Source organism: Ensifer sp. R1-3 (assembly GCF_056739175.1).
The window spans coordinates 2319235-2375753 of record NZ_CP096515.1; the positions used below are offsets into that span (position 1 = coordinate 2319235).

General features: G+C 63.7%; 51 protein-coding genes, 1 tRNA gene and 1 pseudogene (1 of these 53 running past the window's edge). 30 read left to right on the forward strand and 23 right to left on the reverse strand.

The window, feature by feature from the left end; all coding sequences use genetic code 11:
• The 6 genes and pseudogenes from putA to M1D43_RS11205 all read left to right on the forward strand — a co-directional run.
• Positions 1-2970: the 3' portion of a trifunctional transcriptional regulator/proline dehydrogenase/L-glutamate gamma-semialdehyde dehydrogenase gene (gene putA, locus M1D43_RS11180; protein WP_153313187.1), read on the forward strand. Its footprint begins 732 nt before the window's first position; 2970 of the gene's 3702 nt are visible here — the last part of the coding sequence; the start codon falls outside the window, past its left edge; the stop codon is at positions 2968-2970.
• A gap of 252 nt (positions 2971-3222) precedes the next feature.
• Positions 3223-3807, forward strand: coding sequence for an IMPACT family protein (locus M1D43_RS11185; RefSeq protein ID WP_028009704.1), 585 nt, complete (start codon positions 3223-3225; stop codon positions 3805-3807).
• Between the two features lie 89 nt (positions 3808-3896).
• A complete protein-coding gene (locus M1D43_RS11190) occupies positions 3897-4883 on the forward strand; it encodes an aldo/keto reductase (RefSeq protein ID WP_153313189.1) in 987 nt (328 codons plus the stop codon).
• 22 nt (positions 4884-4905) lie between these two features.
• Positions 4906-5337 (forward strand): DUF1810 domain-containing protein, encoded by a 432-nt coding sequence (locus M1D43_RS11195; RefSeq protein ID WP_003531532.1) that lies wholly within the window; start codon positions 4906-4908, stop codon positions 5335-5337.
• A gap of 514 nt (positions 5338-5851) precedes the next feature.
• Positions 5852-5941 (forward strand): annotated as a pseudogene (locus tag M1D43_RS11200) (isoprenylcysteine carboxylmethyltransferase family protein); the annotation flags it as partial.
• A gap of 23 nt (positions 5942-5964) precedes the next feature.
• Positions 5965-6096, forward strand: a complete 132-nt coding sequence (locus M1D43_RS11205; protein WP_272950213.1) for a hypothetical protein — start codon at positions 5965-5967, stop codon at positions 6094-6096.
• 239 nt (positions 6097-6335) lie between these two features.
• Here the strand turns inward: M1D43_RS11205 and M1D43_RS11210 are convergent, their stop codons facing one another.
• From M1D43_RS11210 to M1D43_RS11225, 4 genes are all read right to left on the reverse strand, one after another.
• Positions 6336-9053, reverse strand: a complete 2718-nt coding sequence (locus M1D43_RS11210) for an NEW3 domain-containing protein (RefSeq protein WP_153313190.1) — start codon at positions 9051-9053, stop codon at positions 6336-6338.
• Positions 9054-9679: 626 nt separating this feature from the next.
• Positions 9680-10825 (reverse strand): alpha-hydroxy acid oxidase, encoded by a 1146-nt coding sequence (locus M1D43_RS11215; protein WP_192923394.1) that lies wholly within the window; start codon positions 10823-10825, stop codon positions 9680-9682.
• A gap of 87 nt (positions 10826-10912) precedes the next feature.
• Positions 10913-11530 (reverse strand): hypothetical protein, encoded by a 618-nt coding sequence (locus tag M1D43_RS11220; RefSeq protein WP_003531558.1) that lies wholly within the window; start codon positions 11528-11530, stop codon positions 10913-10915.
• A 208-nt stretch (positions 11531-11738) separates the two neighbouring features.
• Positions 11739-12227, reverse strand: coding sequence for a RidA family protein (locus M1D43_RS11225; protein WP_003531560.1), 489 nt, complete (start codon positions 12225-12227; stop codon positions 11739-11741).
• Positions 12228-12419: 192 nt separating this feature from the next.
• Here M1D43_RS11225 and M1D43_RS11230 point away from each other — a divergent pair, with 192 nt between their 5' ends.
• Positions 12420-13115, forward strand: coding sequence for a TetR/AcrR family transcriptional regulator (locus M1D43_RS11230; protein ID WP_015007123.1), 696 nt, complete (start codon positions 12420-12422; stop codon positions 13113-13115).
• A 186-nt stretch (positions 13116-13301) separates the two neighbouring features.
• Here the strand turns inward: M1D43_RS11230 and M1D43_RS11235 are convergent, their stop codons facing one another.
• Positions 13302-14015 carry a DNA helicase gene (locus M1D43_RS11235; RefSeq protein ID WP_318853545.1) on the reverse strand — a complete coding sequence of 238 codons (714 nt, stop codon included), beginning with the start codon at positions 14013-14015 and terminating at the stop codon, positions 13302-13304.
• Positions 14016-14449: 434 nt separating this feature from the next.
• Here M1D43_RS11235 and M1D43_RS11240 point away from each other — a divergent pair, with 434 nt between their 5' ends.
• Together M1D43_RS11240 and M1D43_RS11245 are read left to right on the forward strand one after the other, a co-directional pair.
• Positions 14450-14695 (forward strand): BrnT family toxin, encoded by a 246-nt coding sequence (locus tag M1D43_RS11240; RefSeq protein ID WP_003531565.1) that lies wholly within the window; start codon positions 14450-14452, stop codon positions 14693-14695.
• Entirely contained in the window at positions 14692-15015 is a 324-nt protein-coding gene (locus M1D43_RS11245) for a BrnA antitoxin family protein (RefSeq protein WP_003531566.1), read from the forward strand. The genes M1D43_RS11240 and M1D43_RS11245 overlap by 4 nt, the downstream gene beginning before the upstream one ends.
• A 101-nt stretch (positions 15016-15116) precedes the next feature.
• Here M1D43_RS11245 and M1D43_RS11250 read toward each other — a convergent pair.
• From M1D43_RS11250 to M1D43_RS11270, 5 genes are all read right to left on the reverse strand, one after another.
• A tRNA-Arg gene (locus tag M1D43_RS11250) sits at positions 15117-15193 on the reverse strand.
• 119 nt (positions 15194-15312) lie between these two features.
• Positions 15313-16833, reverse strand: a complete 1521-nt coding sequence (locus tag M1D43_RS11255; protein ID WP_027989491.1) for a sensor histidine kinase — start codon at positions 16831-16833, stop codon at positions 15313-15315.
• 74 nt (positions 16834-16907) lie between these two features.
• Positions 16908-18329 (reverse strand): dihydrolipoyl dehydrogenase family protein, encoded by a 1422-nt coding sequence (locus M1D43_RS11260; protein ID WP_318853544.1) that lies wholly within the window; start codon positions 18327-18329, stop codon positions 16908-16910.
• A gap of 22 nt (positions 18330-18351) precedes the next feature.
• Positions 18352-19152: a TVP38/TMEM64 family protein gene (locus tag M1D43_RS11265; protein ID WP_153315020.1), complete on the reverse strand. Its 801-nt coding sequence runs from the start codon at positions 19150-19152 to the stop codon at positions 18352-18354.
• A gap of 243 nt (positions 19153-19395) precedes the next feature.
• Positions 19396-21393, reverse strand: coding sequence for a methyl-accepting chemotaxis protein (locus tag M1D43_RS11270; RefSeq protein ID WP_153315018.1), 1998 nt, complete (start codon positions 21391-21393; stop codon positions 19396-19398).
• Positions 21394-21700: 307 nt separating this feature from the next.
• On the opposite strand from M1D43_RS11270, the gene rpmH reads away from it, so the two are divergent.
• The 5 genes from rpmH to M1D43_RS11295 all read left to right on the forward strand — a co-directional run bounded on the left by rpmH (position 21701) and on the right by M1D43_RS11295 (position 25711).
• Positions 21701-21835, forward strand: a complete 135-nt coding sequence (rpmH, locus tag M1D43_RS11275; RefSeq protein WP_003531576.1) for a 50S ribosomal protein L34 — start codon at positions 21701-21703, stop codon at positions 21833-21835.
• A 21-nt stretch (positions 21836-21856) separates the two neighbouring features.
• Complete coding sequence (gene rnpA, locus M1D43_RS11280) at positions 21857-22255, forward strand: ribonuclease P protein component (protein WP_013843866.1); 399 nt, start codon at positions 21857-21859, stop codon at positions 22253-22255.
• On the forward strand, positions 22255-24039 hold the full coding sequence (yidC, locus tag M1D43_RS11285; RefSeq protein ID WP_192923496.1) for a membrane protein insertase YidC: 1785 nt from the start codon (positions 22255-22257) through the stop codon (positions 24037-24039). Before rnpA ends, yidC begins: the two co-directional genes overlap by 1 nt.
• A gap of 350 nt (positions 24040-24389) precedes the next feature.
• Positions 24390-25043 (forward strand): ribosome biogenesis GTP-binding protein YihA/YsxC, encoded by a 654-nt coding sequence (yihA, locus tag M1D43_RS11290; protein WP_003531582.1) that lies wholly within the window; start codon positions 24390-24392, stop codon positions 25041-25043.
• Positions 25044-25171: 128 nt separating this feature from the next.
• Entirely contained in the window at positions 25172-25711 is a 540-nt protein-coding gene (locus M1D43_RS11295; RefSeq protein WP_010968578.1) for a DUF1269 domain-containing protein, read from the forward strand.
• Positions 25712-25784: 73 nt separating this feature from the next.
• Here the strand turns inward: M1D43_RS11295 and msrB are convergent, their stop codons facing one another.
• Both msrB and M1D43_RS11305 read right to left on the reverse strand, forming a co-directional pair.
• Entirely contained in the window at positions 25785-26279 is a 495-nt protein-coding gene (gene msrB, locus M1D43_RS11300; RefSeq protein WP_015007107.1) for a peptide-methionine (R)-S-oxide reductase MsrB, read from the reverse strand.
• 107 nt (positions 26280-26386) lie between these two features.
• On the reverse strand, positions 26387-27100 hold the full coding sequence (locus M1D43_RS11305) for an anti-sigma factor (protein ID WP_340086592.1): 714 nt from the start codon (positions 27098-27100) through the stop codon (positions 26387-26389).
• Between the two features lie 289 nt (positions 27101-27389).
• Here M1D43_RS11305 and argB point away from each other — a divergent pair, with 289 nt between their 5' ends.
• A complete protein-coding gene (gene argB, locus M1D43_RS11310; protein ID WP_010968575.1) occupies positions 27390-28277 on the forward strand; it encodes an acetylglutamate kinase in 888 nt (295 codons plus the stop codon).
• A gap of 169 nt (positions 28278-28446) precedes the next feature.
• Here argB and M1D43_RS11315 read toward each other — a convergent pair whose 3' ends face one another.
• Genes M1D43_RS11315 through M1D43_RS11325 form a run of 3 tightly spaced genes read right to left on the reverse strand, consistent with a single transcriptional unit; the run spans position 28447 to position 31355 of the window.
• A complete protein-coding gene (locus M1D43_RS11315; protein WP_127595196.1) occupies positions 28447-29217 on the reverse strand; it encodes an isocitrate lyase/PEP mutase family protein in 771 nt (256 codons plus the stop codon).
• Positions 29218-29254: 37 nt separating this feature from the next.
• Positions 29255-30382 carry a bifunctional transcriptional activator/DNA repair enzyme AdaA gene (locus M1D43_RS11320; protein ID WP_013843861.1) on the reverse strand — a complete coding sequence of 376 codons (1128 nt, stop codon included), beginning with the start codon at positions 30380-30382 and terminating at the stop codon, positions 29255-29257.
• 58 nt (positions 30383-30440) lie between these two features.
• Positions 30441-31355, reverse strand: a complete 915-nt coding sequence (locus M1D43_RS11325; protein WP_003527615.1) for an EamA family transporter — start codon at positions 31353-31355, stop codon at positions 30441-30443.
• 34 nt (positions 31356-31389) lie between these two features.
• Between M1D43_RS11325 and M1D43_RS11330 the strand changes: the two genes are divergently transcribed.
• Complete coding sequence (locus tag M1D43_RS11330; RefSeq protein WP_153315012.1) at positions 31390-32166, forward strand: pyrimidine 5'-nucleotidase; 777 nt, start codon at positions 31390-31392, stop codon at positions 32164-32166.
• A 186-nt stretch (positions 32167-32352) separates the two neighbouring features.
• On the opposite strand, the gene M1D43_RS11335 is transcribed toward M1D43_RS11330, so the two are convergent.
• The gene (locus M1D43_RS11335) at positions 32353-33252 is read right to left on the reverse strand and encodes an LOG family protein (protein WP_003527617.1); all 900 of its coding nucleotides are present in this window, start codon (positions 33250-33252) and stop codon (positions 32353-32355) included.
• A gap of 294 nt (positions 33253-33546) precedes the next feature.
• On the opposite strand from M1D43_RS11335, the gene dapD reads away from it, so the two are divergent.
• The 3 genes from dapD to M1D43_RS11350 all read left to right on the forward strand — a co-directional run bounded on the left by dapD (position 33547) and on the right by M1D43_RS11350 (position 36838).
• A complete protein-coding gene (gene dapD / locus M1D43_RS11340; RefSeq protein ID WP_003527620.1) occupies positions 33547-34404 on the forward strand; it encodes a 2,3,4,5-tetrahydropyridine-2,6-dicarboxylate N-succinyltransferase in 858 nt (285 codons plus the stop codon).
• 2 nt (positions 34405-34406) lie between these two features.
• Positions 34407-34793, forward strand: coding sequence for a DUF805 domain-containing protein (locus M1D43_RS11345; protein ID WP_003527621.1), 387 nt, complete (start codon positions 34407-34409; stop codon positions 34791-34793).
• Between the two features lie 152 nt (positions 34794-34945).
• Positions 34946-36838: a DEAD/DEAH box helicase gene (locus M1D43_RS11350; protein ID WP_013843858.1), complete on the forward strand. Its 1893-nt coding sequence runs from the start codon at positions 34946-34948 to the stop codon at positions 36836-36838.
• Between the two features lie 64 nt (positions 36839-36902).
• Here the strand turns inward: M1D43_RS11350 and M1D43_RS11355 are convergent, their stop codons facing one another.
• Positions 36903-37220, reverse strand: coding sequence for a DMT family transporter (locus M1D43_RS11355; protein ID WP_027989500.1), 318 nt, complete (start codon positions 37218-37220; stop codon positions 36903-36905).
• Positions 37221-37307: 87 nt separating this feature from the next.
• On the opposite strand from M1D43_RS11355, the gene M1D43_RS11360 reads away from it, so the two are divergent.
• Positions 37308-37712, forward strand: coding sequence for a winged helix-turn-helix transcriptional regulator (locus M1D43_RS11360; protein ID WP_027989501.1), 405 nt, complete (start codon positions 37308-37310; stop codon positions 37710-37712).
• A gap of 11 nt (positions 37713-37723) precedes the next feature.
• On the opposite strand, the gene M1D43_RS11365 is transcribed toward M1D43_RS11360, so the two are convergent.
• Positions 37724-38632, reverse strand: coding sequence for a LysR family transcriptional regulator (locus M1D43_RS11365; protein ID WP_003527624.1), 909 nt, complete (start codon positions 38630-38632; stop codon positions 37724-37726).
• Between the two features lie 139 nt (positions 38633-38771).
• Between M1D43_RS11365 and M1D43_RS11370 the strand changes: the two genes are divergently transcribed.
• The 5 genes from M1D43_RS11370 (at position 38772) to M1D43_RS11390 (ending at position 46124) form a co-directional block, all read left to right on the forward strand.
• Entirely contained in the window at positions 38772-39587 is an 816-nt protein-coding gene (locus M1D43_RS11370; protein ID WP_003527633.1) for an alpha/beta hydrolase, read from the forward strand.
• Between the two features lie 51 nt (positions 39588-39638).
• Positions 39639-40847, forward strand: coding sequence for an efflux RND transporter periplasmic adaptor subunit (locus tag M1D43_RS11375; RefSeq protein ID WP_003527635.1), 1209 nt, complete (start codon positions 39639-39641; stop codon positions 40845-40847).
• Between the two features lie 128 nt (positions 40848-40975).
• Positions 40976-44161 carry an efflux RND transporter permease subunit gene (locus M1D43_RS11380; protein WP_003527637.1) on the forward strand — a complete coding sequence of 1062 codons (3186 nt, stop codon included), beginning with the start codon at positions 40976-40978 and terminating at the stop codon, positions 44159-44161.
• 186 nt (positions 44162-44347) lie between these two features.
• Positions 44348-45541 (forward strand): succinyl-diaminopimelate desuccinylase, encoded by a 1194-nt coding sequence (dapE, locus tag M1D43_RS11385; RefSeq protein ID WP_498813964.1) that lies wholly within the window; start codon positions 44348-44350, stop codon positions 45539-45541.
• Positions 45528-46124, forward strand: a complete 597-nt coding sequence (locus M1D43_RS11390) for a hypothetical protein (protein ID WP_003527641.1) — start codon at positions 45528-45530, stop codon at positions 46122-46124. Before dapE ends, M1D43_RS11390 begins: the two co-directional genes overlap by 14 nt.
• 167 nt (positions 46125-46291) lie before the next feature.
• Here the strand turns inward: M1D43_RS11390 and truA are convergent, their stop codons facing one another.
• The 3 genes from truA to def all read right to left on the reverse strand — a co-directional run bounded on the left by truA (position 46292) and on the right by def (position 48564).
• On the reverse strand, positions 46292-47035 hold the full coding sequence (truA, locus tag M1D43_RS11395; protein WP_153315008.1) for a tRNA pseudouridine(38-40) synthase TruA: 744 nt from the start codon (positions 47033-47035) through the stop codon (positions 46292-46294).
• A complete protein-coding gene (gene fmt, locus M1D43_RS11400; RefSeq protein ID WP_127598352.1) occupies positions 47035-47970 on the reverse strand; it encodes a methionyl-tRNA formyltransferase in 936 nt (311 codons plus the stop codon). Before fmt ends, truA begins: the two co-directional genes overlap by 1 nt.
• A gap of 69 nt (positions 47971-48039) precedes the next feature.
• On the reverse strand, positions 48040-48564 hold the full coding sequence (gene def / locus M1D43_RS11405) for a peptide deformylase (protein ID WP_003527648.1): 525 nt from the start codon (positions 48562-48564) through the stop codon (positions 48040-48042).
• A 149-nt stretch (positions 48565-48713) separates the two neighbouring features.
• Between def and M1D43_RS11410 the strand changes: the two genes are divergently transcribed.
• From M1D43_RS11410 to M1D43_RS11420, 3 genes are all read left to right on the forward strand, one after another.
• Positions 48714-49919, forward strand: a complete 1206-nt coding sequence (locus M1D43_RS11410) for a DNA recombination protein RmuC (RefSeq protein WP_013843854.1) — start codon at positions 48714-48716, stop codon at positions 49917-49919.
• 105 nt (positions 49920-50024) lie between these two features.
• Positions 50025-50924 (forward strand): ribokinase, encoded by a 900-nt coding sequence (locus tag M1D43_RS11415; RefSeq protein ID WP_028011192.1) that lies wholly within the window; start codon positions 50025-50027, stop codon positions 50922-50924.
• A 354-nt stretch (positions 50925-51278) separates the two neighbouring features.
• On the forward strand, positions 51279-53645 hold the full coding sequence (locus M1D43_RS11420; protein ID WP_153315006.1) for a methyl-accepting chemotaxis protein: 2367 nt from the start codon (positions 51279-51281) through the stop codon (positions 53643-53645).
• A gap of 94 nt (positions 53646-53739) precedes the next feature.
• On the opposite strand, the gene M1D43_RS11425 is transcribed toward M1D43_RS11420, so the two are convergent.
• Positions 53740-54684 carry a nucleoside hydrolase gene (locus tag M1D43_RS11425; protein WP_003527657.1) on the reverse strand — a complete coding sequence of 315 codons (945 nt, stop codon included), beginning with the start codon at positions 54682-54684 and terminating at the stop codon, positions 53740-53742.
• A 164-nt stretch (positions 54685-54848) separates the two neighbouring features.
• Here M1D43_RS11425 and M1D43_RS11430 point away from each other — a divergent pair, with 164 nt between their 5' ends.
• Together M1D43_RS11430 and M1D43_RS11435 are read left to right on the forward strand one after the other, a co-directional pair.
• Complete coding sequence (locus M1D43_RS11430) at positions 54849-55280, forward strand: Hsp20 family protein (RefSeq protein WP_003527659.1); 432 nt, start codon at positions 54849-54851, stop codon at positions 55278-55280.
• A gap of 48 nt (positions 55281-55328) precedes the next feature.
• The gene (locus M1D43_RS11435) at positions 55329-55586 is read left to right on the forward strand and encodes a BQ00720 family protein (protein WP_003527660.1); all 258 of its coding nucleotides are present in this window, start codon (positions 55329-55331) and stop codon (positions 55584-55586) included.
• Positions 55587-55721: 135 nt separating this feature from the next.
• On the opposite strand, the gene trmB is transcribed toward M1D43_RS11435, so the two are convergent.
• A complete protein-coding gene (gene trmB, locus M1D43_RS11440; protein WP_153315004.1) occupies positions 55722-56420 on the reverse strand; it encodes a tRNA (guanine(46)-N(7))-methyltransferase TrmB in 699 nt (232 codons plus the stop codon).
• Positions 56421-56519: the final 99 nt, after the last annotated feature.

Consider the following 56519-nt stretch of genomic DNA (forward strand, 5'->3'; position numbering starts at 1 on the left):
CACGCAATCGGCAAAGCCTCCGCCGGCCGCGGCATCTATGAGGGCCCGGGCATCTCCATCAAGCTCTCGGCGCTGCATCCCCGCTATAGCCGCGTGCAAGCCGCGCGCGTCATAGGCGAATTGCTGCCGAAGGTGAAGGCGCTCGCTCTCCTCGCCAAGAATTACGATATCGGCCTCAACATCGACGCCGAGGAAGCCGACCGGCTGGAACTGTCGCTCGATCTTCTCGAGGAGCTCTGCCTCGACCGCGATCTCTCCGGCTGGAACGGCATGGGCTTCGTCGTGCAGGCCTATGGCAAACGCTGCCCCTTCGTTCTCGACTTCATCATCGATCTTGCCCGGCGCTCCGGCCGGCGCATCATGGTGCGGCTGGTGAAGGGTGCCTATTGGGATGCCGAGATCAAGCGGGCGCAGCTCGACGGGCTCGCGGATTTCCCGGTATTCACGCGCAAGATCCACACCGACGTCTCCTATATCGCCTGCGCAGCCAAGCTGCTTGCCGCAACCGATGTGGTCTTCCCGCAATTCGCGACACACAATGCCCAGACGCTCGCCGCCATCTACCACATGGCCGGCAAGGACTTTCACGTGGGCAAATACGAATTCCAGTGCCTGCACGGCATGGGCGAGCCGCTTTATGAAGAGGTCGTCGGCCGCGGCAAGCTCGATCGCCCCTGCCGCATCTATGCGCCTGTCGGCACCCATGAGACGCTGCTTGCCTATCTGGTCCGGCGCCTCCTCGAAAACGGCGCCAACTCCTCCTTCGTGCATCGCATCAACGACCCGAAGGTTTCGGTCGACGAACTGATCGCCGACCCCGTCGAAGTTGTCCGCGCCATGCCGGTCGTCGGCGCCAAGCACGACAGGATCGCCTTGCCGGCCGAACTCTTCGGCGATGCGCGGACCAATTCCGCCGGGCTCGATCTTTCCAACGAGGAAACGCTTGCGTCGCTTACGGAAGCGCTGAGGGAAAGCGCGGCAATGAAGTGGACCGCCCTGCCGCAGCTCGCAACCGGCCCCGCTGCCGGCGAGACGCGGACGGTTCTGAACCCCGGCGACCATCGTGACGTCGTCGGCTCGGTGACCGAGACCTCGGAAGAGGACGCACGGCGCGCCGTGCGCCTTGCCGCCGACGCGGCGCCGGATTGGGCGGCCGTGCCGCCCTCCGAGCGGGCCGCCTGCCTCGACCGCGCCGCCGAGCTGATGCAGGCCCGCATGCCCACGCTTCTCGGGCTGATCATCCGCGAGGCAGGCAAATCGGCGCTGAACGCCATTGCCGAGGTGCGCGAGGCGATCGATTTCCTGCGCTACTATGCCGAACAGACGCGCCGCACGCTCGGCCCCGGCCACGGGCCGCTCGGCCCGATCGTCTGCATCAGCCCATGGAATTTCCCGCTGGCAATCTTCACCGGGCAGATCGCCGCCGCGCTCGTCGCCGGCAATCCCGTGCTCGCCAAACCCGCGGAAGAGACGCCGCTGATCGCCGCCGAGGGCGTGCGCATCCTGCATGAGGCCGGCATTCCGGCAAGCGCGCTGCAGCTTCTTCCGGGCGACGGACGCGTCGGTGCGGCGCTGGTCGCCGCAGCCGAGACCGCGGGCGTGATGTTCACCGGATCGACGGAAGTCGCGCGGCTGATCCAGGCACAGCTTGCCGACCGCCTTTCGCCCGCCGGCCGGCCGATCCCGCTGATCGCCGAAACCGGAGGCCAGAATGCGATGATCGTCGACTCCTCGGCTCTTGCCGAGCAGGTGGTCGGCGACGTGATCACCTCCGCCTTCGACAGTGCCGGCCAGCGCTGCTCGGCACTGCGTGTGCTGTGCCTGCAGGAGGATGTGGCCGACCGCATCCTGACGATGCTGAAGGGCGCGCTGCACGAATTGCATATCGGCCGCACCGATCGTCTTTCCGTGGATGTCGGCCCGGTCATCACGTCAGAGGCGAAGGACAACATCGAGAAGCACATAGAGCGGATGCGCGGGCTCGGCCGCAAGGTCGAGCAGATCGGGCTCGCCTCGGAGACCGGAGTGGGCACCTTCGTGCCGCCGACGATCATCGAACTCGAGAAGCTTTCCGATCTTCGACGCGAGGTCTTCGGGCCGGTGCTGCACGTCATCCGCTACCGGCGCGACGATCTCGACCGGCTGGTGGACGACGTCAACGCCACCGGCTACGGGCTGACCTTCGGGCTCCACACGCGCCTCGACGAGACGATCGCGCATGTGACGAGCCGTATCAAGGCGGGCAACCTCTACATCAACCGCAACATCATCGGCGCGGTCGTGGGCGTCCAGCCCTTCGGCGGCCGCGGTCTTTCCGGTACCGGTCCCAAGGCCGGCGGTCCGCTTTATCTCGGCCGCCTGGTTACGACCGCACCGGTGCCGCCGCAGCACAGCTCGGTGCACACGGACCCGGTCCTTCTCGACTTCGCCAAATGGCTCGACGGCAAAGGCGCGCGCGCGGAGGCCGAAGCGGCCCGCAACGCCGGCAGCAGCTCGGCACTTGGCCTGGATCTGGAACTCCCCGGCCCCGTCGGCGAACGCAATCTCTATACGCTCCATGCGCGCGGCCGCATCCTCCTCGTGCCGGCGACGGAGAGCGGTCTATACCACCAGCTCGCCGCTGCGCTCGCGACCGGCAACAGCGTCGCGATCGATGCCGCCTCCGGTCTGCAGGCTTCGCTGAAGAACCTGCCGCAGACCGTCGGCCTGCGTGTCTCCTGGTCCAAGGACTGGGCCGCCGACGGCCCGTTCGCCGGTGCGCTGGTCGAAGGTGACGCCGAGCGCATCCGCGCGGTCAACAAGGCTATCGCCGCCCTGCCCGGCCCGCTGCTGCTCGTGCAGGCCGCATCGAGCGAGGAGATCGCCCGCAACCCGGACGCCTATTGCCTGAACTGGCTCGTGGAAGAGGTTTCCGCCTCGATCAACACGGCTGCAGCCGGCGGCAATGCCAGCCTGATGGCGATCGGCTGAGCGCGCCGATTGAACAAAGGGCTGCCCCCTCTCCTCGGGTTTAACCCGAGGACTAACCCTCTCCCCGCAGGCAGGGAGAGGGAACGAGTAGGCCGCGCGCGTTCGATAAAATGGTGCGCTGGAGGGCGCCGCGTGTCCCTTCTCCCCGCCTGCGGGGAGAAGGTCGCGGCAGCGGGTTGAGGGGCAGACGCCGGCTGCCCCCTTGGCCTAACGATCGGGAATCCGCTATCAAGCTCGAAACGGACAAAGCGGATGTTCACGCTCCAACGCATCGAGACCTCGACTCAGGAAATCAAGAAGAGCCGCTTCCTGGCGATTGCCGGGCCCATCGAGGACGAACTGTCGGCCAAAACCTTCATTGCCGCCCGCTCGGATCCTGCGGCCAACCACAATTGCTGGGCCTGGCGGGCCGGCCAGAGCTATCGCTTCAGCGACGACGGCGAGCCAAGCGGGACGGCGGGCAAGCCGATCCTTGCAGCGATCGACGGTCAGTCGCTGGATCGCGTCGCCGTGGTCGTGACACGCTGGTTCGGCGGCGTCCTGCTCGGCAGCGGCGGACTGGTCCGTGCCTATGGCGGCACTGCGGCGCTTTGCCTGCGGGCGGCGGAAAAGATCGAGCTCATCGAACGACAGCGTGCCGAGATCGCCTGCGACTTCGCCGATCTCGCGCTCATCAAGGCGCGGCTGACGGCGCGCGGCGTTTCGATCGCCTCCGAGACCTTCACCGGCACCGGCGCAGTGCTGTCGGCCGAGATACGGCAAGACGCGGTGGACGACGTGCTCACCCTCGTGAGCGATCTCACTCGCGGCAAGGCGCTGGTGACACTCTGCGACTGAGGGGAGCTTTCATCTGCGCCACTATCGTCATAGTTATGCGGACGACACGGAGCTGAGGTTCCGGCATCAAGATGGAGAGGATACATTCGATGAAAACAAGGATCTTGGGACGAACGGGCGCCACGATTTCGGAGATCGGTTTCGGCGCCTGGCAGATCGGCGGCTCCTGGGGCGACGTCAGCGAGGAGGATGGCAAGCGCGCGCTCAATGCCGCCCTCGACAGCGGCATCACCTTCATCGACACGGCGGACGTCTATGGCGACGGGCGTTCCGAAAAAATCATCGCCGCGGTGCTGCAGGAACGGGGCGGAGAGAAACCATTCGTCGCCACGAAGGCGGGCCGCCGGCTCAATCCGCACCTGGCGGAGGGCTATACGGGCGCCAATATCGAGGCCTTCATCGACCGCAGCCTCGCAAATCTCGGCGTCGAAACGCTTGATCTCGTCCAACTCCACTGCCCACCGACGGAGGCCTACTACCGGCCCGAGGTCTTCGGCGCGCTCGACCGGCTGGTGACCATGGGCAAGATCCGCCATTACGGCGTCTCGGTCGAGAAAGTCGAAGAGGCCCTGAAGGCTATCGAATATCCAGGCGTCGCCACGGTCCAGATCATCTACAACATCTTCCGCCAGCGGCCGCAGGACCTATTCTTCGCCGAGGCGAAAAAGAAGGATGTCGGCGTCATCGTGCGCGTACCGCTCGCCTCCGGCCTTCTTTCGGGCAAGATCGGCAAGGACACCGTCTTTGCCGCCGACGACCATCGCAACTTCAACCGTCACGGCGAAGCCTTCGACGTCGGGGAGACCTTTGCCGGCGTGCCGTTCGACGTGGCGCTGCAGGCGGTCGACGAGCTTCGCACGCTGGCGCCCGCCAATGTGCCGATGGCGCAATTCGCCTTGCGCTGGATCCTCGCGCAGGACGCGGTTTCCGTCGTCATTCCCGGCGCCCGCAACGCCGCGCAGGCGCAATCGAACGCCGCCGCCAGCGCCCTTGCGCCGATCGACGGCGCGACGCTCGCGGCAATCGCAGCGCTTTACGAGCGGCTCATCAAGGTTCATGTTCATCAGCGCTGGTGACAGATGAACCGGTGAGAGGCTGATGACGAGGGAGGCATTCGATCTCGAACGCTTCGTCGCGGCGCAGGAAGGCATCTATCCGGCCGCGCTCGCGGAGCTGCGCGCGGGCGCCAAGCGGACGCATTGGATGTGGTTCATCTTTCCGCAGATCGCGGGCCTCGGCCATTCGCCGACGGCGCAACATTATGCGCTGTCGGGCCTTGGCGAGGCGCAGGCCTATCTCGCACACCGGGTCCTCGGCCGGCGCATTCTCGAATGCACGGAAGCGGTCAATGGGGTCGGGGGGCGCAGCGCTCTTGAGATCTTCGGTCGGCCGGACGATCTGAAGTTCTGCTCATCGATGACGCTCTTCGAAGCGGCGGCGCCTGATGTCGACACCTTCACCCGGGCGCTCGACCGTTACTGCGCCGGCGTTCGGGACCCGAGGACGATCGAGATTCTCGGCAAGAGCTGAACCGCGCTCAAAAGGACGCGGCCGCTCCCTGCGACAGGACGAGCAGGAACAGCACCGCACAGACCGTCAGGCCGGCGATGATGAGCATCAGTTCCTTCATCATATAGCGATACATCGCGTCCCTCCTTTGCGGACGGCGAGTGCTGCTCCAGCACCGCACGTCCTATTCGGCGTGCAAAGGTCGCTGTCGCGCTTCGCATTGCTGCATTCTTTGATCCTTGAACCGGTCAGGGCCCAAGCGAAGATGCAGCGGGTCTAATATGGGAATCCGGTTATGCGGCTTTAAGTTCCGCGCAAAGCACAAGAGTGTGAACGCTTCAGGCAAGCGCCGATGAAGCCTCGCAGGCACGCGCCGTTTAATCCCACCTCACCCGCCTGAAATGAGAGTTGCGAGCGCTGACCGAAACACTATCTCAGGAGTTCGTCGCGCCGGGACGCGGGCGGAAAGCCGCATAGAGTTTCCGTCCCGCGCTAAAAGCGCCCTTCATCGCACAAACCATGCAGGAGCTTGCTCATGCTTGTCAGGCTGACCGTACAGACGATCGTCTGGTTCGGGTTCATCGGAGCCGTCCTCTTCCTCTCGGCCGGAACGCTCGCCTGGCCGACGGACTGAGGGGAGCGTTGCCCGTGTTGCGGATGAAGAATGCGAACTGGCCGACCGAAGCCGGCGCCATGAAAACGGTCTGGTCGGAAACCACCTCGATGGCTTTCACCGAATTGACGCGGGTGACCACGACATTGGTCGATACGGACTCGTAGATGCCGAGTTCGGTATTGAAATACGAGACGACGGCCTGGCTTTCGATGAGCGCGCCGGCAGGAGCGGGAACGGCAAGGGCGACGGCCGGGCACAGGGCGGCGAACGCCGCCAGACAAGCCATGACCCTGCCAACTATCCCGCGTATTCCCCGCATTATTTTCCCGATTGTGCTCGCCTGGAAGTGCCCGACATGCGGCGCGGGCAGGAGACGCCCCTGCCCGCCCGCCGACCGAGAGGGCTACTGGTCGATCCTCACCCGGAAGGTGAGCCGCGCGACCTGCCCCGAGGGCACGGTGCCATGCTCGGAGCGGATGGCACCCGTCGCGCCATCGGCCGGCTGAAGCGTCAGCTCCGCCTCAGTATCGCCGGTTGTCGCCGTGCCGGACGATCCGACATAGGTGGTGTAGGCCGGCGTTGCGTCGTCGATTTGCAGCTCCGTCGCGTCCGCCGTGCCCATATTGGTCGCCGTGATGCGGTAGACGATGCATTCGCCCGGATTGGCCGCCTGCCCCGCCTGGGTGAAGCTGCCGTCGGCAGTTCCGTCGCATTTGGCGTCGACCGCCTGCTCCTTGACCACGACGACATTACCGGAAACGATGGTGACGGTTTCGGTGACCGTGTTGTTGCTCGGATTTTGATCCTCCACCGTTGCCTCGCCTGGCGCAGTGAGGGTGCTGTTCACGACGATTCTCGCGCTCTCGGAAAGTCCTCCCACGGCGCTGGCGGGTGCCTGGACCCGCGAAAACAGCAGCACCCTGTCCCCGGGAGCGAGTTCCGTCTTGTCGAGCGCGGTCAAGATATTGGCAATGCTGGTCACCGTAGCGTCGGTGGAGTCCAGCACGCCGTTGCCGTTCGCGTCCACGCGAAGCGTTTCCGCGAAGCTCGGAAAATCAGGGTTGTAGCCGATGGGACCGTTGGTGATCGCGACGTTGCCGAGGTTCTCCAGCGTGTGGGTCATCACCACGACGCCGCCGGGCGCCGCCTGAGCGGTCTGGTCGGTGCGAATGGCGAGGTCGACGACCTGAACGACAGTGACTTCGTCCAGTTTGGTATCGACGACCGCCGCACTGCTCGCCGAAGCGGCGCGGAAGTAAACATCCGTGTTGCCGGGCGCAGCCGTGTCCGGCGGGGTTACGACGGCGGTGAACGTCGCGGACGCGCCCGGTGCGATCACGCCCGTATTGGTGACCGTGCCGTCGGCATTCCTGAACACCACCTGCCAGCCGGCCGGCATGGAGCCGGGCGCGAAATTCGAGCCGCTGAAGGACAGATTGAAGCTGTCGGAAACCGAACGATTGTTTTTGACCACGAGGGTGAATTCGGCGGCCTCGCCCGGATTGGTTTTGACGGTCGTCCACGGGTCGCCGTTATCATTGGCGACATTGAGACCTGCCGCCAGTTCGCCCGCGTTCTGCAGATCGACGGTACCGCCGCCGACCTTACTTGCGATCCGCAGCCTTGTCTTGTTCAGCACCGCCGTGTTGCTGATGGAGGACGCCGTCATCGTCGCCTCCCAAGCTTGCGAACCCTCCTCGCGCGCCGCTCCGTCCGGCAAATTGGCATGCACAAGAAAGTTCGACACCGAGTTCGCGCCCAGCTGTATGTCCGGCCGGCCGTCGGAGTTCGTATCAAGGAGCGGCGTGCCCTCGGTGGTGGTAAAGCTGAACGTCGTGCCGGCGGGAAACGTGCCGGCGGGAAAACTGTTGCTCGGTTCGACGGAGAGATTGAACCTCTGCGTGGTGTTCGAGTGATTGGTAATGATCACGTCAAAAGGCACAGGGATACTTGAGGACAGATAGCCCTCTGTATAGGCAATGGTATCGTTCGCAGCGTTGTCGTCATCGGTGCTGGATGCCAGTCCGCCGTCGGTATAGTTCACGTCCGGCAGATCGCCACCGAATCGGCCTGCATAGGAAGGATCGGCCGCTCTATCCGCCAGCGTGACAGCCGTCGCCTGGCCGTCGTTGATGACGAGCCGCGCTTCGTTCGAGGTTTGCAGGTCGGTCTGGTCCGAGTCGATCGTACCGGTGTTGGAAATCGTGCCGGCTGCGCCAGTGGCGACCATACCGACGAACTCGATATAGCCGCTCTTGCCGACAGGCACGGCGGACAGCGTCGCTTTCACCGTGCTGTCACCAAACGAATAGGAGATCGTGTGGCCCTGGCCGTTGGTGTGGTCGACAGCTCCTCCGGCGTCCGCCATGGTCCCGCCGTCGGACCATTGGCCCTCGTCGGCCACGTATGTCAGTGCGGTCGGCAGCACGTCCGTGATGATCACGTTCGCCGCATCCGCTCCACCGGTATTGCTGTAGTTGAAGCGGACGCGCACGGTGTCGCCGGGGGTGAGCGAACCTGACCCGTCCCCGTCGTCGAGCAGGCTCATGGTCTTGGTGAACTCGAAAACGGCACCGGTCGTGACGGTCACGGTATCCGTGTTGGTGTCGTTCGGCTGGTTCGGCTGGTTCGCCGTGCCTGCGGTGAAATTGCTCGCCGTTGTCAGCGTGCTCGCCGCGGTGATCTTGAAGGTGGGACTGCCGGTCGCCCCGGCCGCGACATTGACCTCTACGACGACGCAGGCGCTTTCGCCCGCGTTGAGCGAACCGGTCTGGTCGATCGATGTCAGCGTATCGGGCACGCCGTCGCAATCGCCATCGGCATAGATGCCGACGAAGGAAAGGCCGGAGTCGGATACGAATGTCGTCGTCAGGTTGTATCTGTCCGCCGCGTTGCCGACATTGGTGATGGTGTGCGGAAAGAGCACCTTGCCGCCGGCGACGGCGGATTTTGTCGTATCGGTCTCGATCTGAACGCCGGCGATGGTGTTGATCGTCGTCTGGACCAGGTTGGAGGTGACCGAAAAGGTCTGCCCGCCAGACTCGAAGGTCGCAACCGCCTGATTGCCGATGACGGTACCGGCCGCAGGCGGCGCCGCAAGCGCCGAAGACGCGAATGCCATTATACTCGCAGACGCAACCAAAAGATGCGCCGACAATTTCCTGCGCCACCGATTTGTCTGCCGGTAGCCTGCTTCCAAGACGCTAGAATTCGCTCGCATAACTCGCCTTCCCGTGACCGATTTCGAACGGGAGTTGCAGGAGATGCCCACTTATATGCAAATAACCAAAACAATTTTAGGGGAAATTTCGACTCGACGCTGCCGTCGCCAACATGCGGGGCCCTGCCGAATCCGGGCCCGACTGCCGGCAAATAGCTGTTTTGTTTACAACCACAGGAAGAAAACACGTGCGATGAAGATCGCATATCATCGCCGGCGCGGTGTTCTCGCGAGCAACGGAAAAAGCTGCTTTGCCCTTGAAGGCGGGGGGTGATTCGGAAAATGCCTGCGAGGCGCGCTTCAGTCGGGGACGCCATCGTTCGGGATAGGTGAAGGTCAAGCCGCTTGTCGTCTCCCCCCTTGTGGGGGAGAATATTTGCGGCAGGCTCTCGTTTCCACTTCTGCGTTCTGCCCGTGGCATCGTTTGGGCATGCGAACGTCAAACCGTTTACCATCTGCCCCCAAGGCAATGGTCCCGCGAGAGGATCAGAAGTGCATATGCCCTAGCGGCAACGCGAAGTGCTTCCTCACCGGAAACGCAGGTTTTCTTTTGTAAGCTCGTCGACCGATGAGCAGCCCATCAGCTTCATGCCGCGTTCGATCTCGACACGCATCAGTTCGAGCGCCCGTTCGACGCCAGCCTCTCCTGCCGCAGCGAGCGGGAAGAGATAGTAACGGCCAAGCCCGACCGCCTTCGCTCCCAGCGAGAGCGCCTTGAGCACATGGGTGCCGCGCTGCACGCCGCCGTCCATCATCACATCTATCCTGTCCCCGACGGCCTGGACGATCTCGTCAAGCTGGTCGAATGCGGTGCGTGAACCGTCAAGCTGGCGCCCGCCGTGATTGGAGAGCACGATTCCGGTGCAGCCGATCTCGACCGCGCGCTTGGCATCCTCGACCGAAATCACGCCTTTCAGGCAAAACTGGCCGCCCCAGTGCTGCACCATCTCGGCGACGTCGTCCCAGGACATGGACGGATCGAGCATCTCGGTGAAATAGCGGCTTATCGACATCGCGCCGCGGCCCATATCGACATGGTTTTCCAGCTGGGGCAGCCTGAAAGGCTCATGGCGAACATAGTTGACCGCCCAGGAGGGCTTGATCGCAAATTGCGTGATACCGGCGAGATTGAGCTTGAAAGGAATGGCAAACCCCGTTCGCTTGTCGCGCTCGCGATTGCCCCCGGTGATGCTGTCGACCGTCAGCATCATCACCTCGATGCCGGCCTGCTTGGCGCGCGCCATCATCTCGCGGTTCAATCCACGATCCTTGTGGAAGTAGAACTGGTAGACCTGCGGACCGTCGCAAATCCGCCGGGCCTCTTCCAGACTGACGGTGCCGAGCGAGGAGACACCGAACATGGTGCCGAACTTCGCAGCCGCTGCCGCCACCGCACGTTCGCCCTGATGGTGGAACAGACGCTGAAGCGCCGTCGGCGAGCAATAGACGGGCATCGCCAGCCTTTGCCCCATGACCGTCACCGACATGTCGACGTCGCCGACGCCGCGCAGGACATTCGGAACCAGATCGCAGCCCTCGAACGCAGCCGTGTTGCGCCGGTAGGTGACCTCGTCATCGGCCGCGCCATCGATATAGTTGAAGATCGGCGACGGCAGGCGCCGTTTTGCCATCCGACGGAAATCGTGGAAATTGTAACAATCTTTCAGACGCATCTGCCCCTCAAACCCGAACGGCCGAATCAATAGCACTTTTTCGATAAGGCGGGATGAGGAAATCAAGCCGCGGCGGGAATCCGGCGCTCAGTCCGTCGTCGAGCCCGCAATGATGGTGAGGCGCCGCATGGATGGTATGTGGACACTGAACAGGAAGACGCCCCACCATTCGGCGCCGTCTTCGAAATAGTCGGAAACCTCCGGCAGCCGCGCGTCTGACCAGTCGAGAATTTCGCTTCGGTGGAGCGGCGGCAAGATAAAATCCCTGATCTCCTCGAACACCGCCTGCACTTCGCCAGGCCTGGCGTTCAGTGGATAGGGTGGATGCGAGAAGGCGTAGGCGAACTGCCCTCCAGGCTCAGGGCAAGAGCTCGCACCCGACATGATCCTCACATCGTCGAGCGAACTCAAGACCGGATCCGTCAACTGCGATCCGTCGGCGGTTTTATAGGAGCCGAGCCTCAGCAGGCTGCCGCTGTCCGGGTCGTACCAGTCGCCGAAGAATGCCTTTTCGCAGATGCGCCGGCTTCCCAGAGCGCGCAGCTTCCCGGCGTCGAATCTATGGAAGTGACGCAACGCCTGCGGCACTGCCGAAAGGATCTCCTCCTCCGTACCGCCTGCATTCTCGAAGATCGCGAAATCGAGCACGCCCAGCATTTCATCGAAGCGCTCGAAGGCAGGCGGTAGCTTCTCGATCCGGTTCATTCGCCTGTTTTAGGGCGCTGCCATGATAACTGCAATCGGCGGCAGAGGAGACGAGGATAGCTTTGGTATCGAGCATCCACAGGCTCATTCCTTCCAGCCCTCGAAGGGATCGCGATCCTGCGAAGGCTGGTTGCGGTCGGCCGGCCCCAGGGCAGCCCCTCGGTACTCGCCCTCCCCGTTGGCAATCGCGCCTGATACGCCGCCGCCACTATTCCAGCATTACGACGGCATCGACTTCGAAGAGCATCGGGTCGATTGCAAGCTTGGGAACGGGAATCAAAGTCTGCGCCGGCAGCGCCGCGCCGAACATTTCCTTCACGTTCCTGGTCAGCACCTCAAGCTTGGACATGTCGTGATCGACGACGAAGACCGTGAGCTTGGCGACCTGATCCGGCCTAGCACCGAGCGCATCGAGGGCCGTGCGCAGGTTTGCATAGGCCTGCTGGACCTGGACAGCGAAGTCGGGCGACAAGGCTCCGCTGCTGTCCTGGCCGCCCTGTCCCGAGATATAGGCCACCCGGCCCTCGCGGGGCACGATCACTGCCGTGCTGTAGCCGTTCGGCGTCGGGTCGTAGAGGTTTTTCGGATTGACGATGGTCAGCTTGAGATCATTCTCATTCGCTGTCGTCGCAGCGGGAACGCCCATGGTCATGATGATCAGCCCTCCGATAAGCAGATGCGTGATTGCGCGTGACATGTTTTTCTCTTGGCTCCGGGGACTGCGGGCAATAGAGCCTCGCCGCCTCCGGGATTGAACTTCTACTGCCGTATGATCCGCCTCGTACGGTGTACTATCCGTGCCATCGTACATTGTACGAGTCAACCGTTCAGGATCGACATTCGCAGGTTCGTCGGGTTAGATCGGCATTCTGATCAGCAAGGAAGACGGATGACGGCCAAACGCAGCGGCGCCCCGAGCAAACGGCCTCAACGGACAGGTGTATCGCCCCGGGTGCCGGAGGCGCGCAGTGAGCCGTCTCTCTCCCGGGAGCGCATCGTGGCGACCGCGGTAGAACTGCTGGACGCCCAGGGAATAGACGGATTGACGATGCGTCGCCTGGCCGATCGCCTCGGCTCGGGCGTGATGAGCCTGTATTGGCACGTCGACAACAAGGAGGATGTCTTTGATCTGGCGCTCGACTCGGTGCTCGAATACCGCGGGCCGCCGCAAATGGTCGAGTCTCGAGATTGGCGCGGAAAAGTCGTTCATATGCTCGAAGACTGGCGCGCCGGCATGCTGCGCCATCCCTGGTCGGCATCGCTGCTGCCGCGCCGGGCACTCGGCCCGAACATCCTCAGCCGCCTGGAACTGCTGAGCAGGACGTTGTCCGGAGCCGGTGTAGCCGACGCAGATCTGAACGCCGCGATATGGTCGCTCTGGAACTATGTGATGGGCGCCACCATCACCCGGGCGAGCTTCGGCCTCTCGGACGAAGACAGGGCCGCGGCACAGCAGCGCCTCACACGTCTCAGCGAACACTACCCGACGATCGAACGCTCCCGCCTGCTGCTGGACAACGATTGGGACGGCGCCTTCCGGAAAGGCCTCGACTTCCTGCTCGACGGCCTCGCTCCGAGACAATGAGCGCTCGTCATCTTCCTGACGAGACGGTGCCGGACCTCCGGCGCTTCTCCAACATCACGGCAGGCGAGCGAGGTAGACCAGAGCACGTCCGGAAAAGTTTGTAACGGTTTCCCGTCCGGCAGGTATGCAGTCTCAAAGCATTAGAGCTTTTCACTGTTTCAATGAACAGTGAAAAGCGCCAAGCGTTTAGGCCACGTCTCGAAGCTGGGCCTCGCCATTGTGCAGGAAGCAGGCTTTGTTGAAGAGTCCCAAATCAACGAGATTAGGGAGACGAATGTCCCGAATGTCCGGCAGGCGCTTGCTTTCCGGATCAAACGACCGATCTACCTGCGAAATGAACGCAACCACAACCCCGGCTTTCCTGGCGAAATCTGCAAGAGCCAGAACCTGATCCGAGAGTGCTGGCTTGCTTCGCTGCTGATCCAGTATCTGCAGATAGTCGATAACGGCAACCGTCCCCCGCTCCGACCCGCATAAATGACGGATGATGTAGTCCGCGCTGATTTCATCAGACGTCAAGATTTGCAGCTTTTCGCAGAGACCATGAGGCCCCTCGTCCAAAGACCGAAGGTGCCGCCTCGCCTGCTGTTCTGTAAATTCCAGCGTGAAGAAGACCGCTTTTCTCCCGTCTCGGGCAGCGTCGAGCAACAGCTGAAGGCCGAGCGTGGTCTTGCCATGTCCTGGGCGGCCGGCCACCAAGAGCAAATCACCTTCATCCAGCCGAGCTAGGATTGATCTGGACAGTGACGCCGCTGCGACTTGAGACGAAAGCAGGCTCCATCTTGCGAACCCTTCCTCACGCGCGATTTGGTCCAGTGCTTCGTGCAGGGGGACATTATTATTCCGGGCCACGAGCTTGGCTCGGCGTTTCAATTGGAAAATGGGGGCAGAAAGTTTCATCAAAGGACCTCCACTCCGAGCCAGAAACGCAATCCCTCCTTATGCGATGCTCGAACAGATGGTTCGATGACGATGTCGTTACCCCGTATGTGCGATACTTCCCCGAAAGGAGGGAGGAGGCGTGGGCCAAGCCTGTGCTGCAGAAATTAGCGGGCCTGCTGATTCGTCACAAGCTTTGATGCCCTCTTCGGGGCGCCGGCACCGGAACTTTCCGTGCGATCGGCCTAGGCCGCAACGGTCGAGAGAAGAAGCCTCCGCGAGCCGCGAGCCGCTTCGAACGTGCCGGATGCCAGATTTGAACTGATGCTCAACTCGGCGAATCGGCTTGCCCGATTTCTCGCCGTAATTTCGAGACCCGTCGGGCATCCAAATTCCTCACCTTTCCGTATCACTTTTATTCTTGCAATTGGGATTAAAAGTGATACAAAAAATGTATGAAGGTCACCTATGACGAAACAAAGCGCCAGATCAACATAGGAAAGCACGGCTATGATATCGCCGAACTCGACATGGAGTTCTTCGCTTCGTCTGTGGTGGTCCCAGCCAAGGAAGGCCGCTTCATGGCTATCGGCGTTTTGCGCAATGGCGTTATCGCCGTAGTCTTCGCCCGGCTTGGCTCGGAAGGCATTTCGATTATCTCCATGCGTGACGCCAGCAGGAAGGAAAGGAGCTTATTATGACCAGCCTATCCCGCCGCATCCGCCATATCTCCGACAAGGAGGAGGCAGCTATCCAACGCAAGATAGCTAGTGACCCAGACGCTCCTGAGGCCACCGACGAACAACTAGCCAAAGCTAAGCCATTCGCCGAAGCCTTCCCAGACCTGGCCGAGAGCATCAAGCGCGCCAGGGGCCGTCCAGCCGTTGAGAACCCTAGGCAGCAGATATCCATTCGCCTCGATCCGGATGTCATCGAGCACTACAAGGCAACCGGCAAAGGCTGGCAGAGCCGGATGAATGACGACCTTAGAAAGGCTGCCGGATTGAAGAAGGCAGGTTGAAGCTGTTTCCTCAAGGGATAGCCCCAAAGCGTGGATGAGGAAAAGTGTGCGCGGTTTCCGCATCCCGTAATGGGGCAATAACGAAACCATTTGAAAGGAAATGGCGCACCCGAAGAGATTCGAACTCCTGACCCCCAGATTCGTAGTCTGGTGCTCTATCCAGCTGAGCTACGGGTGCGTGCCTGGAAGCGGTGACCACCGCTTGCGTGGCGATCCTCTAAAGCGTCCTTTCGGCGATTGCAAGCGCCTTCGGGAAAAAATTTCATTTTTACGACGATGCCGGGAAGGGACGGAATCTCAGGAACGTCCCTTGGCGCGGAAGGCATCGAGCCGCACCGGGCGGTCCGGCAGTTCTATGCGAAACAGCGTGCCGGGAGTGGGCTTTTCGACAAGGGCGATCGTTCCGCCATGGGCGAGCACCAGTTCGCGGGCGATCGCCAGGCCCAGGCCCGTTCCGCCGGAGCGCGCCGAGCCGCGGAAGGCGGCGAAGAGATTTTCGCGTGCCTTGGCCGGCATGCCGGGGCCGGTGTCGTCGATCGAAATGGTCACCACGCTGCCGGTACGCACCGCGGAAACCGAGATCCGCCGCTCGGAGCCATCCTCCGGCTTGTAATTGGCCAGCGCCTCGACCGCGTTGCGGCAGATATTGTGGACGACGCGGAACAGCTGCTCGCTGTCCGCATCGACCTCGATGTCATCGCGCACCTGTATGTCGAAATCGATACCGTCCTGGCGATCGACGGCGAGCAGTTCGGCCACATCCTCGACCAGCGGCCGCAGCGCCAGGAAACGGCGGTGCGGCTCGGCCTCCGTCGTGCGGCCGTAGGAGAGGACTTCGCGCGTATAGCCGACGGCGCGGTCGATGGTCCGGAGCAATGTCGGCGCGAAGCGCTTGACCACGGGATCGTCGACATCGGCCAGGCGATCGGAAATGAGCTGTGCGGAGGACAGGATGTTGCGCATATCGTGATTGATCTTGGAAACGGCAAGGCCGAGCTCGGCAAGGCTCTTCTGCTGCTTCAGAGTTCGCTGCAATTCGCGCTGCATGCTCGCCAGATGCTGACCGGCGACCGCCAGTTCGTCCTTGCCTTCCGGCGGCACCAGCACGCGCTCGGGGCTCGACGGCTCGCCCGAAAATTCCTGCATGCTTTTGGTCAGCCGCCTGATCGGGAGGATCAGCATGCGATTGATGGCGAGGAAGATCAGCGCCGCGGTGATCAGCGAGATGGCGATCGACAGGAGGAAGACGTTGCGCGAATAGACGAGCATGGCCGTGCGCAGCTTGGCGTCCTTCATCACCAGCTCGATCGTCGCATCGCCTTCGCCCAGCGGGCCATAGACGCGCACCACCCGGTTGCCGCCGAAGATGAGCGTGTCGAAGGCGTCCCGGATCGCGCCGAGAGCCGTGAAGTTGGCTATGTCGTATTCGCCGTCGATCGCGGGGGGCATGTCGACGCTGGCGATCATCCGGGAGGCATCCTTGCGGCGGATGACGATGGCCTTCGTCCCGGTCGCCATCAGCGTCTCGCGCTGCACGGCGCGGGGCAGCTCGACGTTTTGAAGTCCGTCGACCACGACGGCCGCCGCCGCCACGGTGTTCAGGCGGTCCTGCAGCCAGCGAATGCGCATATTGGCGACGGAAGGCACGAAGATCAGCACTTCGGCCAACATCACGAAGGCGACCGTCAGCAGCAGCAATTTGCCGGAAAGCCCGCCAAGAAAGCCGACCGCCGCTCGGGGTGCCGCACTCGCATTGGCCGGACGCGCGTCTTCTACCATAAAGATTCCCTGGATCACGATGACCAGACCTAAGGTCATCGTGATCGATTCCTTTGTTTTGCCGCAACTCCGGACGGAAAACCGCTGCGCACTTTTCCTGGATTTGCTCTAATTCAGCCGAAGTTCCGCAGGAACCGGATCGCGGTCCGCAGAAGGCGATTTCGCGCCATGGGGGAATAATAGGAGATCGCCGCCTGTTTTCCAATCTCCGAGAGCGTCGGATAGGGTGCGACATAAGTCTGGAAATGCCTGAGCGTCAGGCGGTTGGCGACGGCGAAGGCCCAGAGACCGATCATCTCTCCCGCTCCAGGGCCGGCAATGCCGGCGCCGAGAACCCGCCCGCGCCTGCCGACGACGATCTTGATCAGCCCTCGATCCAATCCGTCGGTGCGGGCGCGATCACTCGCGGAAAAGTCCAGGCGAACGGTTCTTGCCCCCCGGGCGGTCTCCCGCGCGCGCTCCTCCGTCAGCCCCACTTGCGCCAGTTCGGGCGCGGTGAAGATCACCTGCGGAACGATGGTCGTCCTTTCGCGCCCCGGCAGGCGGAAAAGGATCTGCTGCAGCACCAGCCGGGCGTGATAGCTCGCCTGATGCGTGAAGAGGCCGCCCGCCGCGTCTCCGACCGCATAGACGCGACGGTTGCTCGTCCTCAGGTCAGCCCCGACCTCTACGAGTTTCGGGCAATGGCGGATGCCGGCCGCATCGAGGTCGAGCGATCCGTGATTGGGAGCACGACCGGCAGCCACCAGCAAGTCGCTCCCTTCGATCTCGAAAGGGCCGCTCTCGTTCTCGCAGAGGAGCCGGATTCCCGTCTCCGTTTGCTCCGCCGAGCGGATCGCCGTACGCTCGTGCAGGAGCATGCCTTCCGCACGCAGCCCGTCGAGCACGATCGCCGCCAGCTCCGGATCCTGACCGGAGAGAGCCGCGGCACTGTCCACGACCGTCACATCGGCGCCCAACCGCCGGTGAGCCCCGGCCATCTCGAGGCCGACCGCGCCTGCGCCGATGACGAGGAGATGGCGCGGCAAGCGTTTCAGGCCGAAGAGCGTTTCGTTGGTGAGGAACGGCGTCTCCGCAAGTCCGGGGATCGGGGGGATGGCGGGGGAGGAACCGGTGGCGATCACGAAGCGGCGGGCGCGGATCAGGCGGTCGCCGGCAGCGACCGTGCGGTCGTCCACGAAGCGGGCCGTTTCCTTGATCACCTCGACGCCGAGGCTCGTGAAGCGCTCCGCGGAATCGTGCGGTGCAATGGCTTCGATCACGGATTGGATGCGTGCCGTCAGATGCTCATGGTCGACGATCGGTTCCGCCGAGGCAATGCCGAATTCCGCAGCCTTGCGGATCGCGTCCGCATGTTTGGCCGCTGCGATCAGAGCCTTTGACGGCACGCAGCCGTAATTCAGGCAATCGCCGCCCATCCGGCCGTGCTCGACCAGAACGACGGGCACGCCGAAAGCGGCCGCCCCGGCGGCTACGGAGAGCCCGGCGGCACCGCCGCCGATCACGCAGATGTCGGGTGTCAGTATCTTCGCCACGCGGCTAGGCCCTCCGCCTCCGTCATGCACCATTGCGGCGCGACTGTATTAGCCTGAGTGCCAGAGGCAATGCAGCAATCGATGCAAGGGCGACGAGCGCCAGCGAGATATCCCTGGTGGCGAAATCGGCAACGGTGAATTCACGGCCGCTTGCGGCAGCAAGAGCGATCACGTCGCCGAGGCCGCGGCCGAGCCAGGTATAGGCGAGAGTGCCCGGAATAATGCCGATCAGCGTCGCGAGCGCATAGGTGCGCAGCTTCACCTCGAAGAAGGCGGGCGCGATGTTGATCAGGAAGAAAGGAAAGATCGGCGCGAGCCGCAGGATCAGGAGATAGATGAAGGCGTTGTCCCGAAATCCATCGGCAAGGCGCTCCAGGACGCCGCCGGCACGGCGCCTCAGGATGTCGCTGAAGGCGCCGCGCGCGGCGATGAACAGCAGGCAAGCCCCGAGTGTGGCGGCAAGAACCGTGATAGCCGCGCCGGCAAGGCAGCCGAAAAGGAAGCCGGCGGAGATCGTCAGCACCGATGCCGCCGGTATGGAGAAGACCACCACCGCGACATAGATCGCGAAGAAGACGAGAGCCGAACTGACCGGATGGGCGGCGACATGGGCGGCGAGCGTCTCGCGCTGGTCGGCGAGCGCAGACAGCGAGACATAGTCCTGCAGGCCGTAGGCATAGCCCAGGACGCCGCCCGCAAGCAGAAGCGAAATCGGCAGGAAGCGCCAGGGAGAGCTATGCGGAACAGGCTGAAGGTCTCGCCGGCTCGACGAGGATTCGAGAGCCGGACCTTCTTCTGCCCCGTTGCTGATACCATGGCTCATGCGATCTGCCTTCGGTGAGATTCTGCCCCTGAATTAGAAGGAATTCACCCCCCGAACCAATAACGAATCGTCGCGTCGACAAACGACGGCGTGACCGGCCCGCGGCGGCAAGTCACGCCGGCGTGAAAGTGCCGGCGGCGTCTCCCGAGGGAAGCTCATCTCGGAAGTGCCGCTCGCGGCGACCGGCAGATCACCGCGAGCGAAGCTGGAAATCGGGCGACTGCAGCGCTGCAGCAGGCCCCCTCAGAACTCCTCCCAATCGTCGCGGGCGACCGCAGCGGAGCCGTTGCCGAATGCGCGCGCGACCGTGCCCATCATGCGGCGGGCGGGCGAGGCCACCGGCCGGCTCGCATCCCTTGCCGGCGCGACCGTACGCACCGCCTCGCGCTCGACCTTGAAGTAGGCGATGAGGTTGGCGAGATTGTCGGCCTCGGCGGACAGCTTGTGCGTGGCGGCATTCGCCTCCTCCACCATGGCGGCGTTGCGCTGGGTGACCTGATCCATCTGGTTGACGGCGGTGCTGACCTCCCCGAGGCCCGTGGACTGCTCGCGTGCGGCCGTCGCGATCGAATGGATGTGATCGTTGATCTTGAGGACCCGCGTCTCGATCTGGCCGAGCGCCGCTCCCGTCGCCTGGACGAGCTTGACGCCGGTGGCCACCTCGCCGCCCGATTTTGAAATCAGCGACTTGATATCCTTGGCGGCGCTGGCTGCACGCTGGGCGAGCTCGCGGACCTCCTGCGCAACGACGGCAAAACCCTTGCCGGCATCACCGGCGCGCGCCGCCTCGACGCCGGCATTGAGGGCCAGCAGGTTCGTCTGGAAGGCGATCTCGTCGATGACGTTGGTGATCTGGCCGATCTCGCTCGATGCCTGTTCGATCCGGCCCATGGCATCGATGGCGTTGCGGACGACCGATGCCGACTCCGCTGCGCTGTCCTTCGCCTCCGTGACCATGACGGTCGCTTCCTGGGCCCGCTCCGTCGAATTGCGAACCGCGGCGGTTATCTCGTCGAGCGCCGCCGAGGTTTCCTCCAGAGCTGCGGCCTGCTGCTCCGTCCGCTTGGACAGGTCGTCGGCGGCACTGCGCAACTCCGTAGAATTCCCGTTGATCGAGTCCGTCGTCATGCGGACCTCGCGCAAGGTCTTCTGCAAGGTCTGCAAAGTATCGTTGACGTTCGTCTGCAACTCGGCGAAGGCGCCCTGGAACTGGCCCTTCATGCTTTGCGTGAGGTCGCCCGTCGCCAGGCTCGCAATGACCCTCCGGGTCTCGGCGATGCCCGTATCGACACTGTTGACCAGTTCGTTGACGCTCGCCGCAAAGCGGTTGAGATCGTCGTTGTCGTAGTCCTTGCTGATGCGCCTGGTGAAATCCCCTGCCGCAGCCGCCGCGACGACCGTGGCGATGCTCGACTGCAGGTCCGCGCTCTTTTCGCGCAGGATCTCTTCCTGCGCGTTGAGCTCGCGCACGGCGAGGCTGTTCTGCTTGAAGACTTCGACCGCCGCCGCCATGTCGCCGATCTCGTCCTTGCGCCCGGCGAAGGGCACGTCAACCGAGAGATCGCCGCCGGCAAGCAGCTTCATCTTGCCCGTCAGATCGAGAATCGGGCGGCTGAGGTGATTGGTCGCAATATAGAAGGCGGCACCGATCCCGGCCAGCATGCCCAGGGCAGCTGTTGCAAGGACGATCAGCACGATCGAGCGCTTGTAGTCGGCCAGATCCGCGGTGATCGTCTGAAGCGAGGCAAGGTTCTCGTCGACGACCACGTCGATTTCAGCCTGGAACGCCTTGCGGTTGGCCCGGTTCGCTTCGTTGTTGCCCTGCTCGTTGGCAGCTTTCGGCGCAACCTGCGTGCCGAGGCGAGCCGTCTCGCTTCGGAACGTCTTGAATTCCTCCGCGCGTTTGACAAGGGTATCGAAGGCGGGCAGGACGTCGGCCGGCACCAGCGGCCGCCACTCGGTGAGCAGCGCGTCGATCTTGTCGAGGTTCTTGAGAATTCCCTCGGCAAAAGGCTTTGCCTTCTCGACCGTTGGCGCCGCATAGATGCCGCGCGCCTCCATCACCACCGCCGTTACCAGGCGATTGAGCCGCTCGCCCTTGAAAGCCCGGTCGGAGGCGTTCTGGTATTCACCGAGCCGTTGGTTGTACTCGCTCACGATCAGCAACGACATACCGGTGATCGCTATCGCCAGCAGACTCATGATGCCGACGATGAGGTTTATCTTTCCGCGAATTTTCATGTCCTGTCCCTGTCCCCAGCCGCATACTCGCCTAAAACGGGAAAGTAACTCACGGCTTACACGCTACTGAGCAAATGCTAAAATGCGCGTGGTTAACAAAGCACCCATCGGACCCACTCGATTTAGGGTGTCATGCGGAGATTCATGAGCACGCCGCCGGTGCCCGGGAATTGACTTTATCGGGTTTTTGTCCCTATAAGCCGCGCACGTCCGGTGGAGCCGCCCGTTGGCGGAGCCATGCCCGGCGCGTAAACGCTCTTGCATCATGCAAACCCAAGAAGGACCGCACACCGCGGTATTTAAATAAATGAAGCGTACCTACCAACCGTCCAAGCTTGTTCGCAAGCGCCGTCACGGCTTCCGTGCACGTATGTCCACCAAGGGTGGGCGCAAGGTCCTCACAGCCCGCCGGGCTCGTGGCCGCAAGCGTCTTTCGGCGTAAGCCGGATCTGCCCGAAACCTTATGTCCGGGCAAATGACGACAGATAAAGACAAGATGGCTGTCGGGCGGCTGAAAAGCCGTCCGCAGTTTTTGGCGGTCCGGGCTGGAGAAAGCCGCAGGGGCCCGCTATTTCTCCTCGAAGTTCTCGACCGGAACGATCCGGAGGGAGAAGCCCGCGTCGGCTTCACCGTTACCAAGAAACACGGCAATGCCGTCGAGCGAAACCGAATGCGCCGACGCCTCAAGGAAGCCGTGCGGCTTTCGGCCGGGTTTGCAATGAAACCCGGACACGACTATGTGATTGTCGCCCGGCGCGATCTCCTGAATGCCCCTTTCGACGCATTGACTCGGGCGCTTCGGGATCGCATCGAAAACAAGCCGAAACAGAAGCGGCCACCGGCCGGTTCCAGGAAATCATGATGGAAAACAACCGCAATTATTTCGTGGCGATCGCCCTTTCCGTGCTGATCCTCATCGCCTGGCAGTTCTTCTATGTCAGCCCGAAGATGGAGAAGGACCGCATTGCCGCGGAACAGGCGCAGCAGGCGCAACAGACCCAGCAACAGCCAGGCGCCCAGCCGGCTGCACCTGGACAGGCGCTGCCCGGCGGTGCGATCCCGAGCGCAGGCGAAAGCCGCGATCAGGCAATCGGCAAATCCGCCCGCGTCGCGATCGACACGCCGGCGCTTTCCGGCTCCATCAACCTGACCGGCGCACGCTTCGACGACCTGAAGCTCAAGGGCTACCACGAAACCGTCGACCCGAAGAGCCCGGTCATCACGCTCTTCAGCCCGGCGGAGACCGCTGACGGCTATTTCACGGAAATCGGCTATATCGGATCGGATGCGACCGGCTCGGTTCCGGGACCGCAGACCACATGGACGCTTTCGGGCGGCGACAAGCTCACCCCCTCGACGCCGGTGACGCTGAGCTACACGAACGACAAGGGCATCACCTTTGCCCGGACCATCGCGGTTGACGACCGCTACATGTTCCAGGTGGTCGACAGCATCAAGAACGAGACCGCGGCGCCGGTTTCCCTGTCTTCCTACGGCCGCGTCACGCGCTTCAACAAGCCGACGACTCCGAGCATCTACGTGCTCCACGAGGGCTTCGTCGGCGTCGCGGGAGAGCATGGCCTGCAGGAAGTCGGTTATTCCAAGGTCGAAGACGACGAGCCCGTCGAACCGGGTAAGTCGACCGGCGGGTGGCTGGGCATCACAGATAAATACTGGGCCGCGACGATCGTGCCGCCGCAGGCGACGCCCTTCGACATCCGCTTCTCGCATTTCGCCGACGGGCGCCCCCGTTACCAGAGCGACTACAAGAGCGATGCGGTTACGGTTGCCCCGGGCCAGTCCGTGGAGCTGAAGAACCTCGTCTTCGCCGGTGCCAAGGAAGTCCCGGTCGTCGACAATTACGAAGTGGCCTATTCGATCCCCAACTTCGACAAGCTGATCGACTGGGGCTGGTTCTACTTCATCACCAAGCCGATGTTCAAAATGATGGATTTCTTCTTCCGTCTCTTCGGCAATTTCGGCATCGCGATCCTGATCACCACGATCGTCGTCAAGCTCATCTTCTTCCCGCTCGCCAACAAGCAATACGCATCGATGGCGAACATGAAGAAGGTTCAGCCGAAGATGGAGGAACTGAAGAAGAAATTCGGCGACGACAGAATGGGGCTGCAGCAGGCGATGATGCAGCTCTACAAGGAAGAGAAGATCAACCCGCTGGCGGGCTGCTGGCCGATCCTCATCCAGATCCCGGTGTTCTTCGCGCTCTACAAGGTGATCTACGTCACCATCGAAATGCGGCATGCGCCCTTCTTCGGCTGGATTCAGGATCTCTCCGCCCCGGATCCGACGACGATCATCAACCTCTTCGGTCTCCTGCCGTTCGAGGGGCCTGCCTTCCTTCATCTTGGCATCTGGCCGATCATCATGGGTGTCACCATGTTCCTGCAGATGCGCATGAACCCGACGCCGCCGGACCCGACCCAGGCGATGCTTTTCACCTGGATGCCGGTGGTCTTCACCTTCATGCTGGCGTCGTTCCCGGCCGGTCTCGTGATCTACTGGGCCTGGAACAACACGCTGTCGATCCTGCAGCAGGGCATCATCATGAAGCGTCAGGGCGTCAAGGTCGAACTCTTCGACAATCTGAAGTCGCTCTTTTCGAAGAAACCGAAACCGGCGGAATAGAGCACTTCCGGGACAAGCGTGTAACGGTTTTCGTCCGGAAGCGCGCAGTGAATGCGTTGGAGCGTTTCATTGAATCGGTGAAACGCTCCGATCGGCAGGTCCTCTCGCATGGAAGCCTCGGAGCGACGCGTTCCGGGGCTTTTCTTTTAGGTCCTACTGCATGTTTCCTTTAATCCTATCCGATTAAAGGACAAAGCATGCAGCAGATCAAAGCGCTACAGCGACCTTTGCGCGTCTGATAAGACGCGCGGCGCTGTAGGGATCCGCCGCCGGTACCGGCAGGCGCTCTAAAGCTTGACAAGCCACCCCAAAAGCCTGATGCCGGCGAGGCAAAGAGGAAACGCCAGAACATGTCCGCGACGAACAAGCAGAATGCCGCAAGCGTCTTCGGCCGGCCGTGGATATTCATCCGCGGCGTGCCGTCGATGAAGTTCCTGCCACCTGAGGGACCGACGGAGATCGCCTTTGCCGGCCGCTCCAACGTGGGCAAGTCGTCGCTGATCAACGCACTCGTGGGCCATAAAGGCCTGGCGCGCACCTCGAACACGCCCGGCCGCACGCAGGAACTCAACTATTTCGTGCCGGACGGCTATTCCGGCGAGGCCGGCGACCTGCCGCCGATGGCGCTCGTCGACATGCCGGGCTACGGCTACGCACAGGCTCCCAAGGAACAGGTCGACGCCTGGACGAAGCTGGTCTTCGACTATCTGCGCGGCCGCTCGACGCTGAAGCGCGTCTATGTGCTGATCGACGCGCGCCACGGCATCAAGAAGAACGACGAAGACGTGCTGGCACTCCTCGACAAGGCTGCGGTTTCCTACCAGATCGTGCTGACCAAGACGGACAAGATCAAGGCGGCCGGCGTACCGCGCCTCGTCGCGGAAACGCTCGAAAAGATCAAGAAGCGGCCGGCGGCCTTTCCGGAAGTGCTATCGACATCGTCGGAAAAGGGCGAAGGCATCGAGGACCTCCGCGCGGCGATCGAGCTCGCCGTGACGCGCTGAGGCGCGAAACGGCGCCGCTGAAGGGCGAGCCCCCTCGTCTTCGGCCTCCGTCACTACCCTGACATGAAAAGCGCTCTATCTCTGCTTCGCGGCGGCAGATTGTCTGCCCGAAGGATCAGGAGAGAGACATGTCCGATTTGATTGTCGTGGGATTCGATTCGACGGATGAGGCCGACAAGGTCCTCTTGAAGCTCAACAGCCTGAGGAAGGAATATCTGATCGATCTGGAAGATGCGGTCGTCGTCGTGCGCGACGCCGACGGCAAGGTGCATCTGAAGCAGAGCATGAATCTGACCACCGTCGGCGCCACGTCCGGCCTTCTTTCCGGCTCCCTCTGGGGCGGGCTCGTCGGGCTGCTCTTCCTTAATCCGCTTGCGGGTTTCGCCCTCGGCGGCGCTATCGGCGCCGGTGCGGGTGCGCTTTCCGGATCGCTCGTCGATTACGGCATCGACGACGACTTCATCAAGTCGCTCGGCAACACCATCCCGAACAATTCCTCGGCGCTCTTCGTCCTGGTGCGCAAGGTGCAGCCGGAAAAGGTGCTGGCCGAATTCTCCGGCCTGCGCGGCCGCGTGCTGAAGACGTCGCTCTCGCCGGAGCAGGAACAGAAGCTTCAGGCAGCCATTTCCGAGGCGCAGACGCCGTCGCCGCAGGCGGGGACATTCTGATCGGTTGCTGAAGGCGATCGGCCCTCATCGCACAACGATCTTCTCGCCGGAGCCGGCGAGAAGACAGCCACGCTCAGGCCGTCTCCGGTACGAATGACAGGGCGAGCCCGTTGATGCAGTGCCGCTTGCCGGTCGGCGGCGGGCCGTCGTCGAAGATGTGGCCGAGATGACCGCCACAGCGGCGGCAGTGGCATTCGGTCCTCGTCACGAACAGGGTGTCGTCCTCGCGCGTGCCGATCGCGTCGGGAAGCGCCTGCCAGAAGCTCGGCCAGCCGGTGCCGCTGTCGTATTTCGCGTCAGAGGAATAGACGGGCAACTCGCATCCCGCGCAGTGAAAGACGCCGTTTCGCTTTTCGTTGTCGAGCGCGCTGCTGAACGGCGGCTCCGTGCCCTCCTCGCGCAAAACGCGATAGCGATCCTCGCCGAGCAGCGCCCGCCACTCCGCGTCGGTCCTGGTGATTTCAAAGGCTTCGCCGGCGACGGCGCGTACGGGCCATACCAGACCGCGCAGGGCGACCACCGCGGCCAGGGCCGCGCCCGCCATCAGCAAGTCGCGCCGGCTGATCATCGGAACCTCCATCGGGGCCTGATATCGTAACTTATGCGGCCGCGGCACTCCTGCCAAAACAAGGCCGATCAAACCGCCGTGACTGAGTGGCCGCCGTGGAACCAAACTTAGAAGGCGCGCGCCGTGCCTTGCGCGATGACCGCACCGGTGGGCGAGCCGGTCGCCGAGCCACCCTTGGGCTCGACACTGACGGAGAGCCTGGAGCCCGTGGCAATCTGGCTTCGCATTCCCGGCTCAAGCACGATTTCCCCCTCGCCGGACGGCGGCAGCACGCCGAGCGAGACCGGCGGATCGTCACCATTGATCAGCCAGAGTTCGAGCGATTTCTCCTCCATCTGTCCGGCGGCGGCCGGCGACAGTCTCAGGCGCCCTGTGGCCGGTTCGAAGTGCGTGACGAGGTTGATGGCGCTGCCATGCGCTTCGAGGCTCGCAACGAGTGGCGTACCGCCTCGGCGTTCGCTGAAAAGTCCTGCCAGCGCGCCTGCCATCACGACGACCGCCGAAAGCGATACGAGGGCTGCGCTGCGCCAGAGGGGAAGCGAGCCCCAGACACCGCGGGGGTCGTCTGCGCCCCGGCCCGCTTCGAAGACCGCGCGCTCGGAGGAGCGAAACCTGCGGCGCGGCGCGACCGACTCATATTCGTCGCCGAAGGCCGCAAGATTGTTCTGCCAGCGGATGACCATGGCGGCGAAGTTGCGGTCCGTTGCCATGCGCGCCTCGGCCTTGCGGCGGTCATCGGCAGACAGCGCGCCGAGCACGTACTCTCCCGCGATCACCTCGTCGCGGCGGGAATCTCCGCTTTCGGGCTTCTGCGTCGTCATGGCTCCCTGCACTCTCTCAGCTTCAGAGGGCCGGCACGATTCCCTTCGATCTCTTCCAGGCAAGCTTCGATGCGCCTGCCCTCGGGACTACGGCGGTCCTTTCCGGATCAATGCAGGATCAGTCAAATCGCCAGCGCCGTCAATCGGCTTGTCGGCCATGCCGCGCACGCCGCGAGCACTTCGGCACAGCCGAGCGACCGCCGTCACAATGGCTTTATGTTGCGTCCGGATCATTCCATCCGCCAGAGAGTTGCGCTAAACAGCAGCCGGTATTTTTCGAGGATCCGCCATGTCCGCATCAGAAAGTGAAATTCAGGCCCGCCTGCTCGCCCAGGCCCTGCCCTACATGCAGCGCTACGAGCATAAGACGATCGTCGTCAAATACGGCGGTCACGCCATGGGCAATGCCGAACTCGGGCGCGCCTTTGCCAGCGACATCGCGCTTCTGAAGCAGTCCGGCGTCAACCCGATCGTCGTTCACGGCGGCGGCCCTCAGATCGGCGCAATGCTCAACCGGATGGGCATCGAGTCCAAATTCGAGGGCGGGCTCCGCGTCACCGACGAAAAGACCGTCGAGATCGTCGAAATGGTGCTTGCCGGGTCGATCAACAAGGAGATCGTCGCGCTCATAAATCAGACGGGCGAATGGGCGATCGGCCTTTGCGGCAAGGACGGCAACATGGTCTTTGCGGAAAAGGCGAAGAAGACCATCCGCGACCCGGATTCCAACATCGAGCGCGTGCTCGACCTCGGCTTCGTCGGCGATGTGGTCGAAGTCGACCGCACCCTTCTCGATCTGCTCGCCCGCTCCGAGATGATACCGGTGATCGCGCCTGTGGCGCCGGGACGGGACGGCCACACCTACAACATCAACGCGGACACCTTCGCCGGCGCCATCGCCGGCGCGCTCAATGCGACGCGCCTGCTCTTCCTCACCGACGTTCCGGGCGTCCTCAACAAGAAGGGCGAACTCATCAAGCAGCTCTCCGTCGCCGAGGCGCGGGCGCTGATCGCCGACGGCACCATTTCGGGCGGCATGATCCCGAAGGTGGAGACCTGCATCGAGGCGATCAAGGCGGGCGTCCAGGGCGTCGTCATCCTCAACGGCAAAACGGCACATTCGGTGCTGCTCGAAATCTTCACCGAGCACGGCGCAGGCACGCTGATCGTGCCGTGAGGCGCGCCTTGTTTGCCGTGATTTGCCCCTCTCCTCTCCCCGTTCTGACGGGGAGAGGGGACGTGCCCTGCAAGACGCCTCTCGATAGTGCGGCTAGGCGGCGCCACGAGTCCCTTCTCCCCGTCATGACGGGGAGAAGGTCGCGGCAGCGGGATGAGGGGCGAATCTCTTAACTCGCCCTATAAACCTTCTCCGCCTCGCCGCGCAGCCGGGCGATCATCTCCCGGTATGGGAACGGCCCGTAGCTCACCCGCCCGACGCCGGCGGCCGCAAGCGTGGCGATGTCCGGCGCCCCCGGCTTCATCATTACGTTGACCGGCAAGGGAGATGCCGCGCAGAGCCTGGCGATCAGGTCTCGATCGGCGAGGCCCGGTGCGAAGAAGCCGCTCGCGCCCGCATCCGCATAGGCCTCGGCGCGGGCGATCGCATCCTCCATCAGGGCCGCGTGGCGCGCCGCGTCGCTCTCCTGCAGGAAGAGGTCGGTTCGGGCGTTGATGAACAGTGCAATGCCCTGTCGCTCCGCCATTTCTCGGATCGCGCGGATGCGGGCCGCCTGCTTGTCGATCGGATGGACGCCGCCTCTGCCAACCATCTGGTCCTCGAAATTGATGCCGATCCCGCCGGCATCGATCACTTGCGCGACATTGGCCGCGGCCTGGGCCGGGTCCTCCGAATAGGCGCCTTCGAAGTCCACCGAGAGCGGCAGGTCCGTAGCCGCGACGATCTCGCGCACGGTCTCGAGCAGCAGAGGCAGCGGCAGTTTCTGCCCGTCCCCATATCCATGTGCCGCCGCGACCGACCAACTCCCGGTGGCGAGCGCCTTGGCGCCGGCCTCGGCCACGCACCGGGCGCTGCCTGCATCCCAGATGTTGTACAGAACCACCGGATCGCCTTTCCGGTGCAGTGCCCCGAAGGCAAGCGCTCTTTCTTCCTGGCTCATCGTATCTTCTCCCAGTCCGTCAGGTTGATCGATCCCGTTACATCGTTGGAGCGGCGGCCTGCACAGGCTTCTCCCCGTCCCACTCTCTGAAAAGCCCGACAGGGCGCATTCTGCCCTCGTGGCGAAGCAGCCATTGCTTGCGCCGGAGCCCGCCCCCATAGCCCGTCAACGATCCGTCAGCGCCGATGCAGCGGTGGCATGGCACGACGATTGCGAGGCAGTTGGAGCCGTTGGCCCTGGCCACGGCACGCACCGCCTGCGGGGTTGCGACCTTCCGCGCGATGTCGCTGTAGGAGCGTGTCTCGCCCACGGGTATCGCAACGAGTTCTGCCCATACCTGGCGCTCGAAGGCACTGCCGTCGAGGGCGAGCGGTGTCCGGAAATCGGCCGAGCGCCCGGCGAAATAGTCGTTGAGCTCGCGCTCCACCTGATCGATGGGCGGCGTTCTGCCGGGCACCACCGCAGAGTGCGTCTTTCGCTTGAGATTTTCCACTTCGGCCGGGAGGGCCTTGCGGTCGTGGAACTCGATGAGATGAAGATGCGTCTGGTCGGCCACCGCCACCATGGGGCCTAGCGGCGTCTCTATCCAGTCGGCAAAGAGCAGCACGCGCCCTTGCGATTTAGCAGGAGCCTGTCCGATCAGCCGCCCGAAGGCGGCGCGAAAACCGCTCGGAGATTCATAGCCCGCGTCGATCTGCGCCTCGATGACACTGGCGCCGCCGGAGAGCTGCCGCGCGGCTTCGCCCATTCGCCGCTGGCGGGCGAGATCGAGAAACGTGACGCCGAGGGATCGCTTGAAGGCGCGCCGCACGGTCGACGGATCGAAGCCGCGCCGCACGAGATCGCCCTCCGTCCAACGATGTTCCGGCCGGCGGTCGAGCAGCTCGATAAGCTCCTTGACGAGCGGATCTTTCCCGGATGCACCTTCCAGCGGGCGGCAACGTTGGCACGGCCGGAAGCCGGAATTGACGCAGGCGGAAATACTGTCGAAGAACAAAGTGTTCTCCCGCTTCGGCTTGCGGGCGGGACATGAGAGCCGGCAGAAGATGCCGGTGCTCTTGACGCAGACGAAGGCCTGGCCCTCATAATCGGAACTGCGGGCCAGCAGCGCATCGTAAAGGATATCGTCATCAGGCAGATCGAAAAGCATATTGCTTTGTAGCATCAGCCACACGCGCCGTCCGCCGAATTTCGGGCATCTATTCGTGCTGTTCGCCGATCCCTCACATGACGAGCAGCATGACCACGCCGAGCACGATAAGCAGGCAGCCGACCAGTTCGAGCCGGTTGATCCACTCCCGGAAGATGAAGAAGGAGGAGGCGAAGGTGAACAGCATCTCCACCTGAGCGACCACCTTGACGATCGCCGCCTGCTGCAGCGTCATCGCCGCGAACCAGCCGAAGGAGGCCGAGGCGCCGACGAAGCCCACGACGAAAGCGGGCTTCCAGGCAGCACCTATGCGTTTCAGTTCGTCGCGTTCACGCGCGACGATCCAGAGAAGCATGACGATCGTCTGAAGCAGGATGACGAAGCCGAGCGTGAAGCTCGCCTGGATCACATAGTCCGGCTGAGGCAGACTCGGCTCCAGCGCCAGCGAGGCCGAGCGGTAGGACACCGCCGAGAGACCGAAGAAGGTACCGGAGAGCAGCCCGATTCCCGCCGTGCGACCGAAGATCGATGTCAGCAGCGACCGCGCGCTGAGCGTCGTTCGGGCGACGGAGATCAGCATGACGCCGACCACCGAAATGGCGATCGCAACCAGCGCTCCCTGGCTTGCCTTTTCGCCGAGGAAGATCAGTCCGAAGAGCGCCGCCTGGGCGGGCTCGGTGCGGGAATAGGCGGTGCCCACCGCGAAGTTGCGGAAGGAGAAGAGATGGACGAGCAGGAAGGTCGCAGCGATCTGCGCCAATCCGCCGACCACCGCCCAGAGATAGAAAGTGCCGTTCGGCACCGGCAGCTGATGCCCGCCGACGCGCCAGAGCAGGACGAGGTAGAGGAGCGCGAAAGGCAGCCCGAAGCCGAAGCGGACGAAAGTCGCGCCGGTGGTGCCCATGACGCCCTTCAGGTGCTTCTGCATGGCGGAGCGGACATTCTGAAGGAAGGCCGCGGCGACGGTGATGAGAACCCAGGTTTCCATATTTGCCCGCTAACACGCAGGCCGAAAACAATCCATGGCCAATCGGGTCGCAGGTGAACAAACCGTTTTGCTTCGCAAGGCCGCCCGTGTCATAAACCCGCCCATGAAGAAGCTCGACCGCATGCCGACCCACGCCGAATTCGCCCATGTCACCGACTGGGTCTTCGACCTCGACAACACGCTCTATCCGCATCACGTCAATCTGTTCTCACAGATCGACCGCAACATGACGGCCTATGTTGCCGAACTCCTGTCGCTGAATCCTGCGGAGGCGAAGAAGCTGCAGAAGGAGTACTACCGCGACCACGGCACCACGCTTCAGGGCCTGATGCTTCATCACGGCATCGATCCCAATGATTTCCTCGAAAGGGCCCACGCCATCGACTATAGCGTGGTGCCGGCCGACCCGGCACTCGGCGAGGCGATCAAGGCGCTGCCCGGACGCAAGTTCATCTTCACCAACGGCAGCGTCGCCCATGCGGAGATGACCGCGCGGGCGCTCGGCATTCTCGAGCATTTCAACGACATCTTCGACATCGTCGCCGCCGGCTTCATACCGAAGCCCGCCGGCGACACCTACGACAAGTTCATGGGCCTTCACCGCATCGACACGGCGAATGCGGTCATGTTCGAGGATCTGCCGCGCAACCTGGTCGTCCCGAAGGCGCTCGGCATGAAGACGGTGCTGCTCGTGCCGCGCAATCTCGAATACGAGTTCGCCGAGGCCTGGGAAACGTCGAGCGACGCGGACGATCAGATCGACTACGTCACGGAAGACCTGGCGGGTTTCCTGCGCAGTGTGATTGTTTAGCCCGGAAGTCAAAGACCCCTCCCCAACCCCTCCCCACAGGAGGGAGGGCTTAACTTGCCCTCGCCATCTCCGCATCGACATCAACCATTACGCGGCAAGACGCGCGGTCGTTTTGGCGCGGAGAGTGCCGCGGGCAAGCCCCTCCCCCTTGTAGGGAGGGGTTGAGGTGGGGCTTTTTCTGGCAAACTACCGCCGTCCGGACGCCATCGGGACCGACCGGGGGTCGACCTTCTCGTAAAACCCGGCGATGATTTCCCATGCCTCTTCGGCCGTCTCCACGAAATGCAACAGGTCGACGTCGTCCGGCGCGATGGTTCCGAACTCGGCCAGTGCCTCGAAATTGATGATGCTGCGCCAGAATTTCTCGCCGAAGAGGATGAGCGGCACCAGAGCAAGCCGGCCGGTCTGCATCAGCGTCATGGTTTCGAACAGTTCGTCGAGCGTGCCGAAGCCGCCCGGGAAGACCGTGACCGCCTTGGCACGCAGCAGGAAGTGCATCTTGCGGATGGCGAAATAGTGGAAATTGAAGGACAGGTCCGGCGTCACGAACTGGTTCGGCGCCTGCTCGTGCGGAAGCACGATGTTCAGGCCGATCGAAGGTGCGCCGACGTCGGCTGCGCCGCGATTGCCCGCCTCCATGACGCCGGGGCCGCCGCCCGTGACGACCACATATTCCTTGTAACCGAGCTTTGCCGACTGCTCCGAGCACAATCGCGCGAACTTGCGCGCCTCGTCATAATAGATCGAGGCAGCCTCGAGATTCTTGCGCTGGATGTCGTTCTTGGCGGCCCAGGCCTCGCCGCCCGGCTCGGGAATGCGGGCTCCGCCGAACATCACCACGGTGGAGTTGATGCCGCGCTCCTCGAGCATCATCTCGGTCTTCAGGAGCTCGAGCTGCAGGCGGACGGGCCTCAGTTCCTCACGGCACAGGAAATCGTCGTCGATATAGGCGAGACGATAGGTGGGCGAAGCCGATTGCGGCGTCAAAGGCACGCTCGATGCGCGTTGCCTGCTCTGGGAGCTGTCTGCCAGCGGATCCCAAACCCCATCCTTGCGGCGCAGAGTCCGCTTCTTCATGCGTGCCATGTTTCGTTTCCCGTCGCGTTTCGAACACCGGAGACCTCGTCCGGACGCGTCCCTTCGGATCTTTCTCGGCCATAGAGGCGTCCCTACTGCCGGATTAGTTGAGACTTGCCAAGTCCCGTTGAGGAGCGCGAGCCGAAAAGGCCTTCAACTTTTTGAGGATCATGCTCCATGGGCGCCAGGTTTCGGTGAAGCCGCGCGACATCTTGAATCGCTGCATAATCCGTGAAGCCGGTTCCGATTCGGGGAATTATGCAGTAGAGCTTGCAGCACAACGCCGAACTCGAAGGATTTCCGATGACGAACCACGACCTCGCCTCCCTGTCGCAGACGATCGAGACCGCTTTCGAAGGGCGCGACGCCGTCAACACCGGCACCCGCGGCGCGGTTCGCGACGCCGTGGAAACGGCGCTGAACCTGCTCGACAGCGGCAAGGTACGCGTCGCTGAACGCAGTGAGGACGGCACCTGGACGGTCAACCAGTGGCTCAAGAAGGCGGTGCTCCTCTCCTTCCGCCTCAATCCGATGGAACTCGTCAGAGGCGGACCGGGCGAAGCCGTCTGGTGGGACAAGGTTGCCTCCAAATTCGACGGCTGGAGCGTCAACGAGTTCGAGAAAGCCGGGTTCCGCGCCGTTCCGAACTGCGTGGTCCGCCGCTCCGCCTATATCGCACCGAATGCGGTGCTGATGCCCTCCTTCGTCAATCTCGGCGCCTATGTCGGCGAGGGGACGATGGTCGACACCTGGGCGACCGTCGGCTCCTGCGCGCAGATCGGCAAGAACGTGCATCTTTCCGGTGGCGTCGGCATCGGCGGCGTGTTGGAACCGATGCAGGCCGGCCCCACCATCATCGAGGACAATTGCTTCATCGGCGCCCGCTCCGAGGTGGTCGAAGGCTGTATCGTCCGCGAGGGTTCGGTGCTCGGCATGGGTGTCTTCATCGGCAAGTCGACGAAGATCGTCGACCGCGCGACGGGCGAGGTGATGTATGGCGAAGTGCCGCCCTACTCCGTCGTCGTCGCCGGCTCCATGGCTTCCGGCTCCACCATGGCCAATGGCCAGCCGGCGCCGAACCTCTATTGCGCCGTGATCGTCAAGCGGGTCGACGAGAAGACCCGCTCCAAGACCGGCATCAACGAACTGCTCCGGGACTGACGATGGCCAAGGAGGGGCGGCAGCCGAGCATGATGTGGCTGTTCTTCAGCCCCTCCGGCCGTATCGGCCGCCTGCCCTTTCTCCTCGCCTGGCTCTTCTGGTTCGCCGTCGGCTCCATCTTTCTGGTGCAGATGATGAAGAACGAGGTGGACGACGCGGCGCTCGCGCTCTGGACGCTGGCTCTGATCGTCTCCGGCGTGCTTTCGACGCTCTCCATCGCCATGCTGGCGATCAAGCGCCTGCATGATATCGGCTATCCCGGCCCGCTGGCGCTCTGCCTCTTCATCCCGGTTCTGAGCCCGATCGTTTTCATCGGTCTCTGCCTCTGGCCGGGCGCAAACAGGGCAAACGAATATGGCAGCCGCCGCGATGCGCCGGCCGGAGATTGATTCCGCCCTGTACATTTCAACGCTCACCAAGTATGTAGCGCGGCAACTGAATAGGGCCGCGACCACGTTGGCCGCGGCAATCGACGCCTGATGACGACCTGCACCGAGGTCCGCTCTTCCGCCGACGACAACCGAAATCCGAAAGAAGAGACATGACAGAATTCGCAGGGATCGCGCCGGCGATCGCCGAGGCGTTGGCAAAACGCGGTTACGAGACGCTGACGCCGGTTCAGCAGGCCATGCTGGATCCGTCGCTCGGCACCGCCGACGCGCTGGTCTCCGCCCAGACCGGCTCCGGCAAGACCGTGGCCTTCGGCCTGGCACTGGCGCCGACGCTCATCGGTTCGGCAAGGAAATTCGCGCAGGCCGGCGCACCGCTTGCACTCGTCATCGCGCCGACGCGCGAATTGGCGCTGCAGGTCATGCGTGAGCTCGACTGGCTCTACGAGATGGCGGGGGCCACCATCGCCTCCTGCGTCGGCGGCATGGACATGCGCAGCGAACGGCGCACGCTGGAACGCGGCGCCCATATCGTCGTCGGGACGCCGGGACGGCTTTGCGACCATATCCGCCGTGGATCGCTCGATATATCGGGACTGAAGGCCGTCGTGCTCGATGAGGCCGACGAGATGCTGGACCTCGGCTTCCGCGAGGATCTGGAGTTCATTCTCGAGGCGTCGCCGGCGGATCGCCGCACGCTGATGTTCTCCGCCACCGTACCGCGCTCGATCGCGACGCTCGCCAAGAATTACCAGCGTGATGCAGTCCGCATCGGCGTCACCTCCGAGCAGAAGCAGCACGGCGACATCGAGTACCGCTCGCTGCTCGTGGCGCCGAGCGACCGTGAGAATGCCATCATCAACGTGCTGCGCTTTTACGAAGCGAGGAACGCGATCGTCTTCTGCTCGACGCGCGCCGCGGTCAATCATCTGACCGCCCGCTTCAACAATCGCGGCTTCTCCGTCGTGGCGCTCTCAGGCGAGCTCAGCCAGAACGAACGCACCCACGCACTGCAGGCCATGCGCGACGGCCGCGCCCGCGTGTGCATCGCGACCGACGTAGCGGCGCGCGGGATCGACCTTCCGGGCCTCGAGCTCGTGATCCATGCCGACCTGCCGACCAACTCCGACACGCTGCTGCATCGCAGCGGCCGGACGGGCCGCGCCGGCCAGAAAGGCGTGAGCGCACTGATCGTGCCCGTGAACGCCCGCCGCAAGGCCGAGCGGCTGCTTGAAAACGCACGGATTACCGCCGCCTGGGCAAAGCCCCCGTCGGCCGACGAGGTGGCACGTCGCGACGACGAGCGCATCGCCGCCGATCCGGCCCTTGCCGAAGCTCCGCGCGAGGATGAACAGGCGATCGTCGAGACGCTGATCAGCCGCTACGGGGCGGAAAAGATCGCCGCGGCCTTCGTCCGGCAATTCCGCTCGAACCGTTCCGCTCCGGAGGAACTCGTGGATGTCGCCGTCTACGACGATCGCAGGAAACCCCGTCGCGACGGCCCGGCTTTCACGGGTGACAGCGAGCCGGCTCCGCGCGCGGACTTCGCCGACGGCCAGTGGTTTTCCCTCTCCGTCGGGCGCAAGCAGAACGCCGAGCCCCGCTGGCTGATCCCGATGCTTTGCCGTTACGGCAAGCTGAGCAAGCGCGATATCGGCGCGATCCGCATGCAGCCCGAGGAAACCTATGTCGAGATGACGGCCGACGGCGCAGAACGCCTCCTTGCCGCGATCGGCCCGAACCGGATGCTGGAAAAGGGCATTCGCGTCAAAACCCTTCCGGGTGCCCCGGACAGCTCCAGGCCGCGGCAGGACAAGCCGGACTTCGAGAAGAAGCGGCCGCCGGCGACCGCAGCGGAGCGCGAGCACAAGGACTTCAAGCCGAAGCGCAAGTTCGACAAGCAGCCTCCCATCGCGCAGGATGCGCATTCGGACAGCCGGGGCGACAAGCCCTGGAGCAAGAAGAAGGGCAAGCCCGAAGCGCAGAAAACCGGCGACTTCAAGCCCGGTGCCAAGCGCAACAACGCCAAGAAGCGCCAGCCTTGAGATGGCATTTCCCGCCGGCGATCGGCATCGCGGCGGGAAAACTCGAGGTGAATCCCCCGACGGATCAAGTCTCCAGGAAACGCAAACCTGCGACGGCGACGATGATCATGGCAATGCAGGCAAGCCTGAGCCAGGACACCGGATCGCCGAAGAGAACCATGCCGAGCACGGTCATGCCGACCGCGCCGATGCCGGTCCATGCGGCATAGGCCGTGCCGGCAGGCAGGTCGCGCATCGCGATGGTGAGCAGATAGACACTGCCCAATGCCGCGCCCACGCCGATGATGCTGGGTACCGGCCGGGTCCAGCCGTCTGCATATTTGAGCGCAAGCCCCATGACGATCTCGACGGCGCTCGCCGCCACAAGCATGATCCACGCCATTCCTGTTCTCCAATGATTTGAACTCTGGCGTCAATCTTGTAGGATGGGCACCAAAGTGCAATTACGCACCTTTTGGTAACCGTCAAAATGTCTGCGAACCCGACTGCCACGCCCCCGACCGCCATCCAGTCGACGCCCAGCGTTTTCGATCCGGCATGTTCCTCGCGCCACGCGCTGGAGCTCGTGGCCAGCAAATGGGCGATGCTGATCATCTCCGCGCTGGAGGCCGGCCCGATGCGCAACGCCGCGCTCATGCGCAGGCTCGGCGACGTCTCGCAGAAGATGCTGACGCAGACGCTGAAGGAACTGGAGCGAAACGGGCTGGTGATCCGCGAGGACAAGGGGACCGTGCCGCCGCATGTCGAATATCGCCTGAGCGAGGTGGGCCGCTCGCTGAGTGAAGCGCTGGTCGTGCTCGACCGCTGGGCGGAGACCCATTTCGGCACGCTCGACGCCGCGCGCGAACGCTATGACGCGCAGACGAACAGGTGAGAACGGGGTCGTCACTCGCCGTTCTGCGACTGCGCCATGACCTTCACGACCCAATCGGCGAAAACGCGCAAACGGCTGCTCAAGTGACGGTTCGGCGGATAGACGAGATAGATCGGCATCGGCTCGACCTGCCAGTCGGGCAGAACCGGAACCATCGTCCCGTTGCGAAGGTCCTCGCGCACCATGAAGAGCGGCGCCTGGATGACGCCCAGTCCCGCCCGGGCGGCGGCAAGATAGGTGGTCGATTCGTTCGCAGCCACCGTATAGCGTCCACTCACCTCGATCTCCTCGTTGCCGCGCCGGAAATGGAACGGCATCTGCTGACCGGTCTTCGGCAGGAAATAGCCGACCACATAGCAATTCTTCTCCAGATCGGAAGGGTGCTGCGGCACCGGGTGTCGCTCGAGAAAATCCCGCGAAGCGCAGGCGACGAACTTCATCTCGGTGATGCGCCGGGCGATCAGCGACTGATCCGTCAGGGTACCGGCGCGGATGGCGCAATCGACGTTCTCCGCGAGATAGTCGATCGTTCGGTCGGAAACCCCGAGATCGATCTGGATATCGGGGTACTTCTTGTGGAACTCGGGCAGCGCCGGAATGATTACCAGATTGGCGAAGGCACTTGCCGTCTCGACTCTCAGTCGGCCCTTCGGCAGGCTCTGGGCCGTCGAGAGGCTGCCGTCCAGTTCGTCGAGGTCGGAAAGCAGCCGTGCGGCGCGCTCGTAATAAAGCGCACCGTCCGGCGTCACCAGGACGCGCCGCGTGGTACGATTGAGCAGCTTCGTGCGCAAATGCGCCTCCAGCCCCTGGATAAGATTGGTGACGGTCGCCTTCGGCATGTTGAGGGAGGCGGAGGCACGAGTAAAATTGCCGGTCTCCACAACCCGAAGAAAGGCGCGCATGGCCGTGAGTTGGTCCATTTTCAATAACCGAATTGTTCGAAATACCGAATAGTGTAATCACAACCCGCGGACTATTCCAGACGAAAGACAATGATATGCTGCAAACATCGCGAGTTGTCCCTCATCTAGGGATTCACCCGTGGCGGAGACAAGAGAGATGAACGCGCAATTTACGGAAGAGACGATGCAGACGAGCAAAGGCTCGTGCCGCGCGCGTGTCTACCGCGGCGCATCGCTGCTCGCGCCGCCGCCGATCGTGCTGCATCTCCATGGTGGCGGCTTCGTCGGCGATTCGGTCGCAGCGGGCGAAAAAGTGGCCAATGCCTTGGCGGCCGCGGGCGCGGTCGTCATCTCGCCGGAATATCCTTCCGCGTGCATGAACCCGTTTCCGGCGGCACTCGACTGCGCCTATGCGATGCTTTCATCCATGCGCAGCCGCTGTCCGCAGTTCGCGCACAAGAAGTCGATGCTGTTCGTCGCCGGCGAAGAGGCGGGCGGCAATCTTGCGGCCGGCCTGGCGCTGATGGCGCGCGATCAGTTCCTGACCGACCTCAAAGGCCAGATCCTGCTGTCGCCCCTGCTCGACCCGTGCCTGGCAACGGCTTCGTTTCGCAAGTTCTGTCCGCAGAGTTCGGTGCAATCCATCGCCGAAGGCTGGCAACAATATCTCGGCGAGCGCAGCGGGCTCACGCATCCCTATGCGGCGCCGGGCCATTGCAGCCGTCTCGGCGGTCTCGTTCCGGCCCTCGTCGTCACCAGCGAGGAGTGTCCGATGCGCGACGAGGCGGAAGCCTATGCCGAGCGTCTCCGCAAGGCCGGCGTTCCGGTGGAAACCCATGTGCTGCCCGGGCGCGCCTCATGGCTGCCTGTCGGCGGCGCGGCGCAGGAGACCTGGCCATCGCATGAAGAAATCATATCCGGCATCTTCTCCCGCTTCTTCAAGCAGGCGGGAGCGAAGCCGGCCAAAGAGTAACAAATAAAACAGTAAGCACAGAGCCGGGCTCCCAACCGGCGAGGAGAAAACATGACATCGACAGTAACCCGCCGGGTCCTGTGGGGCGCCGGCTTGAGCATCCTTTTGTCCGTCGGCGGCGGCGCAGCCGTCTTCTTCGGACTGCCTCAGCGCTTCCAGGCGGATGCCGCGACCGAAGCGCCCGCCGCAGCGGCGCCGCCGGCCGTGCCGGTCTCCGTCGCCAAGGCCGAATCGCGCCGGATCACCACGTGGGAGAGCTTCTCCGGCCGTCTCGAAGCGATCGAGCGCGTCGAGATCCGTCCTCGCGTCGGCGGCGCGATCCTGAGCGCCCACTTCCGCGAAGGGGCGCTGGTCGAAAAGGGCGACCTGCTCGTCACCATCGATCCCGAGCCCTTCGCCGCGGCAGTCGAGCGCGCCGAAGCGCAGGTTGCCGCAGCCGAAGCGCGCGTCGCGCTCGCCAGAACCGAGCTCGAACGCGGCCGCAAGCTGGTGACCACCAGCGCTATCCCGCAGAGCGGAGTCGATCAAAGGCTCAGCGTCTACGACGAGGCGCGGGCGAACCTCCGCTCGGCGAAGGCCGCGCTGCACACCGCCAAACTCGACCTGGAATACACCGAAGTGCGCGCGCCGATCAGCGGTCGCGTCGGCAGGCTCAACGTGACGGCGGGCAATCTTGTTACCGCCGGCACCGCCTCGCCGGTCCTGACGACGCTCGTGTCCGTGGACCCGATCTATGCGAGCTTCAACGTCAGCGAGGAGGTCGTTGCCGCCGCGCTCGCAAAGCTCTCGGCCTCGGCCGGCAGCATCGATGCGATCGAACGCATCCCCGTCGAAATCGGCACCTCCGCCGACGAGGGGACTCCGATCACCGGCCATATCCAGCTCATCAACAACGAGGTGGACGCGGCAACCGGCACCATTCGCGTGCGGGCGGAACTCACCAATGCCGATGGGCGCCTGATCCCGGGTCAGTTCGTGCGCATTCGGATCGGCGATCCGCAGCCTGAGGAAAAGCTGGTGATCAGCGACCGTGCGGTCAGTTCGGATCAGGACAAGAAATTCGTCCTGGTCGTCGGGGCGGACAACAAGGTGGAGTACCGCCAGGTCACTCTCGGGCCCGTCGCCGATGGTCTCCGGATCGTGGAAAACGGGCTGAAGCCCGGCGAGAGCATCATCGTCAACGGTCTGCAGCGCGTACGCCCCGGCGTCGTCGTCGCCCCGCAGGCCGAGCAGGCGACCGCTTCGATCGCCAAGCCATAGCCAAGTTGCGCCCTGACGGACCATAGCAGGGCGCCGAAAAGACATTCAACGGCATGCATCGGTGCTCGCGGCGATAAGTCTTCGCCGCAGACGCGCTCCGCTTGCCTGAAGTTCCCAAGGGGGATGCCATGAATTTCTCACGCTTCTTCGTCGACCGCCCGGTCTTCGCGGGCGTTCTTTCCGTGATCATCTTCGTCGCGGGCCTGATCGGCATGACCGGCCTGCCGATTTCCGAATATCCGGAAGTCGTGCCGCCGCAGATCGTCGTCAGGGCGCAATATCCGGGCGCCAACCCGGCCGTCATCGCCGAAACCGTCGCCACACCGCTCGAAGAGCAGATCAACGGCGTCGAGGGCATGCTCTACATGCAGAGCCAGGCGACCGCCGATGGCCTGATGACGCTGACCGTCACCTTCGAGCTCGGAACCGATCCGGATCAGGCCCAGCAGCTGGTGCAGAACCGCGTCTCGCAGGCCGAGCCGCGGCTGCCGGAAGAGGTGCGCCGGCTCGGCGTCACCACCGTCAAGAGCTCGCCCGACCTGACGCTCGTCGTGCACCTGATTTCACCCAACGGGCAATACGACATCAACTATCTGCGCAACTACGGCGTCCTGAACGTCAAGGACCGGCTGGCGCGCGTAGATGGTGTCGGCCAGGTGCAGATCTTCGGCGGCGGCGACTATTCCATGCGCGTCTGGATCGACCCCGAAAAGGCCGCAGAGCGCGGGCTTGCCGCGAGCGACATCGCCAATGCCGTCCGCGGGCAGAACGTCCAGGCAGCCGCCGGCGTCATCGGCGCTTCGCCGTCGGTTCCCGGCCTGGACCTGCAACTCTCCGTCAACGCTCAGGGCCGCCTCAAGACACCCGAGGATTTTGCCGACATCGTCGTCAAATCGGGCGAGAGCGGGGAGATCACGCGCCTGGGCGACGTCGCCCGCGTCGAAATGGGAGCCGCTGACTACTCGCTGCGCTCGCTTCTCGACAACAAGGCCGCCGTCGGCATGGGCGTGTTCCAGGCGCCCGGCTCGAACGCCATCCAGATCTCCGAAAACGTCCACAAGGTCATGGCCGAGCTGAAGCAGACCATGCCTGATGGCGTCGATTACGAGATCGTCTACGACACGACGCAGTTCGTCCGGGCGTCGATCGAATCGGTCATCCACACGCTGCTCGAAGCCATCGCGCTCGTGGTCGTCGTCGTCATCGTCTTCCTGCAGACCTGGCGCGCCTCGATCATCCCGCTCGTCGCCGTGCCCGTCTCGATCGTCGGTACCTTCGCCGTGATGTATGTCTTCGGCTTCTCGATCAACGCGCTCAGCCTCTTCGGTCTGGTGCTGGCGATCGGCATCGTCGTCGACGACGCCATCGTCGTCGTGGAGAACGTCGAACGCAATATCTCCCAGGGCCTCTCACCGGTGCAGGCGACCTATCGCGCCATGCAGGAGGTCTCTGGTCCGATCATCGCGATCGCGCTGGTCCTCGTCGCGGTCTTCGTGCCGCTCGCCTTCATCACCGGGCTCACCGGCCAGTTCTACCGCCAGTTCGCGCTGACCATCGCGATTTCGACCGTGATTTCGGCCCTCAACTCGCTGACGCTCTCGCCGGCGCTCGCCGCCCTTCTCCTGAAGGACCACCACGCCCCGAAGGACCGGCTGACGCGGGTCATGGATGGGTTGTTCGGCTGGTTCTTCCGCGGCTTCAACCGCTTCTTCGGAGCGAGTTCGGAGGCCTATGGCCGCGGCGTCGGCGGCATCCTCACCCGCAAGTCGCTGGTCATGGGCGTCTATGTCGTCCTCCTCGGCGTCACCTTCGTGCTCTTCCGCGCGGTGCCCGGCGGCTTCGTGCCGGCGCAGGACAAGCAATACCTCATCGGCTTTGCGCAGCTGCCGGACGCGGCGACGCTCGATCGCTCGGAAGATGTCATCCGGCGCATGAGCGAGATCGCCCTCAAGCACCCGGGCGTCGAACACGCCATCGCCTTCCCGGGCCTATCGATCAACGGCTTCACCAATTCGTCCAACTCCGGCATCGTCTTCGTGTCGCTGAAGCCGTTCGAGGAGCGTACGACGCCCGAACTTTCGGGCGGCGCCATCGCCATGCAGTTGAACCAGGAGTTCGGGGCGATACAGGATGCCTTCATCGCCATGTTCCCGCCACCGCCCGTCCAGGGTCTCGGCACGACCGGCGGCTTCAAGCTGCAGATCGAGGACAGGAACGGCCTCGGCTACCGGACGCTGGACGATGCGACCAAGGCCGTCCTCGCCAAGGCGATGGCGGCACCGGAACTCGCCGGGCTCTATTCGAGCTTCCAGATCAACGTGCCGCAGCTCTATGCCGACCTCGACCGCACCAAGGCCCGTCAGCTCGGCGTCGCGGTCACGGACGTGTTCGAGACGCTGCAGATCTATCTTGGCTCGCTCTACGTCAACGACTTCAACGCTTTCGGCCGCACCTACAGCGTGCGCATCCAGGCCGATGCGAGCTATCGCAGCCACGCCGACGACATCGGCAAGCTGAAGGTGCGTTCGCAGACGGGCGAGATGATCCCGCTGTCGGCCCTGCTCAACGTCGAGCAGACGGTCGGCGCCGAGCGGGCCATCCGCTACAACGGCTTCCTCGCCGCCGATATCAATGGCGGACCGGCACCCGGCTTCTCTTCCGGTCAGGCGCAGGCGGCCATCGAGCGGATTGCGGCCGAGACTCTGCCGCCCGGCATTTCATACGAGTGGACGGACCTGACCTACCAGCAAATCCTCGCCGGCAATTCTGGCATCCTCGTCTTCCCGCTGGCGCTGCTGCTCGTCTATCTCGTGCTTGCGGCCCAGTATGAGAGCCTGCTGCTGCCGATCGCGATCATCCTGATCGTGCCGATGGGCATCATGGCGGCGCTGACGGGCGTCTGGCTGACCGGCGGCGACAACAACGTCTTCACCCAGATCGGCCTAATCGTTCTGGTGGGTCTGTCGGCAAAGAACGCGATCCTGATCGTCGAATTCGCCCGCGAACTGGAACTGTCCGGCAGCAATGCCGTCAGTGCGGCGATCGAGGCGAGCCGGCTCCGGCTCAGGCCGATCCTGATGACCTCGATGGCCTTCATCATGGGTGTCGTGCCGCTCGTCACCTCCACCGGCGCCGGCGCGGAAATGCGCTCCGCCATGGGCGTGGCGGTCTTTGCCGGCATGATCGGCGTCACGGCCTTCGGCATCTTCATGACGCCCGTCTTCTATGTGCTCATCCGCAAGCTTTCCGGCGAAAAGCCGCTGAAGCACACCGGAGCGCATATAGAAGCCCCGCATCTCGCCCCCGGCGAGTAGCCTTCCCTGCCCCCGAACGGGGTCGATGGCGGGCCGGACATCTGTCCGGCCCGTTCTCTTTCCAGCCGCCCTGCGAAATCCGCCCGGTTCATCGGACGTGACAGCGGGTGGCTGATCGGATAAACCGGCAATCTCTGTTACCGGACTACCGTTTCTTGGCCCACCGGCTTCGCAGGCATACCTTCCATGTTCCCGACCGATCCCGTCTCCAATCTCGCTGCCCTCATTCGCTGCCCCTCCGTCACACCCGCCGAGGGAGGCGCGCTCGCGGCTCTTGAAGCCATGCTTGCTCGGGTCGGCTTCAAGGTCGACCGGGTCGTGGCGAAGGAACCCGGAACGCCCGACATCGAGAACCTTTACGCCCGGATCGGGGGCGAAGGACCGCATCTGATGTTCGCAGGCCACACCGATGTGGTGCCGGTCGGCGACGAGGCGGCCTGGAGCCGACCGCCCTTCTCCGCCGCGATCGCCGAAGGCGAAATGTACGGACGCGGCGCCGTCGACATGAAGGGCGGCATCGCCTGTTTCGTGGCGGCAGTCGCCCGTCACATCGAGAAGCATGGCGCGCCCAAGGGCTCGATCTCCTTCCTCATCACCGGCGACGAGGAAGGCCCGGCGATCAACGGCACGGTGAAGCTCCTCGAATGGGCGGCGGCAAGGGGCGAGCGCTGGGACGCCTGTCTCGTCGGCGAGCCGACCAATCCGGACTGCATCGGCGACATGATCAAGATCGGCCGGCGCGGGTCGCTCTCCGGCCGGATCACCGTTCATGGCGTCCAGGGCCACGCCGCCTATCCGCATCTTGCGGACAATCCGGTGCGCAGCATCCTGCAGATCGCACAGGCCCTGATGGACCCGCCCTTCGACGACGGCACCGAAAATTTCCAGCCTTCGAACCTCGAGGTCACGACCATCGATGTCGGCAATACCGCAGTAAACGTCATTCCCGCCAAGGCGAGCGCCGCCTTCAACATCCGTTTCAACGACCGCTGGACGGCCGAAAGCCTGATGGCGGAGATCGTGGCGCGTCTCGACCGCGCAGCAGCCGGTAGCGCGCTGAGGCCCGGCCGGGCTCCGGCCAGATACGAGATCGTCTGGAACGAGCGTCCGAGCCACGTCTTCCTGACGCGCAACAACGCGCTCATCGATTCGCTTTCGGGTGCCGTGGAGGCCGTCACCGGGCGGCAGCCGCAGCTGTCGACCACCGGCGGTACATCGGACGCGCGTTTCATCAAGGACTATTGCCCGGTCGTCGAATTCGGCCTCGTCGGCAAGACCATGCACATGGTCGACGAACGCGTCGCCCTTGCCGATCTCGAAACCCTGACCGGGATATACGAAACCTTCATCGCCCGCTGGTTCGGTCATGCCGCTGCTTGAGGAAGTCCTTGTCTATATCAAGGGGCTGTGGCTGCTGATCCAGGGCAACCTTGAAGGCTATCGCTGGCTGGATATCAGCGAGAGCGGGTTGTGGCGCTCCTTCACGGCGATCCTCTGGACGCTGCCGGCGCTGGCCGTGGGCTGGGCCTCGTGGCGGCTCTATTATCTCTCGGTGATGCCGACCGGTACGACAGTCGGCATCGGCTTCTTCGGGAAGCTTCTCGCCGTCGATCTCGTAAGCTGGCTGCTGCCGATCGTGCTGATCGCCGTCCTCTCGCGCCCGCTCGGCTTTTCCGTCCTGGTGGTGCCGGTGATCGTCACGACCAATTGGCTCCAGGTCCCGCTGACCTATGCCATGGCAGTGCCGGCCGCGTTGCTGCTGGTCATACCCGGCAGCGCCGGGATGGCAGCCCTGCTGTGGCTTCTGCTGCTCGTCGCCAGCTCCGCGCTGCTCTTCCGCCTTTTGCGGACCGTTACCGCCAAGCAGAACCTGCTCGCCGCCGCCCTTGCCGCGATCTTTCTGCTGTCACCGCTGATGATCATGCAGTTCCTGCAGCGCCTGCTCGGCCTGATGCCGGGCTGAATGGCGGCGGATCTGCGGCAGCCCCTCATCCGCCTGCCGGCACCTTCTCCCCGCAAGCGGGGAGAAGGGACAAGCGGCACGAATCGAGCGAGCGCCGCGAGTCTCCTTCGCCCCGCGTGCGGGGAGAAGGTGGCCGGCAGGCCGGATGAGGGGCTGCTGTTTCCAGCTCAGTAATCCACCCGTATGAAATAAAGTCCGTCCGGCGGGGCGACAGGGCCGCACGCCTTGCGGTCCCGCGCCTTCAGTGCCGCCTGCAGGTCGTCCGGCGTCCATTTGCCCTCGCCAACGAGCTTCAGGGAGCCTGCGAAGGAACGGATCTGGTTGTGAAGAAAGCTTTGCGCCGTGGCGCGGATTTCGATGAGCTCGCCCGCACGGGTCACGTCCAGCCGGTCGAGCGTGCGCAAGGGGCTCGTCGCCTGACAGTGGGCCGAGCGGAAGGTGGTGAAATCGTGATGGCCGACGAGGCGCTGCGCCGCCTCGTGCATGGCGTCGTGATCGAGCGGCTTCGGCACCCACCAGGCGCGCCGCGCCTCCAGCGCCAGCGGCGAACGGCGGGAAATGATCCGATAGAGATAATGCCTGCGGATTGCCGAGAAACGGGCGTCGAAATCGCCGGGGGCTTCCGCGACATCGAGGATCGAGACCCGCTCGCCGGCAAGCGCCAGATGCGCGTTGAGGGCGTTTTGCAGCGTGTACGACTTCCACTCGCGCGTGAGATCGAGATGCGCCACCTGACCTCTGGCATGAACGCCGGAATCGGTGCGCCCGGCGCCGCGGATCGAGGCCGTCTCGCGGGTCAGCGACAGGACCGCCTTCTCGATTGCGCCCTGGACTGAGGGACCGTTGTCCTGCCTCTGCCAGCCGACGTAATCGGAACCGTCATATTCGACAGTCAGGCGATAGCGGGGCATCAGGCGATCCTCGCGCCGGCAGCGATGGGCGTGCCGCGCAGGAAATCGGCCGCGTCGAGCGCTTTGCCGCCCGCGCGCTGCAATCTCGTCAGCCGCACCGCGCCCTCTCCGCAAGCGATCCTGAGAGTGTGATCAAGCACTTCTCCGGGAGCACCTTCCCCTTCCGACATCTCGGAGGCCAGCACCTTGACGCGTTCGCGACGGCCGGCAATATCGAGTTCGAACCAGGCGCCGGGAAAGGGCGAGAGGCCGCGGATATGGTTGTGCACCTCGGCCGCCGGCCGGGAGAAATCGATCCGGGTCTCTTCCTTCGATATCTTGGCGGCATAGGCGACGCCCTCTTGCGCCTGCGGCGCGAGCGGAAGCTCACCGGCCTCGAGCCTGGCCATCGCCTCCGTCATCAGCACAGCTCCGACCTGCATCAGCCGGTCGTGCAATTCGCCGGCCGTCACCATCTCATCGATCGGAACCGACTGCGCGAGAGCGACGGGACCGGTATCGAGCCCCTTGTCCATTTTCATCACCATCATGCCGGTCTCGCGGTCGCCGGCCATGATCGCCCGCTGGATCGGCGCCGCCCCCCGCCAGCGCGGCAGGAGCGAGGCATGGCCGTTATAGCAGCCGTAGCGGGTGCCGGAGAGTATTTCCTCCGGCAGCAGCAGCCCGTAGGCGACGACGACCGCCACGTCCGCACCGAAATCCCGAAAGGTCTGGCGGTCCGCGGCATCCTTGAAATTGGCGGGCGTCAACACCGGTATGCCCAGCCGCTCGGCAGCCTGATGCACGGGGGACTTCTGCAGGTCGAGGCCGCGCCGGCCGCCCGGCCGCGGCGGCTGCGTGTAAACGGCGGCGATCTCGTGACCCGCCCCGGCGAGCGCCAGGAGCGTCGGCACGGAAAATTCCGGTGTGCCCATGAAGATCATGCGAAGCGGCAAGTGGCGGCCTCCGTCTCTTTCGATTGCCCGTAAGCGGGCGGCGGCTCCAGCTTGAATGCGGCCGCGACGCTAGATCGCCTTTGCGCCGCGCGTCTTGGCCGCCTTGGTGAACCTGCGAATCACCATATCGCGCTTGAGCTTTGAGATGTAATCGATGAACAGGACGCCGTTCAGATGGTCGATCTCGTGCTGCAGGCAGGTGGCGAGCAGGCCCTCGGCCTCGACCGCCTGTTCCTTGCCCTCGCGATCGACATACTCGACCGTGATCGCGGCGGGTCGCTCGACCTCGGCGTAGTAGTCGGGGATCGAAAGGCAGCCTTCCTCATAGACCGAACGCTCCTCGGACGAGCGGACGACCTTCGGATTGATGAAGACGAGCGGCTGCTTCTCCTCGCCCTCCTTCGTCACGTCGAGAACCAGGAGGCGCTTCGGCACGCCGATCTGTATCGCGGCGAGACCGATGCCCGGCGCGTCGTACATGGTTTCCAGCATATCGTCGGCGAGCCGGCGAATATCGGCGTCAATGGTCTCCACCGGTGTCGACACCTGGCGCAGAACCGGATCGGGAAGAATGATGAGCGGCTTGATCGTCATGTCGATCCCCATAGCCGATCTTTCCGTCGACGCGCAAGAAAATTGCCATCGAGAAACCCGTTGTGCTCCAAACGGGGGCGACCGGGGAGCGGAAATGCATGTTCTCGTTTTGATCTGGTTTTCGCACGCGAATCTGTTAGTCTGCGGCCATGGAGCCCGTCCCCTTTTCCTTCGATCAGCCGCTGTTCCTCATCGGCACCCTGCCCGTCACGGCCGGCCACCTCGTCACAACCGCCGCCCTTCTCGTGGTGCTGTTCTCGGCCATCATGGTGCGGCGCGCCCGTTCGGCTCGCGCGACCGGCCGCGAAGAGCAAATGTCGGCGCTCATTGCAGCGCAGACGGAGATGCAGGGACGCATCGCCGCCATGACCGAGGTCTTGGGCGCCCGGCAGGCGGAACTGAACCAGTCGCTCAGCCAGCGCATCGACGGAATGACGCACCGCATTGGCGCCTCGATCAGCGAGCAGACGAAGGCGACGCACGAAAATCTGCGGCGGCTCCAGGAGCGGCTCGCGGTAATCGACAACGCGCAGAACAACATCCAGTCGCTCGCCAAGGACATGGCCGGGCTGCAGAGCATCCTCGCCAACAAGCAGACGCGCGGCGCCTTCGGACAGTCGCGCATGGAGGCGATCGTCGCGGACGGCCTGCCGATGGGCGCCTTCGCCTTCCAGGCGACGCTTTCCAACGGCGCCCGGCCGGACTGTACCATTCGCATGCCGAACGGCCAGCCGCCGCTGGTCATCGATGCGAAATTTCCGCTCGAGGCCTGGAATTCCATGAGGGACGCGGCGAGCGCCGAACGGCGGCAACAGGCCGCGCAGGCATTCCGCCGCGACATGGAGGTGCATATCCGCGATATCGCCGGCAAATATCTGCTCCCGGGCGAGACGCAGGATACGGCCTTCCTCTTCGTTCCCTCCGAATCGATCTTCGCCGAAATCCACGAGCATTTCGAAGCGGTCGTCCAGAAGGCGCACCGCCAGCGGATCGTCATCGTCTCTCCGTCGCTTCTGCTTCTCTCGATCCAGGTCATCCAGGCGATCCTGAAAGATGCCCGCATGCGCGAGCAGGCCCACCTGATACAGGGCGAAGTCGTACGGCTGATGGAAGACCTCTCGCGTCTCGACGAGCGCGTACGCAAGCTCCAGGGCCATTTCGCCATGACCCAGAAGGATGTCGAGGACATCCTGATCTCCTCGGACAAGCTGACCCGTCGGGGCGCCAAGATCGAGGCGCTCGAGCTGCAGGCCGAGGCCGATCCGAGACAGGGCGAAAAGCCGGGCGACGGCAGCGGGCGCCCGATGGACGGGCGCATGGGGCAATTGAAGCTGAGAGTGGTTGACGAGGACTGACGGCGTCGGGCACTCTCCGGCAAATGCGTGTCGCCCGAAACCGTGCAGCGGTTTTGGGATGACGACAGGCGAAATCTAAAGAGCAAGCCGACGGGACGCCTCCACATGATCACTGTTTTTGGGTCCATCAACATGGACCTGATTGCCACCACCGCACGCCTTCCGAAGCCCGGCGAAACGGTTGCCGGAACGGACTTTTCCACTGCGGCGGGCGGCAAGGGCGCAAACCAGGCGCTCGCGGCGCGCCGCGCCGGCGCCTCGGTGCGCATGGCAGGTGCCGTTGGCTCCGACGCCTTTGCCGAGGGCGCGCTGGCGCTGCTCAAGGAGGCCGGCACCGATCTCGATCTGACGAAGACCGTCGGCGAGCCGACCGGAACGGCGCACATCATCGTCGGCGGCGACGGCGAAAACGTCATCGTCGTGGTCGCCAGCGCCAATGCACGCGTAAGCGGGGACGACGCCGCGAACGTGGTTGCGCAGATGTCGGCCGGCGACACGCTGATGCTGCAGCTCGAAATTCCCTCCGCCTCGGTGGAGAAGGCACTCTCCGAAGCAAAACGGCGGGGCATCCGATCGATCATCAACATCGCGCCGCTGACGCCGGATGCGGCGCGCCTCGGCCGCATGGCCGATATCGTCATTGCCAACGAGACCGAGTTCGAGCTGCTCGCCGGCAAAGCGGGCATCGCCGGCGCCGAGCGGGAAGAGGCTATGAAGGGGCTTCACGCCGAGACCCGCCAGACCGTGATCGTAACCCTTGGTGCTGAGGGCGTGGTGGCGATTCACGAAGGCGAACTCCACCGCGCGAAAGGGCTCACGATCGAGCCCGTCGATACGGTCGGTGCCGGAGATACGTTCTGCGGCTATCTCGCCGCCGGCCTCGACGCCGGTCTCGCCTTCTCCGAGGCGCTCCGCCGCGCCGCGGTTGCGGGATCGCTCGCCTGCCTCAAGCCCGGCGCGCAGCCCTCGATACCGCTTGCCGCCGAGGTCGCCGCCCGGCTCTAGGGCACTTCCAGGAAAAGTGTGTAGCGGTTTTCCGTCCGGAAGTGCCTAGTTTCGGAGTCTTGGAGTATTTCAGTGTTTCCATGAAATATTGAAACGCTCTAGACGACGGAGAGATAAGCGTCCGCCAGCAACGCCGACGCGCAAATCCTGCCGCCTGAACCGGAATCAGCTTCGGCGTTGGCCGTATTTTAATCTTTGATCGTCTAATCAGGTCAGCGAGAAGGCCAACTCCGGTTCGGCCGCTCCTCCATGCCGGTCGGCATCTGGCGCTCCATGAGGGAGCTTCACCCACAGTTCCGAATATGTCGCGCCGCGGGTTCAACACCTGCGGACCTCTCAGTGCGTGAGGATTTCATGTTCAAGTTCCAAGCCAGATCGCTGGCGACAAAGTTGATCGCGGTGACGGGAGGCACGATCGCCCTCGTGCTGCTCGCGTCGAATTACGTGCTCATCTCCCAGACGCAGGACCGTGTGGAAACGCTGGTCTTCGACGGCGCGAAGACGGAAGCGCGGGCGATCGCGTCCGACATCGCGGGAAGCGTCGGCGAACTTGCCGCCGCCGCGCGGACCATGTCGGGCGTTCTGGGGCGCGGCCATGCCGGGCAGTCCACCGACCGCGCAGGCGCCATCAATCTCCTGAAGGCCAACCTGGAGCAGCATGGCTTTGCCTTCGGCAGCTGGTTCGCCGAAGAGCCCAAGGCCTATGACGGAAAGGACGTCATCGACAACACGGAACTTGGCGGCAATGCCGACGGTGCGTTCACGCCCTATTGGTCCAAGGACCGCAACGGAAACATCCAGCTCTCGACCTTCAAGGCCGATTATGCGGCCGAGTGGTACGGCCTCGCCGCGAAGAGCGGCAAGGGCGCCATCACCCAGCCATATCTCGCCGAGGGCACCGACGTCCCGACCACGATGACGTCGATCGCCTACCCCGTCATGTCGAACGGCAGGATGATCGGAGTCTCGGGTGTCGATATCTCGCTCGCCGCACTCGCCGACCGTCTCGCGGCGGTCAAGCCTTTCGGCTCCGGCCGGGTTTACCTGCTGTCGCAGAGCGGCAAGTGGCTCGCCGCACCCATACCCGAACTGCTGATGAAGGAATATGACGGCGAGGGCGCCGAATTGGTGAAGGATGCCCTTTCCACCGGCACGCCCCGCATGATCGAGAACCTGACTTACGACGGCAACGAACCGTTCGACCGGGTCGTCTATCCTTTCAGCCTGCCCGACGTGAACGCGCAGTGGCTGGTTCTGGTCGATGTTCCGCGCTCAGCCATCAATGCGCCGGTTCGCGATCAGACCTATATGATGATCGTCGGCGGCCTGGTCGTCCTCGGCGCCGTGCTCGCCGGCCTCTATTTCGCCGTTCGCCGCTTCGTCCAGAAGCCGCTTGCCGGACTCGTGGGCGACGTCGAGACGCTCAGCAACGGAGAATATACCCGGCCGATTTCCGGTCAGGAACGCTCCGACGAGACAGGCGCCGTCGCCAGGTCGCTCGAGGGCTTCCGTCACCAGCTCGCCGACAACAGGCGGCTCGAAAGCGAGGCCCGTCACGAGAGAGAACAGGCCGAACTGGAACGCGGACGTTCGGAAAACGAACGCACCGAGGCCAGCGCGCTGCAGCGCGACATCGTCGCACGCCTTGGCAAGGCCCTGTCGCATCTCTCCGCCGGCGACCTCGCCTTCCGCCTTACCGGCGACTTCCCCGGCGAATACGCGCAGCTGAAGCGCGATTTCAACGCGGCGATGGAGAGCCTTGAAGAGACGATCCGCACCCTCAACCACTCCGTCGTCAATATCGGCAGCGGCACCAGCGAGATCTCGGGCGCCGCCAACGACCTGTCGCATCGGACCGAACAGCAGGCAGCAAGCCTCGAGGAGACCGCGGCCGCCCTTGACGAACTGACCTCGCAGGTGAACGCCAGCGCCGAAAACGCCAAGGTCGCCGCGAAGTCCGTCGAGGTCGCAAGCAGCGACGCGGAACAGTCCGGCGAGGTGGTGCAGAAGGCGATCGCCGCCATGCAGGGTATCGAGCAGTCGTCGCATGAAGTCAGCCGGATCATCGGCGTCATCGATGAAATCGCCTTTCAGACCAACCTTCTGGCACTCAATGCCGGAGTCGAGGCCGCCCGCGCCGGCGACGCCGGCAAGGGCTTCGCGGTCGTCGCACAGGAAGTCCGCGAACTCGCGCAGCGCTCCGCCAATGCCGCAAAGGAAATCAAGACGCTGATCAATACATCGGCGGGCCAGGTTCGCGAGGGCGTCGACCTCGTCGGCAAGGCCGGCGGCGCGCTCGAGAAGATCGCCGAGCAGGTGGTGCAGATCAACGGGCTCATCCGCCAGATCTCCAGCTCCGCCTCGGAACAGGCGGTCGGCCTCAAGGAGATCAATTCCGCCGTCAATCAGATGGACCAGGTGACACAGCAGAACGCCGCCATGGTGGAAGAGACGACTGCCGCCAGCATGGCGCTGAACGACGAGGCCCGCGCCCTCAGCGCGCTAGTCGCCCGTTTCCAGATCGCCCCGCAGGCTGCCCAGGCCCAAGCCTCGGCCGAAATGCTGCGCGGTACGGCCGAGCGGATGCGTGCGGCTGCTCCCGCGGAAAATCGTCCGGCACAGGCGCCGCGCAGTGCCGCCTACTCCAATTCGACTCAAAGAGTGCTTGCCAAGACATCCGGCGCCAATGCGCTCGCGCAGGACAATTGGGAAGAATTTTGACCTGAAACGTTCTGCTCCAGACATTGCCCCTCCCCAAACCTCTCCTCAAAAGGGGGAGGGTGGGGAGGGGTGTCAGTGAGATGCGGGGGGTCTCTCAGATCCGCGCAAGGCGCTCGGCCAAAAGCTCGAAGAAGCCCTCGTCGTCGATGTGCCGCATGACCTTGGCGTTGTGCGCGCGGCCGGTGACCTGCCACCAGTCGACCACAGTCATGCCCGTCGTGAGCGGAGACGCCGTTTCGATCTCGACGTTGCAGTCCCGCCCTGTGAAGAGCTCCGGCCGCAAGATATAGGCGATGACGGTCGGATCGTGCAGCGGCCCGCCGTCGGTACCGTATTTCTCGATATCGAAACGCTCGAAGAATTCCAGCATCTCAGCCAGGGCCACTGCCGCCGGACTGCCGATCGCACGGATTTTCTCCACGCGAGTCTTCCGTGTCAGAACGCGATGGGTGACGTCGAGGGGCATCATGACGATCGGGATGCCGGAGCGGAAGACGATCTCGGCTGCCTCCGGATCGACATAGATGTTGAATTCCGCCGCAGGCGTTATGTTGCCGCCCTCGAAGAAGCCGCCGCCCATCATCACGAGCTCGCGTACCGAAGGTGCGATTTCCGGAGCCTTCGTCAGCGCCAGCGCGATATTTGTCAGCGGTCCGAGCGTACAAAGCGTCACGGCACCCGGCGCCTCCGCGCGCAGCGTTTCGACGATGAAGTCGACGGCGTGCTGCTCTTGAAGCGGCATCGTCGGCTCGTCGAGCGCAGGGCCATCGAGCCCCGTCTTCCCGTGCACGTGCTCGGCCGTGACGAGCGGGCGTGCGACCGGCCGCTCGGCACCTGCGAAGATCTTGACGTCGGTCCTGTTGCAGAGCTCGCAGACGATGCGGGCGTTGCGGGCCGTCAGTGTCAGCGGGACATTGCCGGCAACCGCGGTGATGCCGAGGACCTCGATTTCCTCCGGGCTGCCGAGGGCCAGCATGATTGCCGCCGCGTCGTCCTGGCCCGGATCCGTGTCGATGATGATTTTTCTTGCGCTTGACACTTTTCATCTCCCTGCAGGACCGTCGCTCTCAGGTCAGAGACTATGATTTGCGCGGCCTGCCGAGGCAAGCCGCTTGCACTCATTGCACACAGCCACCATATTGCAGGCAGGATGCTGCTTGGCAGGTCCGACACATGGTCGCTTGAGCTGCAAGGGCTTGGATAATGAGCAGAATAACGCCTTTTACGAGCCCGCTTCTGGTGGGTTTCGACAGCATGGAAAAGACCCTTGAGCGCATCGCGAAGGGCAATGACGGCTATCCTCCCTACAATATAGAGCGAATTCGCGGCGATTCTGCTGCCGGCGCGCCGGAACGCCTGCGGATAACGCTCGCGGTCGCGGGCTTCTCGGAGGAAGACCTCGACGTGACGACCGAGGAAAACCAGCTCGTCATCCGTGGCCGTCAGATCGAAACCGGCGAAAGGGAATATCTGCATCGGGGCATCGCCGCCCGGCAGTTCCAGCGGACCTTCGTGCTGGCCGATGGAATGCAGGTTCTCGGCGCTGAATTGCGCAACGGCCTCCTTGCGGTGGATCTGGTACGCCCCGAGCCTGCCCGTATGGTAAAGAAAATTAATATTTCGGTCCCAGAATAGGATAACCGGCGAGATTTTTTCCTGCGTCGGCGACCACGGAGCATGACCATGGGACTGAAAGCCATCAACACATCGCTGTCGAAGAACGACCTTGCGCATCTTGGCGCAGGCGAGGTCGGCTATATCCGCAAGATGCGTTCTGAGGAGGTCTCCCGTTGCTTTCCGGAAGCGCCCGAGATGGGACCTGGGATCGATCTATGGGCCCTGTTCGGCGCCGATGGAACGCCTATCCTGCTGACCGACAACCGCTCCAGCACCTTCTTCAAGGCGGCCGAAGACGACCTTCGCACGGTCAGTTTGCATTGAGCGGTTGACGCAAGCCATCGGAATTGAATTGGCCCCTCATCCGGCCTGCCGGCCACCTTCTCCCCGTAAACAGGGCGAAGGAGACTCGCGGCGGCCCGTTCAAGTCCCCTCTCCACCTGCGAGAGGGGGGATTTTCTAGACCCGTCGAAACGTCAGATAAGCCGAACTGCGCCCTTCCCGGCGGGCCTTGGCTTCGTAGCGCGTGCTCGGCCATCCGGCAAAAGGCGTCAGCCAGTCGGCCGCTCTTTCCGCCGTCCACTCGAAAGCCGCGTGGTCGCGGCAATGGATGAGCGTCCAGTTGATGTAGCTGTCGATATCAGAGGCAAAGCAGAAGAGGCCGCCCGGCTTCAGGATGCGGGCGAAGCGGTCGAGGTTGATCTGGGAGACGAAACGCCGCTTCCAGTGCTTTCGCTTCGGCCATGGATCGGGATAAAGCAGGTCGATCTGGTCGACGGATGCCGCCGGCAGCCAATCCAGCACCTGCGTCGCGTCGTCGTCGTAGAGGCGGATGTTCCTGATCGCCTTCGCCTCGATCTGCCCGAGCAGCTTCGCCATCGAATTAACGAAGGGTTCCACCCCGATGAAGCCGGTCGCGGGGTCTTCCGCGGCGCGGTGGGTCAGGTGCTCTCCGCAGCCGAAGCCGATCTCCAGGCGGATTCTTTCGACGGGCTCGGGGAAAAGCGCCGTCAGATCGGCCGGAGCCGGCTCTTCGAGATCGAGCTTCAAAAGAGGCAGCAGGTGTTCGAGATGCGCCGCCTGGCGCTCCCGCAAGGGCTTGCCCTTGCGGCGGCCGAAGAAAGCTTCCGTTGCCCTGGCACCGCGCGTTTCGGTCATGTCGTTTTCCCATAGATGAAGCAGGCTGCGGGTGGAAGGCGCACACCGTTTTCCGCATCCGGTTCCGCATCCATGATTTCGGATCGAGCCGAGCCCGAA

Excerpts from the sequence above, each read along its gene's own strand:
- M1D43_RS11185 (WP_028009704.1), top strand. The coding sequence starts at position 3,223 with ATGTTCACGCTCCAACGCATCGAGACCTCGACTCAGGAAATCAAGAAG.
- M1D43_RS11190 (WP_153313189.1), top strand. The coding sequence starts at position 3,897 with ATGAAAACAAGGATCTTGGGACGAACGGGCGCCACGATTTCGGAGATC.
- M1D43_RS11195 (WP_003531532.1), top strand. The coding sequence starts at position 4,906 with ATGACGAGGGAGGCATTCGATCTCGAACGCTTCGTCGCGGCGCAGGAA.
- M1D43_RS11210 (WP_153313190.1), bottom strand. The coding sequence starts at position 9,053 with ATGGCATTCGCGTCTTCGGCGCTTGCGGCGCCGCCTGCGGCCGGTACC.
- M1D43_RS11215 (WP_192923394.1), bottom strand. The coding sequence starts at position 10,825 with ATGCGTCTGAAAGATTGTTACAATTTCCACGATTTCCGTCGGATGGCA.
- M1D43_RS11220 (WP_003531558.1), bottom strand. The coding sequence starts at position 11,530 with ATGAACCGGATCGAGAAGCTACCGCCTGCCTTCGAGCGCTTCGATGAA.
- M1D43_RS11225 (WP_003531560.1), bottom strand. The coding sequence starts at position 12,227 with ATGTCACGCGCAATCACGCATCTGCTTATCGGAGGGCTGATCATCATG.
- M1D43_RS11230 (WP_015007123.1), top strand. The coding sequence starts at position 12,420 with ATGACGGCCAAACGCAGCGGCGCCCCGAGCAAACGGCCTCAACGGACA.
- M1D43_RS11235 (WP_318853545.1), bottom strand. The coding sequence starts at position 14,015 with ATGAAACTTTCTGCCCCCATTTTCCAATTGAAACGCCGAGCCAAGCTC.
- M1D43_RS11240 (WP_003531565.1), top strand. The coding sequence starts at position 14,450 with ATGAAGGTCACCTATGACGAAACAAAGCGCCAGATCAACATAGGAAAG.
- M1D43_RS11245 (WP_003531566.1), top strand. The coding sequence starts at position 14,692 with ATGACCAGCCTATCCCGCCGCATCCGCCATATCTCCGACAAGGAGGAG.
- M1D43_RS11255 (WP_027989491.1), bottom strand. The coding sequence starts at position 16,833 with ATGACCTTAGGTCTGGTCATCGTGATCCAGGGAATCTTTATGGTAGAA.
- M1D43_RS11265 (WP_153315020.1), bottom strand. The coding sequence starts at position 19,152 with ATGAGCCATGGTATCAGCAACGGGGCAGAAGAAGGTCCGGCTCTCGAA.
- M1D43_RS11270 (WP_153315018.1), bottom strand. The coding sequence starts at position 21,393 with ATGAAAATTCGCGGAAAGATAAACCTCATCGTCGGCATCATGAGTCTG.
- rpmH (WP_003531576.1), top strand. The coding sequence starts at position 21,701 with ATGAAGCGTACCTACCAACCGTCCAAGCTTGTTCGCAAGCGCCGTCAC.
- rnpA (WP_013843866.1), top strand. The coding sequence starts at position 21,857 with ATGTCCGGGCAAATGACGACAGATAAAGACAAGATGGCTGTCGGGCGG.
- yidC (WP_192923496.1), top strand. The coding sequence starts at position 22,255 with ATGGAAAACAACCGCAATTATTTCGTGGCGATCGCCCTTTCCGTGCTG.
- yihA (WP_003531582.1), top strand. The coding sequence starts at position 24,390 with ATGTCCGCGACGAACAAGCAGAATGCCGCAAGCGTCTTCGGCCGGCCG.
- M1D43_RS11295 (WP_010968578.1), top strand. The coding sequence starts at position 25,172 with ATGTCCGATTTGATTGTCGTGGGATTCGATTCGACGGATGAGGCCGAC.
- msrB (WP_015007107.1), bottom strand. The coding sequence starts at position 26,279 with ATGATCAGCCGGCGCGACTTGCTGATGGCGGGCGCGGCCCTGGCCGCG.
- M1D43_RS11305 (WP_340086592.1), bottom strand. The coding sequence starts at position 27,100 with ATGACGACGCAGAAGCCCGAAAGCGGAGATTCCCGCCGCGACGAGGTG.
- argB (WP_010968575.1), top strand. The coding sequence starts at position 27,390 with ATGTCCGCATCAGAAAGTGAAATTCAGGCCCGCCTGCTCGCCCAGGCC.
- M1D43_RS11315 (WP_127595196.1), bottom strand. The coding sequence starts at position 29,217 with ATGAGCCAGGAAGAAAGAGCGCTTGCCTTCGGGGCACTGCACCGGAAA.
- M1D43_RS11320 (WP_013843861.1), bottom strand. The coding sequence starts at position 30,382 with ATGCTACAAAGCAATATGCTTTTCGATCTGCCTGATGACGATATCCTT.
- M1D43_RS11325 (WP_003527615.1), bottom strand. The coding sequence starts at position 31,355 with ATGGAAACCTGGGTTCTCATCACCGTCGCCGCGGCCTTCCTTCAGAAT.
- M1D43_RS11330 (WP_153315012.1), top strand. The coding sequence starts at position 31,390 with ATGGCCAATCGGGTCGCAGGTGAACAAACCGTTTTGCTTCGCAAGGCC.
- M1D43_RS11335 (WP_003527617.1), bottom strand. The coding sequence starts at position 33,252 with ATGGCACGCATGAAGAAGCGGACTCTGCGCCGCAAGGATGGGGTTTGG.
- dapD (WP_003527620.1), top strand. The coding sequence starts at position 33,547 with ATGACGAACCACGACCTCGCCTCCCTGTCGCAGACGATCGAGACCGCT.
- M1D43_RS11345 (WP_003527621.1), top strand. The coding sequence starts at position 34,407 with ATGGCCAAGGAGGGGCGGCAGCCGAGCATGATGTGGCTGTTCTTCAGC.
- M1D43_RS11350 (WP_013843858.1), top strand. The coding sequence starts at position 34,946 with ATGACAGAATTCGCAGGGATCGCGCCGGCGATCGCCGAGGCGTTGGCA.
- M1D43_RS11355 (WP_027989500.1), bottom strand. The coding sequence starts at position 37,220 with ATGGCGTGGATCATGCTTGTGGCGGCGAGCGCCGTCGAGATCGTCATG.
- M1D43_RS11360 (WP_027989501.1), top strand. The coding sequence starts at position 37,308 with ATGTCTGCGAACCCGACTGCCACGCCCCCGACCGCCATCCAGTCGACG.
- M1D43_RS11365 (WP_003527624.1), bottom strand. The coding sequence starts at position 38,632 with ATGGACCAACTCACGGCCATGCGCGCCTTTCTTCGGGTTGTGGAGACC.
- M1D43_RS11370 (WP_003527633.1), top strand. The coding sequence starts at position 38,772 with ATGAACGCGCAATTTACGGAAGAGACGATGCAGACGAGCAAAGGCTCG.
- M1D43_RS11375 (WP_003527635.1), top strand. The coding sequence starts at position 39,639 with ATGACATCGACAGTAACCCGCCGGGTCCTGTGGGGCGCCGGCTTGAGC.
- M1D43_RS11380 (WP_003527637.1), top strand. The coding sequence starts at position 40,976 with ATGAATTTCTCACGCTTCTTCGTCGACCGCCCGGTCTTCGCGGGCGTT.
- dapE (WP_498813964.1), top strand. The coding sequence starts at position 44,348 with ATGTTCCCGACCGATCCCGTCTCCAATCTCGCTGCCCTCATTCGCTGC.
- M1D43_RS11390 (WP_003527641.1), top strand. The coding sequence starts at position 45,528 with ATGCCGCTGCTTGAGGAAGTCCTTGTCTATATCAAGGGGCTGTGGCTG.
- truA (WP_153315008.1), bottom strand. The coding sequence starts at position 47,035 with ATGCCCCGCTATCGCCTGACTGTCGAATATGACGGTTCCGATTACGTC.
- def (WP_003527648.1), bottom strand. The coding sequence starts at position 48,564 with ATGACGATCAAGCCGCTCATCATTCTTCCCGATCCGGTTCTGCGCCAG.
- M1D43_RS11410 (WP_013843854.1), top strand. The coding sequence starts at position 48,714 with ATGGAGCCCGTCCCCTTTTCCTTCGATCAGCCGCTGTTCCTCATCGGC.
- M1D43_RS11415 (WP_028011192.1), top strand. The coding sequence starts at position 50,025 with ATGATCACTGTTTTTGGGTCCATCAACATGGACCTGATTGCCACCACC.
- M1D43_RS11420 (WP_153315006.1), top strand. The coding sequence starts at position 51,279 with ATGTTCAAGTTCCAAGCCAGATCGCTGGCGACAAAGTTGATCGCGGTG.
- M1D43_RS11430 (WP_003527659.1), top strand. The coding sequence starts at position 54,849 with ATGAGCAGAATAACGCCTTTTACGAGCCCGCTTCTGGTGGGTTTCGAC.
- M1D43_RS11435 (WP_003527660.1), top strand. The coding sequence starts at position 55,329 with ATGGGACTGAAAGCCATCAACACATCGCTGTCGAAGAACGACCTTGCG.
- trmB (WP_153315004.1), bottom strand. The coding sequence starts at position 56,420 with ATGACCGAAACGCGCGGTGCCAGGGCAACGGAAGCTTTCTTCGGCCGC.